46 protein-coding genes and 2 tRNA genes (2 of these 48 cut by a window edge) are annotated in these 57,671 nt (G+C 68.8%); 13 read left to right on the forward strand and 35 right to left on the reverse strand.

Annotation, left to right across the window (positions count from 1 at the left end; translation table 11 throughout):
• The 14 genes from BLW75_RS24385 to dnaA all read right to left on the reverse strand — a co-directional run.
• Positions 1-773, reverse strand: the 5' portion of a protein-coding gene (locus BLW75_RS24385) for a hypothetical protein (protein WP_034321933.1). 268 nt of this gene lie to the left of the window's left edge; only the first 773 of its 1,041 coding nucleotides appear in the window; its start codon is at positions 771-773; the stop codon falls past the left edge of the window.
• Between the two features lie 4 nt (positions 774-777).
• Positions 778-1,149 (reverse strand): hypothetical protein, encoded by a 372-nt coding sequence (locus BLW75_RS24390; RefSeq protein ID WP_034322029.1) that lies wholly within the window; start codon positions 1,147-1,149, stop codon positions 778-780.
• Between the two features lie 98 nt (positions 1,150-1,247).
• The gene (locus BLW75_RS24395; protein ID WP_034321931.1) at positions 1,248-1,688 is read right to left on the reverse strand and encodes a hypothetical protein; all 441 of its coding nucleotides are present in this window, start codon (positions 1,686-1,688) and stop codon (positions 1,248-1,250) included.
• Positions 1,689-1,766: 78 nt separating this feature from the next.
• A tRNA-Ala gene (locus BLW75_RS24400) sits at positions 1,767-1,839 on the reverse strand.
• A gap of 37 nt (positions 1,840-1,876) precedes the next feature.
• Positions 1,877-2,065, reverse strand: a complete 189-nt coding sequence (locus BLW75_RS24405) for a DLW-39 family protein (protein ID WP_034321928.1) — start codon at positions 2,063-2,065, stop codon at positions 1,877-1,879.
• A gap of 232 nt (positions 2,066-2,297) precedes the next feature.
• Positions 2,298-2,371: transfer RNA gene (locus BLW75_RS24410), tRNA-Ile, on the reverse strand.
• 47 nt (positions 2,372-2,418) lie between these two features.
• Positions 2,419-3,105: a DUF3566 domain-containing protein gene (locus BLW75_RS24415; RefSeq protein ID WP_034321925.1), complete on the reverse strand. Its 687-nt coding sequence runs from the start codon at positions 3,103-3,105 to the stop codon at positions 2,419-2,421.
• A 36-nt stretch (positions 3,106-3,141) separates the two neighbouring features.
• Complete coding sequence (gyrA, locus tag BLW75_RS24420) at positions 3,142-5,667, reverse strand: DNA gyrase subunit A (protein ID WP_034321922.1); 2,526 nt, start codon at positions 5,665-5,667, stop codon at positions 3,142-3,144.
• 51 nt (positions 5,668-5,718) lie between these two features.
• Positions 5,719-7,686 (reverse strand): DNA topoisomerase (ATP-hydrolyzing) subunit B, encoded by a 1,968-nt coding sequence (gene gyrB, locus BLW75_RS24425; RefSeq protein ID WP_034321919.1) that lies wholly within the window; start codon positions 7,684-7,686, stop codon positions 5,719-5,721.
• A 219-nt stretch (positions 7,687-7,905) separates the two neighbouring features.
• Entirely contained in the window at positions 7,906-8,397 is a 492-nt protein-coding gene (locus BLW75_RS24430; RefSeq protein WP_034322026.1) for a DciA family protein, read from the reverse strand.
• 275 nt (positions 8,398-8,672) lie between these two features.
• The gene (gene recF / locus BLW75_RS24435) at positions 8,673-9,827 is read right to left on the reverse strand and encodes a DNA replication/repair protein RecF (protein WP_034321916.1); all 1,155 of its coding nucleotides are present in this window, start codon (positions 9,825-9,827) and stop codon (positions 8,673-8,675) included.
• Positions 9,828-9,836: 9 nt separating this feature from the next.
• Complete coding sequence (gnd, locus tag BLW75_RS24440; protein ID WP_034321914.1) at positions 9,837-10,727, reverse strand: phosphogluconate dehydrogenase (NAD(+)-dependent, decarboxylating); 891 nt, start codon at positions 10,725-10,727, stop codon at positions 9,837-9,839.
• A 37-nt stretch (positions 10,728-10,764) separates the two neighbouring features.
• Positions 10,765-11,898, reverse strand: a complete 1,134-nt coding sequence (gene dnaN / locus BLW75_RS24445) for a DNA polymerase III subunit beta (RefSeq protein WP_020632653.1) — start codon at positions 11,896-11,898, stop codon at positions 10,765-10,767.
• A gap of 1,104 nt (positions 11,899-13,002) precedes the next feature.
• Positions 13,003-14,637: a chromosomal replication initiator protein DnaA gene (dnaA, locus tag BLW75_RS24450; RefSeq protein ID WP_034321912.1), complete on the reverse strand. Its 1,635-nt coding sequence runs from the start codon at positions 14,635-14,637 to the stop codon at positions 13,003-13,005.
• Positions 14,638-15,241: 604 nt separating this feature from the next.
• Here dnaA and rpmH point away from each other — a divergent pair.
• The 9 genes from rpmH to BLW75_RS24495 all read left to right on the forward strand — a co-directional run bounded on the left by rpmH (position 15,242) and on the right by BLW75_RS24495 (position 21,291).
• The gene (gene rpmH, locus BLW75_RS24455; RefSeq protein ID WP_005154511.1) at positions 15,242-15,385 is read left to right on the forward strand and encodes a 50S ribosomal protein L34; all 144 of its coding nucleotides are present in this window, start codon (positions 15,242-15,244) and stop codon (positions 15,383-15,385) included.
• Positions 15,386-15,408: 23 nt separating this feature from the next.
• Positions 15,409-15,801 (forward strand): ribonuclease P protein component, encoded by a 393-nt coding sequence (gene rnpA, locus BLW75_RS24460; protein ID WP_091598271.1) that lies wholly within the window; start codon positions 15,409-15,411, stop codon positions 15,799-15,801.
• A 4-nt stretch (positions 15,802-15,805) separates the two neighbouring features.
• Complete coding sequence (yidD, locus tag BLW75_RS24465; RefSeq protein WP_034321908.1) at positions 15,806-16,111, forward strand: membrane protein insertion efficiency factor YidD; 306 nt, start codon at positions 15,806-15,808, stop codon at positions 16,109-16,111.
• A 4-nt stretch (positions 16,112-16,115) separates the two neighbouring features.
• The gene (gene yidC / locus BLW75_RS24470) at positions 16,116-17,219 is read left to right on the forward strand and encodes a membrane protein insertase YidC (RefSeq protein WP_034321905.1); all 1,104 of its coding nucleotides are present in this window, start codon (positions 16,116-16,118) and stop codon (positions 17,217-17,219) included.
• 30 nt (positions 17,220-17,249) lie between these two features.
• A complete protein-coding gene (locus BLW75_RS24475; RefSeq protein ID WP_034321902.1) occupies positions 17,250-17,807 on the forward strand; it encodes a Jag family protein in 558 nt (185 codons plus the stop codon).
• 212 nt (positions 17,808-18,019) lie between these two features.
• Positions 18,020-18,697, forward strand: a complete 678-nt coding sequence (gene rsmG, locus BLW75_RS24480; protein WP_034321899.1) for a 16S rRNA (guanine(527)-N(7))-methyltransferase RsmG — start codon at positions 18,020-18,022, stop codon at positions 18,695-18,697.
• 64 nt (positions 18,698-18,761) lie between these two features.
• Positions 18,762-19,691, forward strand: coding sequence for a ParA family protein (locus tag BLW75_RS24485; protein WP_034321896.1), 930 nt, complete (start codon positions 18,762-18,764; stop codon positions 19,689-19,691).
• Entirely contained in the window at positions 19,688-20,704 is a 1,017-nt protein-coding gene (locus tag BLW75_RS24490) for a ParB/RepB/Spo0J family partition protein (RefSeq protein ID WP_034321893.1), read from the forward strand. Before BLW75_RS24485 ends, BLW75_RS24490 begins: the two co-directional genes overlap by 4 nt.
• Positions 20,705-20,841: 137 nt before the next feature.
• Positions 20,842-21,291 carry a hypothetical protein gene (locus BLW75_RS24495; protein ID WP_241784046.1) on the forward strand — a complete coding sequence of 150 codons (450 nt, stop codon included), beginning with the start codon at positions 20,842-20,844 and terminating at the stop codon, positions 21,289-21,291.
• A gap of 229 nt (positions 21,292-21,520) precedes the next feature.
• Here the strand turns inward: BLW75_RS24495 and BLW75_RS24505 are convergent, their stop codons facing one another.
• A complete protein-coding gene (locus BLW75_RS24505) occupies positions 21,521-22,471 on the reverse strand; it encodes a D-alanine--D-alanine ligase family protein (RefSeq protein ID WP_034321885.1) in 951 nt (316 codons plus the stop codon).
• Positions 22,472-22,505: 34 nt separating this feature from the next.
• Positions 22,506-23,825, reverse strand: a complete 1,320-nt coding sequence (locus tag BLW75_RS24510) for an aminotransferase-like domain-containing protein (protein WP_034322023.1) — start codon at positions 23,823-23,825, stop codon at positions 22,506-22,508.
• Between the two features lie 196 nt (positions 23,826-24,021).
• Here BLW75_RS24510 and BLW75_RS24515 point away from each other — a divergent pair, with 196 nt between their 5' ends.
• Positions 24,022-24,666: a GNAT family N-acetyltransferase gene (locus BLW75_RS24515; RefSeq protein ID WP_091598274.1), complete on the forward strand. Its 645-nt coding sequence runs from the start codon at positions 24,022-24,024 to the stop codon at positions 24,664-24,666.
• Between the two features lie 296 nt (positions 24,667-24,962).
• On the opposite strand, the gene BLW75_RS24520 is transcribed toward BLW75_RS24515, so the two are convergent.
• The 9 genes from BLW75_RS24520 to BLW75_RS24565 all read right to left on the reverse strand — a co-directional run bounded on the left by BLW75_RS24520 (position 24,963) and on the right by BLW75_RS24565 (position 36,203).
• A complete protein-coding gene (locus BLW75_RS24520; protein WP_034321879.1) occupies positions 24,963-26,111 on the reverse strand; it encodes an N-acetylmuramoyl-L-alanine amidase in 1,149 nt (382 codons plus the stop codon).
• 250 nt (positions 26,112-26,361) lie between these two features.
• Positions 26,362-26,685: a thioredoxin gene (gene trxA / locus BLW75_RS24525; protein WP_034321876.1), complete on the reverse strand. Its 324-nt coding sequence runs from the start codon at positions 26,683-26,685 to the stop codon at positions 26,362-26,364.
• 41 nt (positions 26,686-26,726) lie between these two features.
• Positions 26,727-27,722, reverse strand: coding sequence for a thioredoxin-disulfide reductase (gene trxB, locus BLW75_RS24530; protein ID WP_034321873.1), 996 nt, complete (start codon positions 27,720-27,722; stop codon positions 26,727-26,729).
• A gap of 216 nt (positions 27,723-27,938) precedes the next feature.
• A complete protein-coding gene (locus BLW75_RS24535) occupies positions 27,939-28,727 on the reverse strand; it encodes a hypothetical protein (protein ID WP_034321871.1) in 789 nt (262 codons plus the stop codon).
• Positions 28,724-29,383: an RNA polymerase sigma factor SigM gene (gene sigM, locus BLW75_RS24540; RefSeq protein ID WP_034321868.1), complete on the reverse strand. Its 660-nt coding sequence runs from the start codon at positions 29,381-29,383 to the stop codon at positions 28,724-28,726. The genes BLW75_RS24535 and sigM overlap by 4 nt, the downstream gene beginning before the upstream one ends.
• A gap of 99 nt (positions 29,384-29,482) precedes the next feature.
• Positions 29,483-31,039: a protein kinase family protein gene (locus BLW75_RS24545; RefSeq protein ID WP_167373628.1), complete on the reverse strand. Its 1,557-nt coding sequence runs from the start codon at positions 31,037-31,039 to the stop codon at positions 29,483-29,485.
• 120 nt (positions 31,040-31,159) lie between these two features.
• Positions 31,160-32,896 carry a murein biosynthesis integral membrane protein MurJ gene (gene murJ / locus BLW75_RS24550; RefSeq protein WP_034321862.1) on the reverse strand — a complete coding sequence of 579 codons (1,737 nt, stop codon included), beginning with the start codon at positions 32,894-32,896 and terminating at the stop codon, positions 31,160-31,162.
• A 638-nt stretch (positions 32,897-33,534) separates the two neighbouring features.
• Positions 33,535-35,682, reverse strand: coding sequence for a DUF6049 family protein (locus tag BLW75_RS24560; RefSeq protein ID WP_034324004.1), 2,148 nt, complete (start codon positions 35,680-35,682; stop codon positions 33,535-33,537).
• Entirely contained in the window at positions 35,679-36,203 is a 525-nt protein-coding gene (locus tag BLW75_RS24565; RefSeq protein ID WP_034324002.1) for an NUDIX hydrolase, read from the reverse strand. Before BLW75_RS24565 ends, BLW75_RS24560 begins: the two co-directional genes overlap by 4 nt.
• A gap of 148 nt (positions 36,204-36,351) precedes the next feature.
• Here BLW75_RS24565 and BLW75_RS24570 point away from each other — a divergent pair, with 148 nt between their 5' ends.
• The 3 genes from BLW75_RS24570 to BLW75_RS24580 all read left to right on the forward strand — a co-directional run bounded on the left by BLW75_RS24570 (position 36,352) and on the right by BLW75_RS24580 (position 40,076).
• Positions 36,352-37,773, forward strand: coding sequence for a CCA tRNA nucleotidyltransferase (locus tag BLW75_RS24570; RefSeq protein WP_034323999.1), 1,422 nt, complete (start codon positions 36,352-36,354; stop codon positions 37,771-37,773).
• 127 nt (positions 37,774-37,900) lie between these two features.
• A complete protein-coding gene (locus BLW75_RS24575) occupies positions 37,901-39,208 on the forward strand; it encodes a sensor histidine kinase (protein WP_034323996.1) in 1,308 nt (435 codons plus the stop codon).
• A gap of 16 nt (positions 39,209-39,224) precedes the next feature.
• On the forward strand, positions 39,225-40,076 hold the full coding sequence (locus tag BLW75_RS24580) for a class I SAM-dependent methyltransferase (protein WP_034323994.1): 852 nt from the start codon (positions 39,225-39,227) through the stop codon (positions 40,074-40,076).
• 105 nt (positions 40,077-40,181) lie between these two features.
• On the opposite strand, the gene BLW75_RS24585 is transcribed toward BLW75_RS24580, so the two are convergent.
• The 10 genes in view from BLW75_RS24585 to BLW75_RS24630 are tightly spaced (at most 55 nt apart) and all read right to left on the reverse strand, a layout consistent with a single transcriptional unit that may run on beyond the window.
• Entirely contained in the window at positions 40,182-42,110 is a 1,929-nt protein-coding gene (locus tag BLW75_RS24585) for a TNT domain-containing protein (RefSeq protein ID WP_034323991.1), read from the reverse strand.
• A gap of 40 nt (positions 42,111-42,150) precedes the next feature.
• The gene (locus BLW75_RS24590) at positions 42,151-43,239 is read right to left on the reverse strand and encodes an ADP-ribosylglycohydrolase family protein (RefSeq protein WP_034323989.1); all 1,089 of its coding nucleotides are present in this window, start codon (positions 43,237-43,239) and stop codon (positions 42,151-42,153) included.
• A 4-nt stretch (positions 43,240-43,243) separates the two neighbouring features.
• The gene (locus BLW75_RS24595; RefSeq protein ID WP_034324010.1) at positions 43,244-45,259 is read right to left on the reverse strand and encodes a YrhB domain-containing protein; all 2,016 of its coding nucleotides are present in this window, start codon (positions 45,257-45,259) and stop codon (positions 43,244-43,246) included.
• A gap of 20 nt (positions 45,260-45,279) precedes the next feature.
• On the reverse strand, positions 45,280-47,526 hold the full coding sequence (locus tag BLW75_RS24600; RefSeq protein WP_034323986.1) for an ADP-ribosylglycohydrolase family protein: 2,247 nt from the start codon (positions 47,524-47,526) through the stop codon (positions 45,280-45,282).
• Positions 47,527-48,996 (reverse strand): TNT domain-containing protein, encoded by a 1,470-nt coding sequence (locus BLW75_RS24605; protein WP_198935860.1) that lies wholly within the window; start codon positions 48,994-48,996, stop codon positions 47,527-47,529.
• A gap of 37 nt (positions 48,997-49,033) precedes the next feature.
• Positions 49,034-49,501 (reverse strand): hypothetical protein, encoded by a 468-nt coding sequence (locus BLW75_RS24610; protein WP_034323982.1) that lies wholly within the window; start codon positions 49,499-49,501, stop codon positions 49,034-49,036.
• A complete protein-coding gene (locus BLW75_RS24615) occupies positions 49,498-56,619 on the reverse strand; it encodes a WXG100-like domain-containing protein (protein ID WP_091598284.1) in 7,122 nt (2,373 codons plus the stop codon). The genes BLW75_RS24610 and BLW75_RS24615 overlap by 4 nt, the downstream gene beginning before the upstream one ends.
• Before the next feature lie 10 nt (positions 56,620-56,629).
• Complete coding sequence (locus BLW75_RS24620) at positions 56,630-56,959, reverse strand: WXG100 family type VII secretion target (protein WP_034323979.1); 330 nt, start codon at positions 56,957-56,959, stop codon at positions 56,630-56,632.
• Positions 56,959-57,579 carry a YbaB/EbfC family nucleoid-associated protein gene (locus tag BLW75_RS24625; RefSeq protein WP_034323977.1) on the reverse strand — a complete coding sequence of 207 codons (621 nt, stop codon included), beginning with the start codon at positions 57,577-57,579 and terminating at the stop codon, positions 56,959-56,961. The genes BLW75_RS24620 and BLW75_RS24625 overlap by 1 nt, the downstream gene beginning before the upstream one ends.
• 55 nt (positions 57,580-57,634) lie before the next feature.
• Positions 57,635-57,671: the 3' end of an MFS transporter gene (locus tag BLW75_RS24630; RefSeq protein WP_034323975.1), read on the reverse strand. 1,253 nt of this gene lie beyond the right edge of the window; only the last 37 of its 1,290 coding nucleotides appear in the window; its start codon lies beyond the right edge, outside the window; it ends in the stop codon at positions 57,635-57,637.

Below are 57,671 nucleotides of genomic sequence, written 5' to 3' on the forward strand. Positions count from 1 at the left end.
AAGCTGTTGTAGATCATTTCGGGGCTGTCCCCGACGATGTCGGCCTGCACGGTGGCCGCCGTGGCGAGCCCGGCCCCGGCCGCCGCGCCGGCGACCTGCACTCCGTTCGCGGTGGTGAAGAACGCCGCCGCGGTGAGACCACCGGCCGGCGGCACGGCCGCCACGAGCAGAGCGGTGACAGCGGCGGCGAAGGTCGCGGCCAGCGCCTTCTGCAGGGCGGATTCGTCCTGCCGTTCCTGGTCGTCGCGGTACTTTTCCGCGGCGGTCAGGAAGGAAGCGGCGAGGGCGCTCAGGTCGGCCCGTGCGGTCGCGATGGCGTCCCGCGCGGCCACGATGTCGGCTTCCAGCACGGTGAGTTTGGTACCCACGCGGGCATAGGTGTTCACGAGACCCTGGATGTAGCTCTTGGCGGTCTCGGCGCCTTCACCACGCCACTTGAGCAACAGGACCAAAGACCGGTCGAGCGGCGCTTTCGTGTCCTGGAAAGCGTTCCAGAGACCTTCGTAGGCCTCGATCATGGTCTGCAGGCTGTTCTCGCCGACGAGCTCCGCCTCGGAAAACTCGAGGAAGAAGTCGCGGACCTGCTCCTTACGGCCGCCGGTCATGTCGATGTCGCTGCCGAACGTCCAGTCCAGGAAAAGGAGGTCTAGCGCCGCGAAGGCCTTTTCGGCGCCCGCTTGGAGGTCATGGGAGATCCCCTCGAGAAGCTTGGCGTTCTTGTCGTCACCTTCGGCGGTGGTTTCCGCGTCCAGCGCGTTGAAATACCCGTCCACGCCGCTACCCCTGGTTCCCGTATGCCGCGCGGTTCATTCGCTGCTTGTTGTCCTCGTCCACGGCTTCGTAAAGTTCGGCGACCCTCGCCAGTGCCTGAGAGGCGTCCTGCGTGCTGCGGTGCAGTTTCGCGAGCATCTTCTCGACGGCCTGGCGGTGTTCCTCATAGGCCGCCGAAACCCCGCGCATGCCCAGGGATTTCCCGAACGCGGTGTCCGGCGCGAAAAAGCCGGGGAGAAGGCCTCCCGTGACCGGGTCGGGAGCGGGCACGTCCTGCCCTCGCACCCCGGTATGGGCGGTACTGACTATGTCCGCGGCATTCTGCAGTTCCTTGCTCGACAACCTGAGATCGTCGAGGTCGGTTTCGAAACTGACCATGTTCACCTCGCTGTCCGGATTCCACCCCCATGTAAGCAGCGTTGACTTGGCTGGACGCGAGACTTTGTCATCCGCGTACAGTGACGAACGTCACCCGCTCAGACGCAGATCCAGCAGTAGAGACGGTCGCCCCTGGTCGTGGCGATGCGGGCGAGTTCCGCGAGGCCGGTCAGCACGGTGGCCAGGTCCGCGGGATCGGCCTGGCCACCGAACTCCTCGGTTCGGGACCAGGGCTCGGCCACCTCGCGCAGGCGGGCCTCGTCGGCGTCGGACAACGCGGCGGACAACCCTTCGGTCAGCGCGACGACCAGACGCGCGCCGTCGTCGGCCATGGCGACCGGGGCGAGGTCGCGTTCGATGACGGCCTCGTAGCCGACACCGGTGAGCAGGGACTCCAGCGTGCCCAACTGCACGAACGGGTCCACACCTTTGAGCGCGACGGTCGGGAAGGAAGCTTCGTCCGGACCGCCGACGAGGTCGATCGTGGTGGCCGCGGCGTCGTTGTCCGGCGCGGCGAAGTAGTCGAAGAGCACACCCATGCGCGCATTCTGGCAGGAAGCCATGGCGCGGAAACGAAAAAGCCACCCGCGGTGCGGATGGCTTTCGTGGCCCCGGAGTGGAGCTGAGGGGAATCGAACCCCTGACCCCCGCCTTGCAAAGGCGGTGCTCTACCAATTGAGCTACAGCCCCGGATCGCAGGCGATCATGATAACCGCCCGCGCCGAAATCAGTTGTTGCGGGACGCGTCCGCGGCCTTGGCCGGGGCGCTTCCGTTCGTGGAAGCGGATCCCAGGGGACGCTCGGTGGGAGCGGTGGCCTCACGCCAGAGGTCGGCCTCGGCCTTGGCGGCCTTGTTGCGCTTGATCACGAACAGCACGCCGCCCGCGATGACCGCGAGTGCCAACAGCTTCTTCATCAGAAGCCCCCTCTTTCCGCCGAGTTGCTCCGCCTACCCACCGATGCTACTGCACCCCGTTCCACGTGGAACCAGAGACCACCGCAACCCACAACGCCAACGCGCCACAACGCCTGGGGGGTCCAGGGGGGCGAAGCCCTTCCCTGGCGGGGGTCTGGGGGTTCGACCCCCAGAAATGGAAAACGCCCGGTCGCGGTTTGTGATTTCCACAAACACGACCGGGCCAACCGGGTGGGCCCACCAGGACTTGAACCTGGGACCTCTTCGTTATCAGCGAAGCGCTCTAACCGCCTGAGCTATGGGCCCGAACGAGGAGAAGATTACAGGACGCCTTTCGGCGTCCTGCAACCGGGTCACTCTCGTTCGGAAAGGGTCACTTCCAGGCCTCCGGCGAGGTCGGCGGAGACGTTGTAGATGAAGGCGCTGACGGTCGCCAGCGCCGAGATCAGCACGATGTTGATGGCGCCGAGGATGGCCGCGATCCCGAAGACGCGGCCGGCGCTGATCAACGGGTCGGCCGGCGCGTCGGCCCCTTCGCCGCCGACGAGCGACGAGTAGGTCCCGTTGAGTTTGTCCCAGACACCCATGCCGTCGAGGACGGTGTACAGGACGCCGACGGCGACGAGCCACACGAAGAACAGCGCGACGCCGAGGACGAGGGACAGTTTCAGCACCGACCAGGGGTCGAAGCGTTTGATCTGCAGGCTGGCGCGACGCGGTCCGCGGCCGGGGCGGCGGAGAGCGGTCGGCGCGGCACGGGTGCGGGAGGCCGACGGGATGGCGGAGGGGGCGGGGTCGCCCTCTCCGCTGTCGCCGAAGAGCCTCTTCGCGGCAGTGCCGCTGACACCGTGATAGTCGGTCACGGTCGTCGCGTCCCGCTGCGGGTCCGAGTGGGCCACGTCTTCGGTGGCGACCGAAGACACCGACACCGTCTGCTCGCTGGAGCCTTCGGTTTCCCCGGCGCCGCTGTCGCGCTGCCAGGGCGGGCTCGACGAACCCGCCTGCGCGCCGCCTGCTTCGGGCTTCTCGGATGGTGTCACGAGGTGTCAGTCCTTACCCAGTACGTGGGGCGTCGTCTACTCCTGCTCCGACGCCGGGGTTTCTTCTCCTTCAGTACTACCTGCAGTGGCGACGTCTGAGGGCTCGTCCGCGTTGCGTGCGACCGCGAGAAGAGTGGTTCCTTCGTCGAGATTCATCAGCCGCACTCCCTTCGTCTGCCTGCCTGCCTTGCGCACCTGTCCGGCCGAAGTCCGGATCACCCCGCCGCTGGAGGTGATCGCGTACAGCTCGTCTTCGGCGTCGACGATGACCGCGCCCACCAGCCTGCCACGTTTCTGGTCGTACTGGATGGTGAGCACACCCTTGCCGCCGCGGCCCTGCACCGGATAGTCCTCGGTCGGGGTGCGCTTGGCGTAACCGCCGGCGGTGGCGACGAGGAGGAACCGGTCCGGCTGGACGACGTTGATGCCGAGCAGTTCGTCGCCGTCGTTGAACCGCATGCCCAGCACACCGGACGTGGCGCGGCCCATGGGGCGCAGGGCTTCGTCGGTGGCGTGGAAGCGGATCGACTGGCCTTCCGCGGACACGAGGAGCAGGTCGTCCTCGGCGGCCGCGAGGACCGCGCCGACCAGCTCGTCGCCTTCGCGCAGGTTGACGGCGATGAGGCCGCCGGCGCGGTTGGAGTCGAAGTCGGTGAGCTTGGTCTTCTTCACCAGGCCGCGGCGGGTCGCGAGCACGAGGTACGGGGCGACCTCGTAGTTCGGGATCTCGATGACCTGGGCGATCTGCTCGTCGGGCTGGAAGGCGAGCAGGTTCGCGACGTGCTGGCCGCGCGCGTTGCGGTTGGCCTCGGGCAGGTCGTAGGCCTTGGCACGGTACACGCGGCCCTTGTTCGTGAAGAACAGGATCCAGTCGTGCGTCGAGCAGACGAAGAAGTGCTGGACGATGTCGTCCTGTTTGAGGGTCGCGCCCTGGACGCCCTTGCCGCCGCGTTTCTGCGAGCGGTACAGATCGGTTTTCGTCCGCTTGGCGTAACCCGTGCGGGTGATGGTGACGACGACGTCCTCGACCGCGATGAGGTCTTCGACCGACACGTCGCCGTCGAACGGGATGATCTTGGTGCGCCGGTCGTCGCCGTACTTGTCGACGATCTCCTGCAGTTCCTCGGCGATGATCGAGCGCTGCCGCTCGGGCTTCTCGAGGATGTCCTTGAGGTCGGCGATCTCGAGTTCGATCTCGGCCAGGGTGTCGACGATCCGCTGCCGCTCCAGTGCCGCGAGGCGGCGGAGCTGCATGTCGAGGATCGCGGTGGCCTGGATCTCGTCGACGTCGAGCAGGCTCATCAGGGCGGGCCGGGCCTCTTCGGCCGAAGGCGACCGCCGGATGAGGGCGATGACCTCGTCGAGCATGTCCAGCGCCTTGACCAGACCACGCAGGATGTGGGCGCGTTCCTCGGCCTTGCGCAGCCGGAAGCGGGTCCGGCGGACGATGACGTCGATCTGGTGCTTCACGTAGTGCCGGATCATCTGGTCCAGCCGCAGCGTGCGGGGCACGCCGTCGACCAGGGCCAGCATGTTGACACCGAAGTTCTGCTGCAGCTGGGTGTGCTTGTACAGGTTGTTCAGCACGACCTTCGCGACCGCGTCACGTTTGATCGTGACGACGATCCGCATCCCGCTGCGGCTGTTGGACTCGTCGGCGATGTCGGAGATGCCGGTGAGCTTGCCGTCGCGGACCAGGTTCGCGATGTTCTCGACCAGGTTGTCCGGGTTGACCTGGTACGGCAGCTCGGACACGACCAGGATCGTGCGGCCCTTGGCGTCCTCTTCGACCTCGACGACCGCGCGCATGCGCACGGAGCCGCGGCCGGTGCGGTACGCGTCCTCGATCCCGGAGTTGCCGAGGATCATCGCCCTGGTCGGGAAGTCCGGGCCCTTGATCCGGACCAGCAGCGCGGCGAGCAGCTCGTCGTCGCTGGCCTCGAAGTTCTCGAGCGCCCATTTGACCCCGTCGGCGACCTCGCGCAGGTTGTGCGGCGGGATGTTCGTCGCCATGCCGACCGCGATCCCGGAACCACCGTTGACCAGCAGGTTCGGGAACCGCGACGGCAGGACGTCGGGCTCCTGGGTGCGGCCGTCGTAGTTGTCGGAGAAGTCGACGGTCTCTTCTTCGATGTCCTGCAGCATGTGCATCGCGAGATGCGCCAGCCGGGACTCGGTGTACCGCATGGCGGCGGCGGGGTCGTTGCCCGACGAACCGAAGTTACCCTGGCCGTCGATCAGCGGATACCGCAGCGACCATGGCTGCGCGAGCCGCACCAGCGCGTCGTAGATCGCGGAGTCACCGTGCGGGTGGTAGTTGCCCATCACGTCGCCGACGACGCGGGAGCACTTGTTGTACCCGCGGTCGGGGCGGAAGCCGGAGTCGAACATCGAGTACAGCACGCGGCGGTGCACCGGCTTGAGGCCGTCTCGCACGTCCGGCAGTGCCCGCGACACGATGACGCTCATCGCGTAGTCGATGTAGGAGCGCTGCATCTCCTGCTGGATGTCGACCGGTTCGATCCGGTCGTGGTCCGGAGCAGGCGGCAAGGTTTCCGTCATGAGGTCCTTCTCGTGGGAGCAGTCCTAAGGGGACAAAAGAGCGGGACGTCGCTAGACGTCTAGGAAACGCACGTCCTTGGCATTACGCGTGATGAAGGAACGGCGGGCTTCGACGTCCTCGCCCATCAGGACGGAGAACAGGTCGTCGGCCTGCGCGGCGTCGTCCAGGGTGACCTGGCCGAGCAGCCGGTTCGCCGGGTCCATCGTGGTCTCCCACAGCTCTTCGGCGTTCATCTCGCCGAGACCCTTGTAGCGCTGGATCGCGTCGTCCTTCGGCAGCTTCCGGCCGGCCTCGACACCCGCCTGGATGACAGCGTCGCGTTCCCGGTCGGAGTAGGCGTACTCCGGTTCTTGCCGCGGCCACTTGATCTTGTACAGCGGCGGGCGCGAGAGGAACACGTGTCCGTGCTCGATCAGCGGGGGCATGAACCGGAACAGGAAGGTGAGCAGCAGCGTGGTGATGTGCTGGCCGTCCACGTCGGCGTCGGCCATCAGCACGATCTTGTGGTAGCGCAGCTTCTCGATGTCGAACTCTTCGTGGATACCGGTGCCGAGCGCGGTGATCAGCGACTGGACCTCGGTGTTCTTGAGGACGCGGTCGATACGGGCCTTCTCGACGTTGATGATCTTGCCTCGGATCGGCAGGATCGCCTGGTACATCGAGTCGCGGCCTTCCTTGGCCGAACCGCCCGCCGAGTCACCCTCGACGATGTAGAGCTCGCATTCCGACGGGTTGGTCGAGCGGCAGTCCTTGAGCTTGCCGGGCAGCCCGCCGATCTCCAGCGCACCCTTGCGGCGGACCAGATCGCGCGCCTTGCGGGCGGCCATCCGCGCCTGCGCCGAGGAGATCGACTTGTTGATGATCGTCTTCGCCTCGGTGGGGTTGCGCTCGAACCAGTCGGCCAGCCATTCGTTCGAGGTCTGCTGCACGAACGTCTTGGCCTCGCTGTTGCCCAGCTTGGTCTTGGTCTGGCCTTCGAACTGCGGCTCGGAGAGCTTGATCGAGACGATCGCGGCGAGCCCCTCGCGCACGTCGTCACCGGAGAGGTTGGCGTCCTTCTCCTTGAGCAGCTTCTTCTCGCGCGCGTACGCGTTGACGACGCGGGTGAGCGCGGCGCGGAAGCCCTCTTCGTGCGTGCCGCCCTCGTGCGTGTTGATCGTGTTGGCGAAGGTGTACACCGACGGCGTGAAGCCGTTGTTCCACTGCATGGCGACCTCGACCTCGAGGCCGGTGCCCTTGGCCTCGAAGGAGATCACGGAGGCGTGGATCGGGTCCTTGCTGCCGTTGATGTGCTTGACGAAGTCTTCGAGACCGCCCGGGTAGCAGTAGGTCTTCTCCTTGACCCGCGCCGCCTGGCCGGAAGCGTCCGCTTCGGTCTCTTCGTCGGCGACGCGCTCGTCGCGGAGCGAAAGGGTCAGGCCCTTGTTGAGGAAGGCCATCTCCTGGAGACGCCGGGAGATCGTCTCGAAGTTGTACGTCGTGGTCTCGAAGATGTCGCCGTCGGCCCAGAAGGTGATCGTGGTGCCGGTGTCCTCGGCGGGGCCGAGATCCTCCAGCTCACCGGGGATCTGGTCGGTGTACACCTGCCGCCAGCTGTGTCCGCCGCGTTTGACTTCGGCGATCAGCTTGGTCGAGAGCGCGTTCACCACGGAGACGCCGACGCCGTGCAAACCACCGGAGACCGCGTAGGAGTCGCTGTCGAACTTGCCGCCCGCGTGGAGCACGGTGAGCACGACCTCGAGAGTCGGCTTCATCTCCTTGGGGTGCATGTCGACCGGGATGCCGCGGCCGTCGTCCACGACGCGCACGCCACCGTCGGCCAGCAGGGTAACCTCGACCTTGGTCGCGTAACCGGCCATCGCCTCGTCGACGGAGTTGTCGACCACCTCCTGGACGAGGTGGTGGAGGCCGCGTTCACCGGTGGAACCGATGTACATGCCGGGACGCTTGCGGACGGCTTCGAGGCCTTCGAGCACCGTGATCGACGACGCGTTGTACTCGCTCTTGTTCTCGGTCACAGGCGTTGATTCTCCTCGTCTCGCCCGAGCGGACGCTCGCTCGTCTCCAGTGTACTTGGCCGCGTTCGCAGACATGCGGCAAGGACACCCCTGATTTGCTCACAGGCGCGCTAATTCGTCCGAAGAAGAGTCTTGACGTTCGCGAAGCACTCTGGGCGCCTTCTCGGGGCTTTGATGGCACGGTCTTCGAAGGCAAGTCGCGCCGAAGCGCAACTCGGATCAGCCGTACGTGTCACGCGGGCCGCGTCCCGGCACGTGCCGCGGTCCTTTCCGCCAACTCGGAGCCGTCGGCCCCTGGATCCGCATCTTCTTCACCACGCCGTGCCCGACGCCCTTCGCGATCTTCGCCAGCAGCTGCCCTTGGAGCAGGCGAAGCTGCGTCGCCCACGCCGTCGAGCTCGCGCGGACGGTCAGCTCGCCGTCCTTCAGGGCCACCGGCTGGGCGTGTTCGGCGACCTCTTCACCCACAAGCCGTGCCCAGTGGCCGAAGACCTGACCGTTGGCCAGCCGCGTGTTCCAGCCGCGGTCGACCGCGATCCGGGAGGCGAGCCTGCCGAGCGGTTGCGGGTCGCGGGCGTCGGCACCCGGCCCTGACCAGCGACGACGTCGCGGGCTTTGCCCTGCCGAACCGGCTCCCCCTCCGGTGATACGGCCGCGGCGCACGCCCGGTTCAACGCCACGGGCTTTGGCTTTGGCCTTCGCGGCGTCCAGCGCGGCACGAGCGAGGTCACGACCCGTAGCCGGTTCCTTGCTTTCGGTATCAGTTGGGCCGTTCGGTACCGCAGGCTGTTCACGCTGCGTGTCGAACAAGGCTCCCTCACCCGGGTTACCGCCCGGCCGGGGGGTGTCAAGCCGCTTATCAGGCCCCTTGGTCACGCGGGGCGATAACGCGTTCCCGGTGTTATCCACACTGTCCACAGGTTTGTCCCCAGATCGGTGGGCAACTGCTGTGGCGCCGATCACCCGGGGTGTCCGCTGCACGCCGGTCACCCTCGGTTGATCTCACCATCCGCCACGAGGAACCGGTGCCCGGCCAGTTCGGCGGGCACGTCCTCGTCCACGGCGGCGGTCACCAGCACCTGCTCGGCGCCTGCCGCCACCTCCGCCAGCCGGGCCCGGCGACGCCGGTCCAGCTCGGCGAACACATCATCCAGCAGAAGTACCGGTTCCCCGGCCTCGCCACGCAGGAGCTCGTAGCTTCCCAGACGCAGCGCGAGGGCGAACGACCAGGACTCCCCATGGCTCGCGTAGCCCTTCGCCGGTGCTTCGCCGAGGATGAGATCGAGCTCGTCCCGGTGCGGGCCGACCATGCTCACCCCGCGCTCCAGCTCCAGGTTCCGCGACCGTTTCAGCGCCTCGACCAGCACTTCCTTGAGCACCGCCTGGTCAGCGCGAGGACCGTCCGGAACGCCGTAGCCCTCTGGCATCGCTTCGCCCAGGCTCGACTTGTACGCGATCTTCGCCGGTCTCGAGTCGGGCGCGACCCCCATGTACGCGGCGGCCGCGTACGGCGCGAGATCCGCGATCAGGTTGAGCCGGGCAGCCAGCAACGCGGCGCCCGCCACCGCCAAGTGGTCGTCCCAGACGTCGAGCGTCGACAACGCGTACGGGTCTTCGCGTCCCGTGCGCCGTTTGCCCGCCGTCTTGAGCAGGGCGTTCCGCTGCTTCAGCACCTTCTCGTAGTCGGCGCGGACCCCGGCATACCGGGGCGCGCGCAGCACAAGGAGCTCGTCCATGAAACGGCGGCGCTCCCCGGGATCCCCGCGCACGAGCGCCAGGTCCTCCGGGGAGAACAGCACCGTGCGCAGGATCCCGAGCACGTCACGGGGCTTGCCGACCGCGCCGCGGTTGACCCGCGCGCGGTTCGCCTTGCCGGGCGTGATCTCCAGCTCGACCGTCAGCTCGCGGTCCTCGTTGACCACCGCGACCCTGATCAGCGCGCGTTCGCACCCGTGCCGCACCAACGGCGCGTCGGTCGCGACGCGGTGCGAGCCCAGGGTCGCGATGTAGCCGATCGCCTCCAGGAGGTTCGTCTTGCCGCGGCCGTTCTGTCCGACGAGGACGGTCGGGCCGGGTTCGAGCGCGAGATCGGCTTGTGGCCAGGACCGGAAGTCGGTGACCTGGAGGTGTCTGAGGTACAACCGTCCTGCCTAGTCGCCGGCCTTCTTGACCGAGTGCCCGCCGAACTGGTTGCGCAGCGCGGCGACGGCCCGCATGGCGGCGGAGTCCTCCTGGCGCGAAGCGAACCGCGCGAACAGCGCGGCCGAGATGACCGGCGCCGGGACGGCGTTGTTGATCGCTTCTTCGAGAGTCCACCGGCCTTCGCCGGAATCCTCGACGTAGCCCTCGAGGTCGTCCAGTTCCGGGTCCTCGTCGAGCGCGCGGACGAGCAGGTCGAGCAGCCACGAGCGGACGACGGTCCCCCGCTGCCAGCCCTTGATCACCGCGGGCACGTTCTCGACGACCTTCGCGGCTTCGAGCAGCTCGAAGCCTTCGGCGAAGGCCTGCATCATGCCGTACTCGATGCCGTTGTGGATCATCTTCGCGTAGTGACCGGAGCCGACGGCGCCGGCGTGCGAGAAGCCCTCGTCACGCGGGCCTTCGGGGCGAAGCGCGTCGAAGATCGGCATGGCCTTCTCGACGTCCGAAGCCGCGCCGCCGACCATCAGGCCGTAGCCGTTGTCCTTGCCCCACACGCCGCCGGAAACCCCGCAGTCGAGGTAGCCGATCTTCTTCGTCGCGAGCAGGTCCGCGTTGATCCGGTCGTCGGTGTACTTCGAGTTGCCGCCGTCGATCACGAGGTCGCCCTCGGACAGCAGGTTGCCGAGCTCCGCGACGGTCTGGCGGGTGGGTTCGCCGGCGGGCACCATGATCCAGACGATCCGCGGACCGTCCAGTTTGGACACCATGTCCTCGAGTGAGGTGGAGTCGGTGACGTCGGGGTTGCGGTCGTAGCCGACCACCTCGTGACCGGCCGCGCGCAGCCGCTCACGCATGTTGAACCCCATCTTGCCGAGGCCGATGAGTCCCAGCTGAGCCATGAAGATCCCCTTTGGTGCGAACAGAAATGGCGGCCGGTCAGCCCGGGAGGCGAACCGGCATCAGGAGGTACAGGTAGCCGGGGACGACGTTGCCCTCCTCGTCGGCGGGCTTGATCAGCGCCGGCCGGTTCGGGGTGGTGAACGTCAGTTCCGCCCGGTTCGCGTTCAGCGCGCCGAGCCCGTCGACGAGGTAACCCGGGTTGAACGCGATGGTCACCGGCTCACCCTCGTAGTCGACCTGAAGCTCTTCTTCGGCCGAGCCCTCGTCGTCGCCACCGGCGGAGAGCCGCAGCGAACCGTCGTTGAACTCCAGCCGCACCTGGGTGCCACGCTCGGCGACGAGCGAAACACGCTTGATGGACTCGGCGAGCGCGGAGACCTCGATGACCGCGCGCGACGTGTGCTGCGCGGGCAGCAGCTGCCGGTACGGCGGGAACTCCGCGTCGAGGAGACGGGTCGTGGTGTAGCGGCCGGAGCCGGAGAGACCGAGGAGGCCTTCGCCGCTGGCGAGCGCGAGCCGGATCTTGGCTCCACTGGCACCGAGCGTCTTCGCGGCCTCGGCGAGCGTGCGCGCCGGGACGAGCACCGCGGCGTCGGACAGCCCCTCGGCCGGCTCCCAGGTGAACTCGCGCATCGCGAGGCGGAAGCGGTCGGTGGCGACCAGGGTCAGCGAAGAGCCGGAGATCTCCAGCCGCATGCCGGTCAGCATCGGGAGCGTGTCGTCCTTGCCCGCGGCGACGACGACCTGCGTGACGGCCTGGCCGAACGCGTCACCGGTGAGTTCACCGGCGAAGGCGGGCTGGGACGGGAGCTGCGGGTAGTCCTCGACCGGCATGGTCGGCAGGGAGAAACGCGCGGAGCCGCAGGTGATGGTCGCGCGGGCGCCGTCGACGGAGATCTCGACCGGCTGCGCGGGCAGCGACTTGGTGATGTCGGCCAGCAGGCGGCCGGAGACCAGGAGACGGCCGCCGTCGGCGATGGTGGCCGGGACGCCGACCGTGGCGGAGACCTCGTAATCGAATCCGGAGACGGTGAGGGCGTCACTCGTCCCGTCGGATCCCGCATCGAGCAGGACACCGCCCAGCACCGGGACCGGGGGCCGCGACGGGAGGCTTCTCGCCACCCACGCGACGGCGTCGGCCAGCCCGTCACGCTCGACGCGGATCTTCATGCGCGCTTCCTTTCGACAGCCGAGCCCCTGACGGCTCGAAAGCTCAACGGGTCACCTCGGCCGGAGAGCGCGATGGCCAGGTGCCTCGCAGGTGTTGTTCGGTCCGAGCGAGGACGCGGACGCACGTCGACACGCAGACCAGGTGCAGGGACCCACGTTAGGCCGTCCCCGGGGTCCGCGTCACCTCGGCCTCCCCTTGCTTTTGTCGACAAGACGACACGACTCACCGGCTGTCCCCAGATTCGTCCTTCGCCTGTTTTTGTTTTGTTCTCTTCTAGAGAAGAAGAAAAGACAGCAGTAGTAATAGGCGTTGTGGATTGTGTGGACAAGGCTCGTTCGCGCAGGTCCGGGCGCCTCTGAGGCTGTGGACTCCGGGTGTGTACGGACGGTGGACAGCTCGGGCCGTCGGTGGATGGTTTCGGGCGGCGCTCGATCTGTCCACAGTCATCCACAGTTGTCCCCACGGTTATCCCCAGTTGTGAGGCGGTTCGTCCCCAGGGTTGTGGGCGGCGTTCGTGACCGGAATCGCTCGGGAGAGTGACCCGGGCAGCGCCGTTCACCCTTGTGCACAAGATGTGGGCAACCTGGGGACAGCGTGGGGATCTTGATGTGGAAATGCTGTGGATGGCCTGTGAGTGCGATGTGGACGGAATCCCGATCGCCCCAGCTCCCGGACCCACCTGACTTGTGCACAAGCTACCCACAGCATGTGGATTTCGTTTGTACACAAGGAAAACCGCGAAGCACGCCGAGCCCCACTTCGCCCCCTTCGCGCCTTCCCCCACGTACCCCGCCCTTCGCGCCCCTACACACGCTTCGGGCCTATGTAGACACAAAGAAGGGGCTCCCACCTCCCGGCGAGAGCCCCTGAAACCCTTATGCGTTAAGGAACTGATGCCACGGTGACCACAGAGGTCTCCCTAAGGGCGCCCCGCGCCCGACGGAGACTTCACCGTCGAGCGCCCTCCCTTGGGCCGAAGGCCCACGAAAACGCGATGAAGGGGCGCCTTCCCGCTCACCTTGAGGTGGAAGCGGAACGACGCCCCTTCGGCGCGCTTTTCGTCAGCGCTCGACAGATAAACACAGCCAGCGCGAGATCAAAAACTACTGCCTGGCTCGTTGCTTGATCCTCGATGTCAGTTCCTGCACCTGGTCGTAGATGCGCCGTCGTTCGGCCATCTCCTTGCGGATCTTCTTGTCCGCGTGCATGACGGTCGTGTGGTCGCGGCCGCCGAAGGTCTGCCCGATCTTCGGCAGGGACATGTCGGTCAGTTCGCGGCAGAGGTACATCGCGATCTGGCGCGCGGTCGCGAGCGCCTTCGTCTTGCCGGGGCCGCAGAGGTCGTCGAGGGTCACGTCGAAGAACTCGGACGTGACGCCCATGATGGTCGGCGCGGTGATCTCCGGCGCGTGCGAATCCGGGATGAGGTCCCGGAGTACGATTTCGGCGAGCGCGACGTCGACGGGTTGCTGGTTCAGCGACGCGAAGGCGGTGACGCGGATGAGCGCGCCTTCGAGTTCCCGGATGTTCGCCTCGACGCGCGAAGCGATGAATTCCAGGACCTCGCCGGGAACCGCGAGCCGGTCCTGCGCGGCCTTCTTGCGAAGGATCGCGATCCGCGTTTCGAGTTCGGGCGGCTGGATGTCGGTGATGAGGCCCCACTCGAACCGCGTGCGCAGCCGGTCTTCCAGCGTTTCGAGGCGCTTCGGCGGGCGGTCGGAGGAGACGACGATCTGCTTGTTCGCGTTGTGGAGGGTGTTGAAGGTGTGGAAGAACTCTTCCTGCGTACCTTCTTTGCCTTCCAGGAACTGGATGTCGTCGACGAGCAGGATGTCGATGTCGCGGTAGCGGCGCTGGAAGGCGACCTTGCGGTCGTCGCGCAGCGAGTTGATGAAGTCGTTGGTGAACTCTTCGGTCGACACGTACCGCACGCGCATGCCGGGGAACAGCCGCTGGGCGTAGTGCCCGACCGCGTGCAGCAGGTGGGTCTTCCCGAGTCCGGACTCTCCCCAGATGAACAGCGGGTTGTACGCACGCGCGGGCGCCTCGGCGACGGCGACCGCGGCCGCGTGCGCGAAGCGGTTCGACGCGCCGATGACGAAGGTGTCGAACGTGTATTTCTCGTTGAGCTTCGTCTTCGACGTCTGCGGCTGTGCGGGCGCGGTGTACGGCTGACCCGCGATCGGCTGTCCGGAGAACGTCGGCCAGATCTCGGTCACGGCGGCGAGGGCCTCGCCCTCTTCGTCGACTTCTTCATCGCTGTCATCGCCATCGTTGAGGCTGTTGTCCACCGGCTGCTGCCTCGGCGGCCTCGGTTTCGGAGGCTCGGGCCGGGGCCTGGTCGGGGAAAGCATGCCGTCGCCTTCGGGCAGCGGAGGAGGACCCGGCACCGGACCGGAACCGTTTTCCACCCGGCTGGGTGACGTCGGTTCGTAGCGGGGGCCGGGCGAGGGCGGCGGCGGAGGCATCGACGGCTCGGTGCTGTCGACCTTCACCGCGAGGGAGACCGCGCGGCCGAGCCGGCGCGAGAGGGCTTCGGTGATGGCGCCGCGGAGGGCGCGCTCGATCGCTTCCTTGGCGAAGTCGCTGGGAGCGGCGAGGAGCGCGGTGCCGTCGAGCAGGCCGATCGGCCGGGTCACCCGCATCCAGGCGCGCTGCTGCGGGGAGAGGGTGCCGTCCGACAGCTCGCGCACGACCTGTTCCCAGATGACGCCAAGATTGTGCTGGTGATCGGACACCTGCCTGACTCCCCTCCCCTCATCGGTGCGCTGCGGCGAGATCGCTCAGCGGCCCGAAACGCCGGGTCGAGCGTCATCCTGGCCCGATCGGCTCATGCGCACAGCAAATATCCACATAGTTGTCCACAGCTGTGCACTAATGTACGGCGGCCCGCGGTGACGTCACCTGCGGGCTCGACGTAGGCCGACGGGATGCCTCCACATCCGGTGAGGACACCCGGGCGCCTGCACCGTTCCACCTCGGCGTAAACCCGGGAGGGGCACGCTAACAAGCCCCGCTCGTTGCCACAAGGCATCCTCGCGCGCAAGCATTTCACGGTGTACGGCGTGTTGCCATTCGATGCCCTCGCGTCGTCGGTGATCACTCTCCACGTACCGTCGCGGTGTGTGGTCGAGGGGGTGCCTGCCAGGCTCGGGCGGTGGGTGCGTACCCTCGTAAGGTCTCCCGTATACAGCGGGGGCGTTTCGCGTGCCCACGTTGTCGTCGCTCGACGTGACGAGGCCACACGTTGGTAGGAGACACCAGAGACTGCCGTGCGTCAGCACGACACGCCAGGAACGGGTCGAACCGTTCCCGGCGGCCGAGAAACAGGAGAAGTTAGTCGTGAGCAAGGGTAAGCGCACCTTCCAGCCGAACAACCGCCGACGCGCCCGGGTCCACGGGTTCCGGCTTCGGATGCGGACCCGCGCCGGCCGGGCCATCCTGGCGGCTCGCCGTCGCAAGGGCCGCGGCGCACTGTCCGCCTGATCCGGCCGCCGTCGAGGGACGTCGTGCTGCCGGCCGCCGCGAGGTTGCGGCGCAGTGAGGATTTCCGTGCCGTGATGCGGCGTGGGGCCAAGGCAGGCAGGCGCCGCCTCGTCGTCCATGCGTTGACCACGGACCCGCCCGATGCCGCCGATGCGGCCCGGGCGGGTTTTGTGGTGAGCAAGGCCGTGGGGAACTCGGTGGTCCGCCACCGCGTCTCCCGCCGGTTGAGGCATCTCGTTTCCGCCAGGCTCGGAACACTGCCGCCGGGAAGCTCGTTGGTGATACGGGCACTACCACCGGCCGCGGACGCGTCCAGCGCGGAACTCGGTTCGGACCTCGACGCGTCGTTGCGGCGTCTCGGGCTGTCCGGGAAGTCCCGCCAGACGCGACCACCCGACAACGGATCAGCGGTGTAACGGCATGCGAGCCACCGAGAACGAGACCACCGAAGACGCCCGGCCCGGCCCGGTGGCATGGGTGCTGCTCCTGCCCATCAAGCTGTACCGCAAGGCGATCTCCCCCTTCTTTCCTCCGGCGTGCCGGTTCTACCCGAGCTGTAGCGCGTACGCCGTCGAGGCACTGACCCGGCACGGCGCCGGCCGCGGTAGCTATCTCGCGGTCCGGCGTCTGCTGCGCTGTGGCCCGTGGACCATGCCCGGGCGCGACCCGGTACCCGAGACGTTCTCGTGGCGCCACCGCCGACCTGAAACACCGATCGAGGAGTAGCTCAGTGCTCGACTTCATCTACTACCCCGTGTCCTTCATCTTGTGGTGTTGGCACAAGGTCTTCGGGCTCGTGTTCGGTGAGGCGAACGCGATCTCCTGGGTCCTCGCGATCATCTTCCTGACGGTCACCGTCCGCGGCATCATGTTCAAGCCGTTCGTGAACCAGGTCCGGTCGATGAAGAAGATGCAGGACTTCGCGCCGGAAATGAAGAAGATCCAGAAGAAGTACTCCAACGACCGGCAGCGCCAGGCGATGGAGATGCAGAAGCTCCAGAAGGAGCACGGCGTCAACCCGCTGGGCAGCTGCCTGCCGATGCTGCTTCAGATCCCGGTCTTCATCGGTCTGAACCACGTCCTGCGGATGTTCACGATCAACCCGTACGGCGGGCCGAAGACCGAGAACTACTACTTCGATCAGGCCGGCGTCGAGTCTTACGTTCACGCGAAGCTGTTCGGCGTCAACCTCGGCGACGCGATCTACACCGGCGTCGACATGGTCAGCGGCGGGAACACGGCTGCCGGGTTCCACTGGGGCGTCGCGCCCGTCGCGATCCCGCTGATGATCGTCGCGAGTATCGCGACGCACCTCACCGCGCGGCACTCGGTCCAGCGCCAGAACCCCGAGTCGGCCACCCCGCAGACCGCGATGATGAACAAGCTGACGATGTACGTCTTCCCGATCGGTGTCCTCGTCTTCGGTGCCCTGTTCCCGATCGGTCTGCTCATCTACTGGCTCGCCAACAACGGCTGGACCCTGATGCAGCAGCGCCTCGTCTACACGAAGATCGACAAGGAAGAAGAGGCCCGCAAGGCGGCCGAGAAGGAGAAGCGCGCGAACCTGGGCCCGAAGCCCGGCCAGAAGCCGACCGCGCCGCGCCCCGGCCAGAAGCCGGTCCAGCAGAAGCGGAACAAGCAGTCCTCCGGCGGTCAGGTCAAGAAGGCGGGCTCGCCGCACGGCTTCGCCCAGACCGACTCCTCCGCCGCGGAGAAGCAGGACGCCAAAGACGGAACAGCCGAGTCGTCGACGAACGGCTCGAAGGAGAACGGCGCGGACGTGCCCGGTCTCATCTCGGACTCGACTAAGAAATCGGGCCGGAAGCGTCGCTGACGCCGATCCGGGCCGGAGAGGAGACCAGTAATGGCGGAGACGATCGACACGATCGACGCCGAGGAGAACAGCGCGGCCGACGTTGAGACCGCCGCTGAAGAGACCGCTCGCAAGGGAGGTGTCGACGACGACGTCCTCGTAAAGGAGGGCGACATCGCCGGCGACTACCTCGAGCGGCTGCTCGATCTTTTGGACTACGACGGCGACATCGACCTCGATGTCGAAGCGGGCCGCGCGATCGTCAGCATCGACGGCGGCGAAGACCTGGAGAAGCTCGTTGGCCCCCGCGGCACCGTCCTCGAGGCGCTGCAGGAGCTGACGCGGCTGGCGGTGCAGCAGGAGACCGGTTCGCGGAGCCGCCTGATGCTGGACATCGCGGGCTGGCGCGCGGACCGTCGCGAGGAGCTTCGCGAACTCGGTCGCTCGACCGCCGAGACGGTGGTCTCCTCCGGCGAGCGGGTGCGGTTGCAGCCGATGAGCCCGTTCGAGCGGAAGGTCGTGCACGACGCGGTCGCCGCCGTCGACGGGGTCAAGAGCGAGAGTGAAGGAGAGGACCCCAAGCGTCGGGTCGTCATCTTCCCCGCCTGACGGGTTTCTCGAACGAAGCGGCTCGCCGGTCATCCGGCGGGCCGCTTCTTTGTTGCCGGGGTGAATTACACGCGTGGCGTTTCACGTGAAACGCGTGAGGGCGAGTGGAGTTGTCCACAACTTCGGACTGTCTCCCCGCTTTGCGGTCAGCGTCATGGACAATCAGTGGAGCGCGTTTCACGTGAAACGGCGTCGAGGGTTGAGGAGCGAGAGTGGGCTTGGACGGGGTCGCCGCATCGGTACGGAGTGCGGCGTCGGAAGTATTCGGAGACCGCGTCGAGCAAGCCGTCGGCTACGTCGAACTCCTGGAGCGGCACGGGGTCGAGCGCGGGCTCATCGGGCCTCGGGAGGTCGACCGGCTGTGGGAGCGTCACGTCCTCAACTCCGCCGTGATCGGCGAGCGGATCCCCGACGGCGCCCGCGTGGTCGACGTCGGCTCGGGCGCGGGCCTTCCGGGTGTACCGCTCGCGATCAGCCGACCGGACCTCGATATCGTTCTGCTCGAACCGATGGCCCGCCGGGTCGACTGGCTGGCCGAGGTTGCCGAGAAGCTGGAACTCCCCATCACCGTTGTCCGCGGGCGCGCGGAGGAGCGGCAGGTACGTGAGGAGCTCGGTGACGCGGATGTCGTCACCGCCCGGGCGGTCGCTCCGTTGGCCCGGCTCGCGAACTGGTGTCTCCCGCTCGTGCGTTCCCAAGGTGCTCTGGTCGCCCTCAAAGGAGCGAGCGCTGGAGAGGAAATCGAACGCGATCGGGCCGCCGTCCGGAAGGCAGGCGGCGGCGAGCCGGAAGTCTTCGAGTGCGGCACCAAGGTGCTTGAGGTCCCCAGCACGGTCGTCGTGATCCATCGTCTGCCCCCGAAACCGTCTCGATCGCGCAGGCGTAGCTAGACCGGTTCCACGTGAAACAACGCAGAACGACTTCCACGTCTAATACAGAGGAGGCTCGAGACCGGTGACTCCCCCGCCGTCCGACCCTGCGAGCTCCGGCCAGGAACTCGGCTGGACGCCCATCGCCGAAGAAGCCGTCCGCGCCGCCAGCGTGCTGCACCCCAAGGAGGGTGCGCTCCCCCGGCCGAATCGCCGGCGGGTGCTGACGGTTGCCAACCAGAAGGGCGGCGTCGGCAAGACGACGAGCACGGTGAACCTCGCCGCCGCCCTGGCCGTCCACGGGCTCAAGACGCTCGTGATCGACCTCGACCCCCAGGGCAACGCGAGCACCGCGCTCGACATCGACCACCGATCCGGCACGCCGTCGATCTACGAGGTGCTGATCGGCGAGGTGTCGCTCGCCGAAGCGGCGGCCCAGAGCGAGCAGTCGCCCAACCTCTACTGCGTGCCCGCGACCATCGATCTCGCCGGTGCCGAGATCGAACTCGTCTCCATGGCGTCCCGCGAGATGCGGCTCAAGGAGGCGCTGTCGTCCGAGATCCTCGACGAGATCGGCGTCGACTACGTCTTCATCGACTGCCCGCCGTCGCTCGGCCTGCTGACCGTCAACGCGATGGTCGCCGCGCAGGAGGTGCTGATCCCGATCCAGTGTGAGTACTACGCGCTCGAAGGTCTGGGTCAGCTGCTGAGCAACATCGAGCTCGTCCAGGCGCACCTGAACCGCGAACTCAGCGTCTCCACGATCCTGCTCACCATGTACGACGGCCGGACGAAGCTGGCCGATCAGGTGACGAACGAGGTCCGGAACCACTTCGGGGACACTGTTCTCAAGACGGTGATCCCGCGCAGCGTGAAGGTCTCCGAGGCCCCCGGATACGGGCAGACGGTCCTCGCGTACGACCCCGGTTCTCGGGGCGCGATGAGCTACGTGGACGCGGCCAAGGAGATCGCGCAGCGTGGAGTGGAGATGAAGGAAAGGAGCGGTACGGCATGAGCGAGCGCAGAGGGGGGCTCGGGCGCGGGCTCGCCGCCCTGATCCCCACCGGCCCGCCGCCGGGTTCGGCGGCCCCGGCCGAGAACGGCTCCCCCGTCCCGTCCGCGCCCGCGAGCAAGCCGGCCGGGCCGGATGACAAGGGCTGGTTCGCGGCCAACGGCGCGGCCGGTTCGCACGGTGGCGCGGTCGCCGGCGCGGTCTACCGCGAGGTGCCGGTCAGCCAGATCAAGCCGAACCCGAAGCAGCCGCGGCAGGTCTTCGACGAGGACGCGCTCAACGAGCTGGAGCACTCCATCCGCGAGTTCGGGCTCATGCAGCCCATCGTGGTCCGGGAGCTCGGCACGGACGAGTACGAACTCGTCATGGGCGAGCGGCGCCTGCGTGCCTCCCAACTGGCGGAGCTGGAGGCGATCCCGGCGATCGTCCGGCAGACCGCCGACGAGGCGATGCTGCGCGACGCGCTGCTTGAGAACATCCACCGCGTTCAGCTCAACCCGCTCGAAGAGGCGGCCGCGTATCAGCAGCTGCTCGACGAGTTCGCGGTCACGCACGAGGAGCTGGCGGGCCGGATCGGGCGCAGCCGACCGGTCATCACCAACACGATCCGCTTGCTCAAACTCCCCCTCGCGGTCCAGCGACGGGTCGCGGCCGGGGTGCTTTCGGCGGGCCACGCGCGGGCGCTGCTCTCCCTCGAAGACGCCGACAGTCAGGAAGAGCTGGCCGCGCGGATCGTCGCGGAAGGCATGTCGGTCCGCGCGACCGAAGAAGCCGTCACGCTCAAGAAGAGCGAAAAGCCGGCCAAGCCGAAGCCCGCTCCCCGCAAGCCGATCCAAGCTCCCGGTCTTCAGGAACTGGCGAACCGGCTCTCTGACCGGTTCGACACTCGCGTGAAGGTCGACTTGGGTCGCCGCAAAGGCCGGATCACGCTCGAATTCGGGTCTGTTGACGATCTTGAACGCATCGTGGCACTGATGGACCAAAATCAGGCAAATCAGACACGTGAAACCGATTAGGGATCACACCGGGTCGTTTTGTCACGGTGACGATAGCTGGGTGTCGACAAGGAAGTAACACTGAGTACTTGTACTGGGGGCAAGTATGAAGGCGCTCTTCGACGGTTGAAATCCCCGGCGCGGCCGACGGATTGCTCATGGACACCGAGCTGCGTGGGTCGGTCGCCGAGACCGAGGCGTCGGTGATCGGCAAGTCACTCCTGGCCGTCGCCGAGATCGCGGACGAGTTGCTGAGCTCGGTGACCGAAGTCGTCGCCGCGAAAGCAGAGGCGATGCCCGGCGCGCGTGAGTTGGTCGAACTGACCGCCGCCGTCCCCGAGCGCCCCTCGAAGCCGCGCTCGTGCGCAACGGCTTTCGGAGATGTTTCCCGTGAAACTGGCCGCCGCCGAGGTGACGGCGCCGAAGTCGGGTTCAGAGATCCACTTGTCCGCTTGTGTCTCTTGAGCGTTCGAGGACTCCGAAACCGGCCTTCGATCGGAGCGGGCGGCCGGCGTGCCCGTCATCGGGGTATCGACGTTGACGCATCAGGACTTCCCGCCGATGACCAGACTCCCCCTCGTCCGGTTCCCAAGCCCGACTCGCGATGAGCGGGGAAACTTCACCGGCGGTTTCGGTCTCGTCAACGGGTTCGCCCGCGCCGGACGCCTCACCGTCGAGCAGGAACCGTTCCGCCGGACGAACAACGAGCGAGTCGACGGCTGCCTGGCGGTCCTGGTTCCGTGTGAAACGAGGACGAGCACCAGATCGTCGTCGTGCCCGGAAAAAGAAAAGGAGGACTAGCCCACGGTGGGCAAGTCCTCCTTCGTCGAGTCCGGTTCAGCTCTTGCGAGAAATCGCCCGCCCCACGAGGCCGGCGAAGACCGATCCGAGAGTGGCGCCGGACGCCTCGATCGCCACCGGGACGATCGACGTCTCGGTCAGGCCCGGCGACAGGTTCACCGCGAGGAAGTAAACCGTGCCGTCTTCGGCGACCACGGCGTCGGTGCGGGAGATGTCGCGAAGCCCGAGTTGCCGGTGCACGGCGACGGCCAGCTCGCCGACCGCCTTGGCGGCGTCGTCGGGGATCCGCGCGGGGGTGAAGAAGTCGGTCAGCCCGGCGGTGTAGCGGGCGGTGTAGTCGTACACGCCGCTCTCCGGCACGATCTCGACCGCGGGCAGGGCTTCGGGTCCTTCTTCACCTTCGATGACCGTCACGGCCACCTCGACGCCGGACACGAACTTCTCGGCGAGAACGGTGTCGCCGTAAGCGAAGCAGCCGACCATCGCGCCGGGCATCTCGGCGGCGTCCCTCACGACCTGGGCGCCCAGCGCCGAACCGCCCTGGTCCGGCTTGAGGATCATGGGCAAGCCCAGCGTTTCGACCATCGAGTCGAGCACGGCCTGCGCGCCGAGTTCGCGGAAGGTGCTGTGCGGCAGCACGACCCAGTCCGGCGTGGTGAAGCCCGCGTCGGCTACGAGCGCCTTGGCAGTCGGCTTGTCCCACGCGCGGCGGCAGCCCCGCGAGCTGGTGCCCACGTAAGGCACGTCGAGCATCTCCAGCACTGTCTGCACCGCGCCGTTCTCCCCCTCACCACCGTGAAGAGCGACAATGGCCGCGTCGGGCCGCTGGGTGCGAAGACGTTCGAGCAGGCCCGCGTCGGTGTCCCACTCCTCGACGATGAGACCTTCCGCCCGCAACGCGACCGAGAGCCGGCGTCCGGAGCGGAGAGAGACATCGCGTTCGTGGGAAAGTCCGCCTGCGAGTACGGCAACGGTGCGGTCGACCACCGAAACTCCTTTGTGCTTGGGGACGTCCGGCCGATCAGACCGTGTCCGGAGAGGGGTTCTGCGGCCCCGAGATCGAGCGTGGGCTCGCGTTGCCGAAGGTACGCGCAAGGTCCATTTCGGACTCGAGCACCGCGGCGAGCCGCCGGACGCCTTCGCGGATCCGCTCGGGCGTCGGGTAGCAGTAGGAAAGTCGAAGTTGTCTGCTGCCGAAACCGTCGGCGTAGAAACCGGTTCCGGAGGCGTACGCGACGCGGGCCGTGACGGCTCGCGGCAGCATCGCCTTCGTGTCCACACCTTCGGGTACGGTCATCCAGACGTAGAAACCGCCATCGGGTTTGGTCCAGCTGCAACCGGCGGGCATGTGCTGATCGAGCGCGGACAGGATCGCGTCCCGGCGCTCCCGGTAATTCTCGCGGAAAGTCTTGATCTGACCCATCCAGTCATGCGTCGCGAGGTATCGCGACACGATCAACTGGTTAAGCGTCGGGGGGCACAGCGTCGCGGACTCGGCCGCGAGCACGAGTTTCTCCCGGACGGCATGCGGCGCGAGCACCCAGCCGACCCGCAGGCCGGAAGCGAACGTCTTCGAGAAAGAGCCCAGGTAAACGACGTTGTCGGGGTCGATCGAGCGGAGCGCGGGGTACGTCTGCCCGCTGAAGCCGAGCAGCCCGTACGGGTTGTCCTCGACGATGAGGATGTCGTTCTCCCGGCAGATCTCCACGATCTCCGCGCGCCGCTCGACGGCCAGGGTGACGCCGCCGGGGTTGTGGAAGTTGGGGATCGTGTAGAGGAACTTGACCCGGCGTCCCGCTTTCCGTGTCTCCGCGAGCGCGGCACGAAGCCCCTCGGGGACGAGGCCGTGATCGTCCATCGCGACGTGGACGACGTCCGCCTGATACGCGGCGAACGACCCGAGCGCGCCGACGTAGGACGGGCCCTCGGCGATGATGACGTCACCCGGATCGCAGAACAGCCGGGTGACCATGTCGAGCCCCATCTGGGAGCCGACCGTCACGACGACGTCGTCCGGGTGGGCCTTGATGCCCTCGAGGGCCATGATTTCGCAGATCTGCTCACGCAGCGACGGGATGCCGTGCGCGGAGCCGTACTGGAGCGCGACCAGGCCTTCCTGGGCGATGAGCTCGCCGACCTGCGCGGACAGCGTGTCCAACGGGAGCGCGGCGAGGTTCGGCATCCCGCCGGCGAGCGACACCACTTCGGGGCGACTGGCCACCGCGAACAAGGCCCTGATCTCGGAAGCAGTCATCCCGGCCGTACGCGCGGCGTAGCGGTCGAGATGAGGGTCGAGGTTGTGTCGGCCGGGCTCCGGCCGGACAGGGCGATTCTCGGTCATCAGGCGCTTCACCCGTGCTTCGAAGTGGACATAGTCGCTACCGACTGGTAGTTCCATCGAGTGTAACCACCCTCCCTTGAGGGGCCCTGGCCTTCCGGTGTTCATCACATCGGCCTATCCTCGGTCTGGACCCCTTCGGTGAGCCCTGTTCGGGACAAGGCTGCGTCGGGTGCTCTTCATTCAGGGAGGTTTGTCTGTGTCGCGTCGCGTCGTGGGCGTAACCCTGGACAACCTCGAACACCTGCCCAAGAGCTGCCGCCGCTGCGTGTACTGGGAGCTGGCGCCGCATATGAAGGCGCAGGCCGAGGAATACGGCGCGACCGAGGTCGAAAAGGAAGCCTGGGTCTCCAGCGTGCTGTTGGAGTGGGGTTCCTGTGGCCGGATCGTCTACAGCGACACCCTGCCCGTCGGCTTCGTGCTCTACGCGCCGCCGAACGCCGTGCCGCGCTCGCTGGCCTTCCCGACTTCGCCTCCTGGCCCCGACGCCGTCCTGCTGACCGCCTTCCAGGTGCTTCCCGAATTTCAGGGCGGCGGGCTCGGCCGGATGCTGGTGCAGGCCGTCGCGAAGGACCTCACCAAACGCGGTGTCCGCGCGATCGAGGCCTTCGGGGACGCCAAGCCCGAAGAGACCGATCCGGACGGCGGGCACAGTTGCGTGCTGCCCGCCGCGTTCCTGCAGAGCGTCGGGTTCAAGACCGTGCGCCCGCACCCGCGGTGGCCGCGGCTGCGGCTGGAACTGCGCTCGGCGATCTCGTGGAAGGAAGACGTGGAGGCGGCCCTCGAACGGCTGCTCGGCCAGGTCTCCATCACGACGGCCGAGCCGAGCATGGGCCGCGCCTGACCTTCCGCGCCGCCCTTCATCGCCCGCTTTAGCAGAGTTTTCGAGCGCGCGCAGCGACCATCCCCCGGCTTGGGGACAGCTGTGGGTAACCCGCCGAGTTATCCACAGATCGCTGATAGGAGCGGTGGAAAATCTGTGGATGGGTAGGCTGGACCTGGGGACGCCCCCCGGGAAGGGCGGGGGCTGCGCGCCGGGTGGAGCTAGGGGTGGCGTGCCCGGGCGAGAGGGCACACAACCGGTTGTGCCGAGGGCTTCGGCAGAAAGATGTGCGCCCGCGTGCGGGTGTGGAGGACTGGCTACTCCGCTTTGGCGAGTTCGTGGGCCAGGACGTCCGCGAAGGTGAACGTGCCGGTCGGCTGGTCCCCTTCGCCGAGGAGGTACAGGCGCTTCACGGCGACCAGGATGCCTTCGGCGACGACGTCGCGGAAAGCCGGGTCCGCCAGTTTGCGGCTGTCTTCCGGGTTGGTCAGGTAACCGATCTCGATCCGCACCGCCGGGCAGCGCGTGCGGGTGAAGATCTCCCAGGTCTTGTAGTGCGTGCGGCAGTCGAGCATGCCGGTGCGGGCGGCCAGTTCGCGCTGGATGAAGCCCGCCAGCAGCTCACCGACGGTCGACGTGGTGCCGTTGCCGGTGCCGAAGTGGAAGCTCGCGACCCCCTGCGCCTTGGGCGAGGGGTTCTTGTCGTTGTGCAGCGAAAGGAACAGGTCGGCGCCCGCCTCGTTCGCGAACTTCGCCCGCTCACCCTCCGTCGGGCTCTGGTTCGGGCCGCGCGAGATCAGCGCCTCCATACCCGTGGCCTGCATCCGGCCTTCGAGCCGCCGAGCCAGATCCCAGGCGATGTCCGCTTCACGCAGACCGCTCGCGACGACCCCGAGGTCATCGCCGCCGTGGCCCGGGTCGATCACGATGCGCTTGCCGCGCAGCCGGGGGCCGGCCTGCCGCACCTGCTCCTGCTCGCGCAGGAAAACGGGGCGGCCGCCGCGGGCGCGCGGCGAAGAGAGCCGGTGCAGCTCGCGGATGGTGGCCGGGCCGCACATACCGTCGGCGACCAGGCGCATGTCGCGCTGGAAGGTCTTGAGGGCGCGCTCGGTCTGGGGACCGAAGTGCCCGTCGGGGCGTCCGGCGTCGAAGCCCAGCTCGGTCAGCCGCTCCTGGAGCGCGAAGACGTCGTCACCCTGCATGGGGGCGGAGAACATGTAGGTCAGCGGCCGGCTGCCGAGATGGAAGCCGGCGCCGCGAAGCGCCTGATAGGTCGCCGGACCCACCAGACCGTCGGTGATGAGCCCACGGCGCTGCTGGAACGCCCGCACGGCATGTTCCATCGCCGTGTCGAAGACCTCGTACTCCCCGGATTCGGTCACCGGCGGGAGCAGCTCCATCGCCGCCAGCGTGGACCTGATCTCGGCGACGTCCGGTCCGGCGTCACCGCGGCGGAGTACCCGCATGCACTCCTCGCTCTTCCCTTTGGGCACCGATCGAGCTCGATGCACGACTGTGAAAATCCTGCGGGGCGAACCCCGGTGCTCTATTGTGCCCTGTGAACTCTCGGTGAGCGCGGAGGCCCGGTCGGTGCGTCAAGTGCCCGTTCGTGGAACCCGTCCAGGCGTCGCCGTAACGAAGAGATGTACCCAATCCCCGTGACGACGAAACCCGGAGCCTGGGCAGGCCCCGGGTTTCGGCTGGTGAAACGCGAGATCAGAGGACGTCGGCGAGATCCGACAGCAGCGCGGCCTTCGGCTTGGCGCCGACGATCTGCTTCACCGGCTTGCCGCCCTGGAACAGGATCAGCGTCGGGATCGACATCACCTGGTAGTCACGCGCAGTGTTCGGGTTGGCGTCGATGTCGAGCTTCGCGACGGTCAGCTTCTCGCCGTTCTCCGCCGCGATCTCTTCGAGCACCGGGGCGACCATCTTGCACGGACCGCACCAGGTCGCCCAGAAGTCGACCAAGACGGGCTTCTCGCTCGTCAGCACGTCGTCGACGAAGCTCTTGTCGGTCACCGTCACGGTGTTGGCCATGGTGTCTCCTTCTGGATGGTGAAACTCCGGTGTGGGAAAAGTCAGTTGGTGGTGGCGCCGTAGCCGCCACCCACCAGCTCAGGGGTCTCCTGGGCGGCCTCGACACCGGCGTGCTCCGCCAGCCATCGTTCCGCGTCGATCGCCGCGGCGCAGCCCGAGCCCGCGGCGGTGATCGCCTGCCGGTACGTGCGGTCGACCAGGTCGCCCGCGGCGAAAACGCCGGGAAGGTTCGTGTACGAGGTGCGGCCCTTGGTGAGCACGTAGCCGTCCTCGTCGAGGTCCACCTGGCCGCGCACCAGCTCGCTGCGCGGGTCGTGACCGATCGCGACGAAGAACCCGGTCACGTCCAGCTTGGACTCCTCGCCGGTCACCGTGTCCTTGAGCTTCAGGCCCTCGACCTTGCCTTCACCCTCGACCTCGGTGATCTGCTTGTTGAGCGCCCACTTGATCTTCTCGTTCTCGCGGGCGCGCTCCAGCATGATCTTGGAGGCGCGGAACTCCTCGCGGCGGTGGACGATCGTGACGGACTTGGCGAACTTCGTCAGGAAGGTCGCCTCCTCCATCGCCGAGTCGCCGCCGCCGGCGACCACGATGTCGTGGTCACGGAAGAAGAAACCGTCGCAGGTGGCGCAGGCCGAAACACCGCGGCCGAGCAGCTCCTGCTCGCCGGGCACGTTCAGATAGCGGGCCGCGGCGCCCATCGAGAGCACGACCGCGCGGGCCGCGTAGCGCTTGCCGTTCGCGAAGACGTACTTGACGTCACCGGTCAGCTCGACGGACTCGACGTCTTCCTGGCGCAGGTCGGCGCCGAAACGCTTGGCCTGCTCCCGCATCTCTTCCATGAGGTCGGGACCCTGGATGCCTTCGCGGAAGCCGGGGAAGTTCTCGACCTCCGTCGTCGTCATCAGCGCACCGCCGAACTGGGTGCCCTCGAACACCAGTGGTTCGAGCTGCGCCCGTGCCGCGTAGACAGCGGCGGTGTATCCCGCAGGACCCGACCCCACAATGATCAGGTTCCTGATCTCCTCGGCAGCCACCCGTGACCTCCGCTCGTAGTGACCTGTTCACCAGGCTCAACACGATCGTAGGGGCCGGTGTTCCCGCGGTGACCGGCGCTACTTTCTCCCGCCATGCGCCGAGGCGGAGATCCGACCTCTAGCGCCGCTAGGAAAGCTAGCGCGGTAGCAAAGGTCCCTCGCTCCCCCCCGAAATGGGGCTGGTGGGGAGCGAGGGACCAGTGAGGTTTCGGTCGGTTACTTCTGTCCGATGATTTTGTCGAACAGGACCGCCGGGTTGCCGGGGCCGCAGTCGGCACCGAAAGCGACGATGCGGAACTGGGCCAGTTTGCCTGTGGTGTAGATCACCATCACGCCGTCCTTGCCCGCGACGTTCACCGGCCGGATGCCCTCCGGCCGTACGTCGGCATCCATGCCGGCAGCGGCCACGCAGGCGTCGAGGCGCTCTTCGGTCTTCAGCGAGCCGAAGTCGCGGACGCCGATCGCCTTGCCGACGAGGGCTTCGGCGCCACCGCCGTCTCCGCCGACCGAAGGTCCGGAAGTAGCCGACGGCGCGGGTTGGGCGATACCGCCCGAATCCGGCTCCCGGGTGGTCGGGACGACGATCGCCACGGCGGCGATGGCCGCAGCCGCCACGGTCGCTATCCCGGCACCCCAGCCGATCCGCTTGTTCCGCCGCCGCCGTGCGGCCGCGAGGTCCACCACCGGGGCGACCTGCTCCTGCTGCCCTTCAGATGCGCCTTGAAACGCAGGCGTCACCCGCATTTCGGCGGCCAGCGCGGCGTCGATCCGGGCCGCGTACTCCGCCGGCATCGGTGCGACCGGCTCGTTCGCGAGTTCCGCGAGGTCGGCCGTGGTCGCTTCGAGTGCTTCGATGATCGCCAGTGCTTCGGGGTCGGCGTTCACCCGCGGCCACAGCTCGGCCGCTTCCCGCTCGTCCAGCACACCTGCGTGCAGGTCGGCGAGCACATCGACAGACCACGGCGGACCGACGGTCCCACCGATCCCCCTGCTCTCGTCTGTCATCGTCCCTCCCCGTCACCCGGCGTGCCCTGAGGACGCCTGGCACCCCGTTGCGGGGTAGCGCGCTCTCGTTTGCTTTCGTGAGTTGGGACGTTCGCAATCGCATCGGGGTTCCGTAGATGTCCGAGAACCTTCGCGAGCTTTCCGCGACCTCGGGCACACCGGCTCTTGACCGTGCCCTCGGCGATGCCGAGCATCTTCGCCGTCTCGGCGACGGAGTATCCCTCGACGTCGACCAACACGATCGGGGCACGCTGCTCTTCGGGGAGCTGGTCGAGGGCTTCCTTGACGACCAGGCTCGTCTCGCGTTCCGACATCGAGTCACGCGGTGAAGCGGGCTCGTTGAACTGCCCGGTCTCGGGCAGTGGAACGGTCGGTCTGGCCTTGCCCCGCCGGATGCGGTCGAGGCACGCGTTCACGACGATACGGTGCAACCACGTCGTGACCTGCGATTCGGCTCTGAAGTTGCCCGCTGCTCGGAACGCGGAGATGAACGCGTCCTGCAGGGCGTCCGCGGCTTCTTCCGGATCCCGCAAGGTGCGCAGGGCTACCGCCCACATGCGGTCTCGATGTCGCTGGACCAGTTCACTGAACGCGTGCGGGTCTCCAGCGGCATGCGCCGCTATGAGACCCGCGTCCGTGGGAGCTGCAGCTGTCACCCGGGAGAGCCTACTGACTCGGACGTATCACTCGAACGCGACGTGCACAGCCAGGTGACGACACGCGCGCGCGTGTTCGCCGAAAGCTCGGATCCGCCGTCACCCCGCAGGCAGGAAGGTCAGCTCTTTGACTTCGGTGACGAACTTTCCGCCCTCGTCTTCACCCAGCTGAGTGATCCAGAGGATGAAGTACTGACCCTGCTGTGGCTGCTGCAACGCGATGGTCGATTCGCCCGCCGCGAGGTCTCCGGACCCGACCACCTTCGTCTCGTCGAGCTTGGGGTTCTTCTTGTCGGCGGAGCGGATCTCGACCTTGGAACCGGGGCTCGCGGCGTCGATCTTGACCTGGGTGAGGTTGATCGGGTCCTTGAAGGTCACGACCAGCCCGACGCCGTCCTTGAGTACCGGGAACTGCTTGTCGTACTGGTCGGTCTTCCACGAGGTGACCGTGTCGCCGTCGGTGGCGTTCCTGGCCTTGCCGGGGCTGTCGCCCTTGCTGCCCGGGTTGAAGACGGCCACGGCCGACGGCTTCACCGCGGCACCCACGGCGGGGGACGGCTTCTGCTGGGCGGGCGGCGGCTGTTCACCCGAGGGCGGCGCGACCTGCGAAGAGGACGCGGCGACGTTGATCTTCGGACCGCTGGACTTCGACTCGCCCTGGAACAGGTTGATCAGCATCATCCCGCCCCAGGCGAGGATGACCACGGTCGCGACGACCAGCACGGTCACGCCGAACGCCAGCTTCTTGCGCCGCGCGACGTCCTTGACCGGCTTCTTCGTCGTCCAGACCGTGCCGTCCGATTCGGCCACGGCCTCTTCCTCGCCGACGGCCTTGATCAGCTGAGTGCGCTCTTCGGCTTCGGCGACCTGGTCCAGCACGCGCAGGATGGCGGCGCTGGTGCGGATGCCGCCATGGCCGCCGTCCTCGATGGTGCGGACGGCGAGCGAGGACAGCTCGACCGGCACCGTCGGGACCAGCGAACGCGGCGGGATCACGCGGCCGGTCGGCGCGTGCGGCGCCGCCGGGATCGCGGCCGGACCGCCGGGAAGGGCCCAGCGGCCGGTCAGCAGCAGATACAAGACGGCGCCGAGTGCCTTGACGTCGTCACGAAGGGTCGCTTCGGGCAACGGGCCAGGGAAGGCGAGCTTCAGCGCGCCATCCGGCGTGAGCCGGAGACGCTGCGGGTGGTCGAGGCCGAGGACGAGCCCGTTCTGGTGGGCGTGGTCGACGGCTTCCGCCAGCGCCTGCACCATCCGGGCCGCCGCGGCGGGCGCCACCGGGCGCTGCGCCACCAGGTCGACCAGGTCGCTGCCCTTGGTCCATTCCGCGACGACGACACCGAGCAGACCTTCGCTCGAGGTGACGCCGCTGCCGAGACTGAGCACGTCGAGAACCCGCGCGACCCCGCCGTGGCCGAACTTCGAGGCATGCGCGGCACGCTCCAGCGTCCGGCGCGCGAGCCGGGCGGCCTCCGCGTCCGCAGGGTCGCCGACCAGCAGCGTCAGCGCCACGTCCCGCTTCAGCTGCCCGTCGCGGGCACGCCAAAGATGCGCGGCGGCCCGCTCGTCCACCCCGAACTGTGCGAGCAGGCGATACCGGCCGTCACCGACGACCCGGCCAGGGGCCAGTGACCCGCCTTGGGCCCGGATGCCCATCTGGCCGGCCTCCCCTGCCTGTTCGCTCCGTCTCGTATCCACCGCACTCTCCCGCGTAGCTCCCGCCTCGAGAGTACCCAGAATACGACCCGTGAACGCGCGCCATCCGTGCGTGAATCGTTATCCGCGCTTGATCAACCGGGTGATCCTCGCCGTGGCGGGCTTCAATTCCTCGACCTTCAAGGCCATGAGCACGCCGAACGACACCACGATCCCGACCACCGTCTGGAGCAGAAGTTTCACCCAGGCATGGAAAGTAGGCCCGAACGAGTCAGGGACGATCTGCCCGGCGAGCCACGCCGCGCCGACCCCGAGCACACTCGCGACGACCGTGAAGAGGATCACCCCGAGAACCCGCTTGCTCCGGAGATTTCCGAGGGTCACCCACAGCCAGACCTGACCGAGGATCGCGCCGACGACGAACGTGAGGCCGTTGACCATCATCACGCCGAGCACGATGTTGTCCGGCGAAAGCAGCGCCGGGCACAGGTACAGCAGCGGCACCTTCACCACGGTCATCACGATCATGATCAGCACCGGCGTCCGCGCGTCCTTCATCGCGTAGAACACCCGCATCTGCAGCATGACCAGCGCGTACGGCAGCAGCGCGAACGCGGAGATGGCCAGCGCCTCGCCCATCCGCGACGCGTCCTCGACCGTGCCCTTGCCCAAGGTGAACAGGGCGATACCGACCGAACCCCCCACGACGGTCATCACGGCCGAAATCGGTACGAGCATCACCGTCGAGATCCGGGACGCGTAGGAGAGGTCGCCGATCAGCTTTTTGTGGTCGCCGTCCGCGGCCGCGCGGCTCATCCTCGGCATGATCGCGGTCAGCAGCGACACCCCGATGACGCCGTACGGCAGCTGGAAGAGCAGCCATGCGTTGCTGTACGCGGTCACACCGCCCTGCGAACCGCTGGTCAGCACCCGGGTGGTGATCGTGTAGCCGACCTGGCTGACCGCGACGTAGCCGACGGTCCACAGCGCCAGCCCGCCGAACTCCTTCATGCGCTTGTCGATGCCCCAGCGCCATTTGAACTTGAACCCCGACCGCAGCAGCGGCGGGATCAGCAGGATCGACTGCGCCACGATGCCCGAGGTCACGCCGATGCCCAAGGTCAGCAACTTGGGGTCGGTGATCGACACCGGATCGGTGGAGATGTTCCCCGGCATGATCCACACCACGAGGATCGTGAAGATGACGACGAGGTTGTTGATCACCGGCGCCCACGCCGTCGGCCCGAAGATGTTCTTCGCGTTCAGTACCGCCGAGAGCAGCGCGAACACGCCGTAGAAGAAGATCTGCGGCAGCAGCAGGTACGCGAACGCGGTGACCAGCTCGGGATTCGCGTGGCCCTTGTCGTCGACGTAGAGCTGGGTGATCAGCGGTGCCGCGAACACCGCGATCGCCGTCCCGACGACGAGCAGCGTGCCCGCCACCGTGACCAGCCGCTGCGTGTACGCCACGCCGCCGTCCTTGTCGTCCTGCGACCGCACGAGCAGCGGGACCACGAGGCTGGACAGCACACCGCCCATCAGCAGCTCGAAGATGATGTTCGGCATGGTGTTGGCGACGTTGAACGAGTCGTTCTCCACCTTGGCGCCGATGGCCGCGACGAGCAGCAGCTTCCACGCGAAACCGGTGATGCGGCTGATCAGCGAGGCGATCGCCATCCGGCCGCTGGACTTCGCGATCGACGGCGCCTTCGCCGGAGCGGCGACGTCCTGTTCGCCCGTCTCCCCCGGCCGCGGTTTGACCAGCGGCGCGTCCTTGATCGCCGGCATGACCTGCGTGGCGAGCTGGTCGTACGGGCGGAGGACGTCGGGGTCGGCGACCGGCCAGCGCGATCCCATCGGGACGCCGGGGGTGCGCGGGATGAACCGCGTCGCGTCGGGTTCGTCGCGCCGGTCGACCTGCCATGGGCGGACCGGTGGCGGCTGGCGGCGCCCGCGATGCGGCGGCGGCGGCGGTGTCTGGTGGAGCGCCTGGGGCGGCTGGGGTGCCGGCGGACGCCGCGGAGGCGGATTCTGGGACGGCTGCGGCAGCGGCGGGCCCTGCGGCGGCGGAACCGGTTGGCGACGGGTCGGCGGAGGAGGCGTCCCCTGGACAGGGGGCACCTTCCGCGGCGGTACCTGCTTCGGCGGCGGCGGGGTCTGCGGTGGCCTCAGCCGCCGTGTCTCGTCGTCGGGGCGGCCCGCCACCCGCTGGCGGCGGCCGTCGACCGGCGGTGGGGGCGGCGGCGTGGCCCGCCGCGGGCGCTCACCGCGTTCGGGCGGGGGCTGCTGCGGGGGCGGCTGACGACGCTCCGGACGGCGTACGGGTCCATCGGTGCGGCGGGGCGGGGGCGGAGTGCCTTCGCGCCGGGGACGGCCTGCACGCTCGGGCGGTACACCCGGCTCTCTTTCCAACGCGTGCCCAATCCTCGGTGCTCGGCTACGTGATGCCCGGCGGCATCGTTCGACCCAGGGTAATCGGCAACGCCCGGAAACACTTAAACCTGTGCGTCCTCGGTCACACGTGGGGCGGTTTCGTTCGCCCGATCGGCTCGCGAGTCCTTGATCCTCCGGTAGATCCGCCGGGACGACAGGAGCAGCAGCGCACCCGCCGCGGTGACCGTGATGATGATGGTGATCGCGCCGTACTCCGTGGACGTCAGCTCGAACCGCGCGGCCGACCCGAGCGGCGTCCCGTCGGGCGTGGTCAGCGACACGTCGACACTGAACCGGCCCGCCCGCAGCGCCTCAACAGGGAGCAGCCGGTTACGGGCGCTGTTGGCCGGGACCATCTGAGCCTGCAACTGGGTGTCGTCGGTCGGGCGCAGGCCCACGTTGTTCTTCAAGGCGACCTGGACGGCCACGCCGACCGGCAGGTTGTTCGTGATGAACACCGGCAGCGGCGCCGCGCCGGAAGCCAGCGCGATCGTCTGCTTCGGCCGCTCGACGGTGACCTGGCTGCGGATCGCCTCCAGATCGCCGCGGGCGTTGCCGGTGACGGTCGCGGCGTCCGCGCCGCGCCACGACGTCGACGCGGCCCGGATGAGGGCGAGGCGGACCGGGGCGACCACGTCGGCCGGTCTCACCCGTTTGGTGGCGTCCATCGTCATCGCGGACGACAGGCTCAGCGTTTCGTTGTCGAGCTGGGACATCTTCGCGGTGACGTCGCCGCTGGTCGAGGCCGTCAGATCCCGCGGGTCGTAGTTGACCGACGCCGTCCCGGACGGGCTTTCGCCGAGCAGTTCGGGCAGCGGCGCCGACTTGAGGAGACCGGCGGTGTAGAAGTCGCCCATCCGCCCCAGGAACGTGGTGAGTTCGGTGCCGGTCGCGGCCCACTGCCGCGGCGGCGCGATCAGCAGGCGCGAGCGTTCCGGCCCCTCGTTCTGCCCGCCGAGCCCGGCACGGAAGGCGATGGCGCCGAGCCCGTTCTGGGTGGACCCCGAGCCGTTCAGGGCGGACGAGATCAGCGCGTCGATCGGCTGCGCGCGCAGGTCCGTCCCCTCGATCGAGACCCCGCTCGAAAGCGGCGTGCGGGACTGGAGCTTGCCCGAATCGGTCAGCACGGTCTTGACGCCCGCCTTGCCGATCGCTTCGACGGTCTGCGAGTCGAGGGCGCCGCCGGGCCAGAGCACGCCGTCCTGCGGCTGGATGCCGAGGAGGTTCTTGATCGTCCCCGCGCCGCCGAGCGCGGTGGTCATGAGCGCGGTGTCGGTGGCGTCGCCGGCGCGGACCTTCGTCAGCGCGGTGAGGTCGGCGTCGGCGAACGGGAGGGTGACCACACATCGGCCCGCGACCAGCGCCTTCAGTCTGCCGAGCCAGTTCTTCGCGGTCTCGGCGCCCTTGCCGGGAGCGCCGCCCGCGACCTGATAGCCCCGGGTCATCGCGTCGACGGTCGCGACCAGGTCGGGGTCGATGGCCAGGCACAACGACGACGAGACCTTCGTGTCGGCCTCGGCCGCGCGAGCCGCCTCGACCAGCGAGTCCAGCCGTCCGCCGGGGGCCAGTTCGTCCGCCAGCCGCTCGTCCGCCAGGGTCAGCGGACCGCCGAGCGGGGCGGAGACGACGTGCACGGCGCTGTTGGCGATAGGCCACAGCAGGCTCGTCGACGGCGCCGACGAAGGACGTGACGCGGGTGCCCTGCCGGGGACGCCGAGCACCGGCATCAGCAGGGTGACCGCCGCCAGCCGTTCCGGCCCGCCGAAATCCGGGGTGCCGTTGATGTTGACCAGCAGCGGGTACACGCCAGGCCTCGGGAACTGCAGCTTGGCGGCTTGACCGAGCGGGACCGCCAGGTCCAGCGCGGCGCTCTGGCCGGGTTCCAGCACGTCCGGTTCGAGATCGACGAACTCCGTCGCCGCGAGATCCTTGAATTTGTCACCGGCGAGGACGTCACCGATCTGCTGCTCGTTCTGCAGCCGCGTGCCCAGTTGCAGCCGGACGCCCAGCTTGCTGATCCGCCGGTCGCCGATGTTGGTGACGCGACCGGTCACGGTGAGCGAAGCCGACGTCGAGGTGATCACGCGGGGGTTGAGCTGATCGAGGTCCACGCGCAGCCGGGGCTGTTCCTGGGCCTGCGCGACCGCGACGGGCAACGCGCTGAAGGCCAGGAACAGGATCGACAGGACAGTGGCGGCAAGCCGCTTCACTCAGGTGCTCCCTCGGCGGTGTGCTGTTGCTGCGCGAAGAGTTCTTTGGCCTTCCGGACCAGCTTGCGCTCGTCGGAGTAGGCGAGTTTGGTCTCCAGGTCGGCGAGCGGCACCCAGGCGACTTCGGTCACCTCGACATCCTCGTCCGAAAGTTCGCCGCCGGTGGATTCCAGGATGAAATGGTGCACCGTCTTGTGCACCCGCCGTCGCTCGGCCACGAACCAGTAGTCGATGGTGCCGAGGGGCCGCAGGACCCGCGCGGAGATGCCGGTCTCCTCCTTCACCTCGCGCACAGCCGTCTGCGCATGCGTCTCACCGTCCTCGATGTGGCCCTTCGGCAGCGACCACAGCAGTCTGCCGTGCCGGTCGAGCCGCCCGATCAGCGCGGCGTTCGCCCGTTCGGCGTCGACGACGAGTCCACCGGCCGAGGTTTCGTCGACCGTGGTCAGCCGCCTTCCCCGCCTGCGCCTCCGCCGGCGGCCCGGCTTCGAAGCGCCGGAGCGCCCGGCTGATCCAGACATGCTGCGATGCTAGAGCAAACGGCGGTACGGGTACGCTGGCTCTCCGTGCCCGTGTTGGGCCGGGCCGTAGTAAGTACATCCAAATCGTGGTGGGATTGTCGTGAACAAGGTGGTCGCCGGGCAGGCGATTGCGGGGAAGAGCACTGCGATGCAGAACGCCGTGACCGAGCTGATGCGCATCTCCCCGTTGGCGGACGAGCTCGCGAAGCTCTTCGCGAAGGCGGGGTACAGCCTGTACCTGGTCGGCGGCAGCGTCCGGGACATGATGCTCCGCCGGCTGTCGAACGACCTCGACTTCACCACCGACGCCCGTCCGGACCAGGTGCTCAAGATCGTCAGCGCCTGGGGCGACGCGGTGTGGGACGTCGGCATCGCGTTCGGCACCGTCGGCGTGACCAAACAGGGCATGACCCTGGAGATCACCACGTTCCGCGCCGACAGCTACGACCGCGTCGGCCGCAACCCCGAGGTCACCTTCGGCGACAGCATCGAGGGAGATCTGCTCCGCCGCGACTTCACGGTCAACGCGATGGCGATCGACCTCGCGCACAAGACCTTCGTCGACCCGCACAACGGGCTCCAGGCCCTGCAGGACAAGGTGCTCGACACCCCCGCGACCCCGCAGGAGTCCTTCGCCGACGACCCGCTGCGCATGCTGCGGGCCGCGCGGTTCTCCGCGCAGCTCGGGTTCACCGCGGCGCCGCGGGTGGTCGACGCGATGTCGTCGATGGCCGAGGAGATCGACCGGATCACCGCCGAGCGCGTGCAGGCCGAGCTGTCGAAGCTGCTGCTGGCGGACGACCCCCGGCCCGGGATCGAGCTGCTGGTCGACACCCGCCTCGCCGACCGCGTGCTACCTGAGGTGCCCGGCATGCGGCTGGCGATGGACGAGCACCACCAGCACAAGGACGTCTACCAGCACTCGCTGACCGTGCTCGCGCAGGCGATCGACCTGGAGAAGTCGCACGAACCCACGTCGGAGCCGGACCTGATCCTGCGGCTCGCGGCGCTCCTGCACGACGTCGGCAAGCCCGCGACGCGCGAGTTCCAGCCCGGGGGCGGCGTGAGCTTCCACCACCACGAGGTCGTCGGCGCGAAGATGGCGCGCAAGCGTTTGCGCGCGCTGAAGTTCTCGAAGGAGATCGTCCAGGACGTCAGCCAGCTCGTGTTCCTGCACCTGCGGTTCCACGGCTACGGCAAGGGCGAGTGGACCGATTCGGCGGTGCGGCGCTACGTCACGGACGCGGGCGACCTGCTGCCCCGGCTGCACAAGCTGGTGCGGGCCGACTGCACCACGCGCAACCGCAAGAAGGCGGCCGCGCTGCAGGCGACTTACGACGACCTCGAGCGGCGGATCGAAGCGATCCAGGCGCAGGAGGACCTCGACAAGGTCCGGCCGGACCTCAACGGCGAGGAGATCATGCGGATCCTCGACCTCAAGCCCGGGCCGGACGTCGGCAAGGCGTGGAAGCATCTGAAGGAACTGCGGCTCGACCGCGGTCCGCTGGAACACGACGAGGCGGTCGCCGAGCTGAAGAAGTGGGCCGCCGAGAACGGCATCGGCGGCTGATCGGGGCGAAGACGCCCGGTTCGTCACGGTTTGCGCGTCATCAGCTGAGATAAACCCCGTTGGTCTCTGGATCCATGTGGCGTAACCGGAGATACTCCTGCCGGTGCTCCGGGCAGGGGGAAAATCCATGGCGAAGCGGCCGCCCAGTTTTCTGGTGACGTTGCTGCGTCGTGGCGCGCCCGCGCTGGCGACGGCGACGAGCGAGCTGTCGGACGAGGTCGGTGACCCGACCCCGATGCGCGCGCTCCGGCGGATCCAGCACATGTCGGGCCCCATCGACACGGCCCATCGCGACACCCTGCTGCTCAGAGCCGCCCGCTACGTCGCCCTCGTCCCGCTGGTCTACCGGCTCTTCGCGGTGCCCGGCGCGTTCGGCGTCTACGTCTCCACGCACGGCATGATCGGGATCGGGCCGGTCGGGCTGGTGGCGCTCGGTTCGGTCGGGCTCTCGCTGTACGGCATCCGGTGGATGCTGCGCTCGGCGCCGTTCCGCCCGCAGTTCGCGGCCCGGTTGCTGGCGATCGACCTCGTGTTCACGCTGCTCGCGCCGCTCGCGGTCGGGGCGCTGGTGCCGGCTTCGGTCTTCACCGAGGCGATGGCGATCCCCGGCAAGCACCTGCTCGGCGAGGTCGCGCTGCTGGCGCTCGCGCTCGGCATGCCCGCGGCGGCGGCTCTCGCTGTCGGCAGCTTCCCGGTGCGGATGCTCGCGTCCTTGCTCGGCACCGGCCAGGCCGCGCCCGGCGACGCCATGGCCACCTTCCCGTCGATCCTCGGCGTCCTCTTCACCGCCAGCGGCGCCCTCGTCCTGATCGGGCTCGGCACGCGGCTGGCCCTCGCGTACGGCATCCGCAACGGCCGGATCGCCGAACGCGCCCGCCAGCACCGGATGCTGCACGACTCCGTCCTGCAGACCCTCGAAGCGATCGCGCTGGCCAACAAGGGCGACCCGGTCGCGCGGCTCGCCGAGGTGCAGCGGCTCGCGCGGGCGCAGTCGATGGAACTGCGCCGGACGATCGAGAGCGAGGCCTCGGAACGGTCGGAGGCCGGTTCACGGCCGTTGGGCGAGAAGCTCGCTTCGCTGGCGGCGGAGATGGCGCGAGACGGGCTGCGCGCCCAGCTCGTGATCGCCGAACTCGACGACGACACGCTTTCGGAGGTCCGGCAGATCGCCATCCGCGACGCCGTCCGCGAGTCCCTGCGCAACACCCTCAAACACGCCGGGACGGACAAGGTCGTCGTCCGGGTCGAGGAGCAGGAAGGCGGTGTCGCGGTGATCACCCGCGATCACGGTGCCGGATTCAGCATCGACTCCCGGCCCGCCGGTTTCGGGATCAGCGAGTCCATCACCGCCCGGCTGAACGAGGTCGGCGGGACCGCCAGGGTGGAGTCGGCTCCGGGCAATGGCACCAGAGTCACCCTTTGGGTGCCTTTCTGACGGTAAACAGGAGAACATGAAGAAAACGGACGTCCTGGCCGAAGCGCTCGCCGCGTACCGCGACGGTGACCGGGCCACGGCAGCGGACCTCGCCGAGCGTGCCGGATCCACGCTCGGCCGCGAGCTGCACCGGTACTTGACCGAAGGCGGCGGCGGAGGTGTGTACGACCAGCCCGCCGCGTTCACGGCGTTCATCCGCGGCGGCGGGAACGTCAAGCTCTACCGGCAGCTCAGCACCATGCTCGCCCGGCGTTACGGCAGCGTCGGTTCGCTGCTCGACCTCGGCTGCGGCGACGGGCTCGCCGTCGTCCCCGCCCTCGAACAGGCGGATCGGCAGCCGGGCCGGATCGACCTGGTCGAGCCGTCGAGGGCGCTGCTCGCGGAAACGCGGAAGCAGCTCGACGGCACGCACGGCCTGCACACCTGGGACGCCACCGCGCAGGAGTTCCTCGCCCGCGACGACGACCGGCAGTGGCAGCTGACGCAGTCGACCTTCGCGCTCCAGTCGATTCCGACCGGCGAGCGCACCGAGGTCCTGCGTGCGCTGCGCCCGCGCACGTCGTGCCTGGTGCTCGCCGAGTTCGACGTGCCCGAATACGACGAAGGCTCTCCCGAGTACCTGCTTTCCCTGGTCACCCGCTACGAACGCGGGATCTCGGAGTACGGCAAGGAGGCGTCGCTCGTGGCGCAGGGGTTCCTGCTGCCGATCCTGCTCGGCCTGGTCAAACCCGGCGCGGACCGCACGAACTGGGAGCAGCCCGCCACCGATTGGGCTTCGCAGCTGAAGGAAGCGGGTTTCACCGGCATCCGGATCGAGCCGCTCGCGGACTACTGGTGGTCGCCCGCGGTGCTGATCACCGCTTCCTGAGTGCGGTCACGCGAGTTACGGCTCCAATCACGGACGGCTCGCCGTGGAAGCCCGCCACCACACGGCAGCGGAGCCGGAACTCGCGTGTCTGGGACCTCGGCGCGGCTACTGGACGCGGGAAAGCGCGCCGGTTTCGAGGTGCTGGGCGATCGGCCGGGGCAGCACGTAGGCCACGGCCCCGCCCGGGGTCCCGTTCCACGGCGCGGTGATGCCGGTGACCACGCGCAGCGGCCGCACGACGCGGTACAGACGGCGCTCGCGTTCGCGGTCCGCGGCCAGCGACGTCTCGATGAACCGCGCCGACTCGGCGTGCACGAGGTTGCCGGTCTCGTTGCCGAACCGCTGCACCGTGGTGCCCGACGGCAGGACGACGATCCGCTTGCGGCGGAAGAAGTTCAGCGGCGGCTCGCCCCGCAGCGGCAGGATCGGCCAGTCGGCCGGGTTGTCGGACTCCTCGTTCGCGCCCACCGCGGCGCGCGCCGGGTACAGCAACAGGGTGCCGAGGAAGAAACGCGCCGCCTCTTCGAGTTTGGCGAACGCCACCGGCTCGTCCGTCGGCGGGCGAGAGACCTCCCAGCCGCTCTCGGTGCGGCGCAGGGTCCAGAGCCCCGGCTCCGGCACCGCGTTCGCGCCGATCCGGTAGGCCGTCGGCGCGACTCCGTGTTCGGCCAGCCGCTGGTACAGGACGTCCAGCACCTCGACGGCGCGGATGTCGCGCGAGGGTTCGCCGTCGCGTTCGACGCGGGTGCGGGCGCTTTCGTCCGGCAGGTCCGCGGCGGTCTGCGGCGGCCGCGGCTTGCCGACGATCTCCGCCTCGGCGGTCGCCCGCACCAGCTCGCCGACCAGCGGCGGCCGGAAGCCGGCGGCCCGGATGTGCTCGATCAGCTCCGGCTCCGGCGGCACCCCGTACTTGCGCAGGTAATGCGGCACGGCCGCGGGCCAGATCCACACGCCGTCGGTGTGGAAGGCGTTCGGCACGTCCGGCGGGCCGTTCGGGGTGAAGATGTCGGGCTGCGGACCCGGCCGGGTCAGCGCCACCGGCGAGCGGAAGAGGTAGTCCAGGACGCCGCGCATCAGGTCCGGCGGCACCGGCGGCCGGTTGACGACCGGTCGTTCGCCCTCGTTGTGCGCGTCGACGACCTTCGCGTGCCGGAACACGATGTCCAGCGGCAGTCCCGCCTTGGCCGAAAGCCAGGCCGGGACGTGCTTGGCGTCGCGCGGGTGGATCGCGAGCTCGGTCGCGTACGCGCGCGGCGACGGCTTCCCGCCCTCGTTCGGCGCCAGCCGCCAGGTCGGTTCCTGCTCGGCGTCGAAGTCGAAGTCGAAATTCGATTCCGCGTCGAGCGTGAAGGTGCCCTGGAACCAGGTGCCGGTCTCGGGCTGGTGCATCGCCGCGCGCAGCCGCGCGAACAGCGAACCGAGCTCCGGCGGGGCCGCGATCGACACCGACACCGGGCCGTTGCCCTCGTCGCCGACCGAGCGGACCTCGAGTTCGGAGTAGTCGCCGACCTGCCGGAACTGGGCGCCGACCCGCTGCCAGCCCGGCGGCAGCACCCGCAGCAGGGTCCGGCCGATGGCACGCAGCAGCGCGCCCTGGTCACCCGTGCCGATCGCCGGCCGGGCTTCCGGCGTCTCGACGAAGTCGTGCCTGGTCTGCCACAACGCCGTCAGTCGCGACGACGAGGCGGTCGTCGAGAAGTCCGTCAGGCCCAGTTCGGCCGCGCGGGCCGCGTCCTCGCCCGCCCAGCGCAAGGTCAGGTCGCCACCGCCGGTGTTCGGCGCGATCTGGAAGTGCTCGTCGTCGAACCGGCCGTACGACTGGAGGCTGAAGGTCGCGCCGACCTCGCCGTTCAGCACGACCCTGGCCGGGCGGCCGTTCCAGTCGCGGTCGAAACCCTCGGGCGCCGCTTCCCCCGGCGGCGCGATGAGCAGCAGCGTGCCGTCTTCGGTCGACCGCTGGGCCGCGAAGACGGTGTCCCCCCAGACGGCGTACAGGCCATCCGGCCGCTCCGCCGCTTGAACCCGGTAACGCACTATGTGTCCCCTCCCCAAGTTCCCCAAACCGGGGGTAAATCTAGTGGGCCGGATAGCGGACGTACCACCGGTCGTCACCCGGGGCGTTCCCGCCGAACTCCGCGAGCGCGTCGTCCGCCAGCTGTCCGATCACTTCGCTCAGTTCCAGCTCCACGAGCCAGCTCGTCTCGAGCTCTTCCTCGCCGTACATGGCGCCGACGAGGTTGCCGCAGACCGAGCCCGTCGAGTCGCTGTCGCCGCTGTGGTTCACCGACGCGAGCAGCGCGACGTTCGGGTCCGTGGTGGTCAAGGCGACGTAAACCGACATGGAGAGCGCGGTTTCGCCGATGTTCCCCTGTCCGAGCGTCTCCAGCTTCTCCGGCGTCGGCGCCCCTTCCCCGGCCAGGGCGAGCGCCTGGTCGAGTGCGACACTCTGCTCCTCGTGTCCCGGGTACTTCTCCAGTTCGGCACGGGCGGTCGTGACGGCGTCGAGCAGCGGTTTCCCGCGCAGCAGTTCGTGCACGATCACCGCGAAAGCACCCGACGAGAGATACCCGCTCGGGTGACCGTGCGTCAGTGCCGCGCTCTCCGCGCCGAGCCGGAAGACCTCCGCGAGGTCGTCCGACCACAGGGCGACCGGCGCCGCGCGCATGATCCCGCCGCAGCCCTTCGAGTTGTTGACCGGCTTGTCCATGCCGGCGCGTACGCCGGTCTTGCCGTACGCCTCCAGCTCGCTGAAGCAGGTGAGGCCGGGCGCGCGACGGCTGAACAGCTCGCGGTTCGTGATCAGCCAGCCATCCGGCTCCGGGCTCGTGTTCTCCGGGCCGCGTGCCCGCTCCCACGAGACGCCCTGCGTGTGCAGCCAGCGCTGGTAGGCCAGCTGCAAGGACTGTTCGACGGGCTCGGTTCCGTGGTGGGCCCTGATCAGGCCTTCCAGGGTGAACAGCGTCATCTGGGTGTCGTCGGTGATCCGCCCGAGCCCGCCGTACGCCGGGATCAGGCCGGTGATCCCGGCCGGTCCGGCGATTTCGCGGATGCGGTCGATCGAGTCGAACTCGGTCTTCGCGCCGAGCGCGTCGCCGAGCGCCCCGGCGTACAGGCTGCCGCGCAGCCGCGACCTGGTCGCCGGATCCTGAAGCCACTCGCGCATTTCTCTACTGATCTCCTCGTGGGTACCGGTTCGCGTCCCAGCGTCGCCGTTCTTCGGGCTCGCGGGGCAGGCCGAAGCGGTTGAAGTAGTAAAAGGCGTCGCCCGCCATGGCGTCGACGACGCCGAGGTCGGCGTACGCGGCGAGCCACGACTCCGGCAGACCGGGCACGGTGAGCCTGGCGCCCACCATCGCCCCGGTCAGCGCCGCGGTCACCGTGCCGCCGCGAGCGGCCAGCGCCAGCGCGGCTTCGGCGTCGTACCCGCGTTTGGCGGCGGCGAACAGGGCCCGGCCGAGCACCGAAAGCGGCGTCCTGCCGTCCCCGATGCTGTCGAACTGCTCGACGTCATCGCCGTCGACCTCGTTCCGGAGGTCGAGCACGGTCTTGACCAGCTCCCCGACCTCGCCGCTGTACTCGTCGAAGCCTTCGAGGAAGTTCGCGACCGCCGGTTCGCCGTTCCGGGCGGCGAGCTGGGCGCGGAACACGTTCACCAGCAGTTCGGCGCCGTGGACGACCTCGTGTCCCGCCGCCGAGCCGACCAGTTCGCGGACGACCTTCATCGCGTAGAACGTGCTGTCAGCGGGCCCTTGCACCCCACCGGTCACCGTCGCGGCGAGCGCGGTCGCCAGCATGGCGGAGAACTCCGCGGGGGGCGGGCCCGCGCCTTCGGTGGCCTTGGCGACCCAGCCGTCCGGCCGTCCGCCCGCGGGCAGCGACGCCGGGATCTCGGGCTTGTCCGGGGTCGGGTCCAGGCCGCGGATCACCGATTCGGTGTGGAACAGCAGTTGCCTGGTCAGCCCGCCGAGGGCCAAGCCGTCGGCGGGATCGGCACCCGAGCCCAGCGCGTCTCCGAGGGCGAAGCCGACGTACGCGCCGAGAAGCCGCGGGTACGCGAAGCTGCCGACGGGGAGTGTCGGGTCGTAGAACTTCCCGAACGTCCAGGCGCTCGGGCGAGGTTCGCCGTTGTCGTAGAAGTGCGTCACGAGCCCGTTGGCGAACAGGTCTTCGGGCAATTCCGGCAGCGGACGGCCGTCGTGCTTCGCCCGGGAGCGCTCGAACGACAGCGTCGCGGCGCGCACGTAGCGGGTGAGCTCTTCGGCGCTCAGGGGGTAACCGTTGTCCCTGGCCTGGTCGACGAGGCTCCGCAGATTCGCGATGGCGGCGCCTTCGTACTCCCCGCTGAAGTACGCGGGGCGCCCGACGGACTCGGGGCGTTCGGTGCCTGCCGGGAGTTCGAGGTCGGCGACCTGCCGCAGTGTTTCCGGGTAGACGTTGAAGGTCTCCGGACGGCCGGGGTTGACCAGCAGGCCGACTCCGGGATTGTCCTTGGCCCGCCGCAACAGCACGCGGGGCTGGACTCGCTGCCACATCGTGTACTCCGACGGCACCTGTGCCTCGGAGGTGTAGACGACGAACCGCGCGCCGGCGTCACCGAAGTCGCGGACCTGGAGGTGGCCGTCCTTCGCCGGGGCCAGGACGTCGAGGTCCAGCATCCAGTGGACGAATTCCTCCGGAGTGATCCACTCGACGCGAAGGTAGCCGAGCAGCGTCTCGACCGGGCTTTCCGGTGCCGGGCGGCCGGAGAACCGCGGCCCCGGCCGGTGCTCCGGGTTCGCGCGGACCGCGCCGGTCGGCTCGCCGAACAGCGTGTGCTGCTCCCAGCGCAGGATCGCCGCCTTCGGCACGGGCAGGCCGGGGACCGCGCCCGGGTCGAATTCCGGATCGACGACCTCCGCCCAACGGGTGAAAGCGTCGCTGTCGCCGCCCGCCGCCGAAACCGCCATCAGCTCCAGGTCGAGGCGGATCTCGCCGCCGTCGTCCGGGACGAAGGCGACCGGGCTGGGGAACAGGCCGGCGCCGGGGTCGGTCCCGTCGAGCCAGCCGACGGTGTTGTAGGTGACGTTCCAGCCGTCGGTCGCGCGCACGACGTAGTCGCGGCGGACCCGCAACGCGCCGGTCCCCTCCCCGCCACGGCCCGCCAGCCACTCCTCGACGCGGCTGACGGCTTCCTCTTCGTTCATCGTCCCCATTCCAGAATCCGTCACCAGCGCGGATACCGCTGGGCCCAGCCGTCGACCTCGTGCAGCGCCGAGTGGCGGTCGAAGTGCCAGAACGCGTCCGTGGCGATGTTCTCCACCAGGTAGCGCAGTTCCAGCTGCTCGACCCACTTCTGCGGCAGACCGGGGATGCCGGTGCGGGCGCCGAGCAGGGCACCGGCGATGGCACCGGTGATCGCGCTGCGGCCCGAGTGGTTGACCGCCCGCAGCAGCGCCTGCTCCGGGTAGTTCTCGAAGCCGGACAGCGCCGCGAACGCGCGGCCCAGCACCGAAAGCGTGCCCTTGCCGTCGCCGATCAGCTCCGGGACCCGCAGATCGGGCAGGCCGTGCTTGCCGAAGAACGGCACCGATTCCGCGACCATCGCCTTGAGATCCGCCCAGACCGGCCCACGCTGGTGCGGGTTCTGGTCGCTGAAGATCTCCCGAGAGGTGTTCCAAATCGGGTAACTGAACGCTTCCGAGGTCAACGCGGGTTCGAACAGCCAGGTCAGGTAGGTCGCCGCTTCGACGTCGACCTCGCCGGGGTGGGTCACCGCGACGAGGTCGCGCACCGCCTGCCGGACACCGCCGCTCATCGCGCTTCCCGGCCCGGCCGCGGTCATCGCCGCCGGCAGCGCCGCGACCAGTGCGTCCGGCCCGCTCAGCGGCATCGCCGTCGGCGAAATGGTCGCCAGCGCGTGATAGGCGTTCAGTTCGGCGTCGTCGGGGGTGCGGCGGACGCGGAGTTCCGGCACCTTCACGAGCCAGCCGTCGGCGTTGTCCAGCGGCGCGCCCTGGGTGTGGAGCCAGCGCATCAGCGAATTGCGCGCGACCGTCCCGAGCGCCTTTTCGGCGTCACGGTTCTCCGGCTGTTCGCGATGCGGGCTGCGGATCACGGCCTCGGTGTAGAACAGCAGCCGCTGGGTGAGCGGCCCGATCCGGCCTGGCAGGTCGAACGCGACCGGCAGATCGGTGACCCCGTCGGGGCCGTAGGTGCTGTGGATCTCGTCGAGCCGCATCCGGTCGACGGCCGCGCCGAGCGCCTCACCGAGCGCGAAGCCGACGTACGCGCCCGTGACGCGCTGCCAGCCGTAACGCGAGCTGGAGCGGTCTCGCTCGAAGTACTTGCCGAAGGTGTCCAGACGCGGCTGGATCTGCCCTTCGTTGTCGTAGGCGGGCGCCAGCCCGTTGGCCCGCAGGTCGTTGGGACGGCCGCGAGGTGGTTCGGGCTGCCGGAGCCGAGCCAGCCACGACTGCCCGAGGACGGTCTTCTGGCACTCCTCGGCACTCAGCTCAAACCCGCGGCGGCGGGCCCGCTCGGCGGCGGCCAGCGGCGGCTTCACCGGTTCGGGCAGGCCCATCTTCGCGGCGGTGTCGGCGGCGAGCGCCTCCAGCTCCGGGTCGGCTTCCGGGCAGCGTTCGTTGACGTCGACGCCGGGGCCCCGGCGCGGGAACCGCAGCGCGGTCTCGGCGAGTTCGGCGCCGCTGACGTCCTCGAACGTCGCGGGACCGCCGTTGATCACCAGGTTCGGCGGGCTCTCGTAACCCGCGAGGGTGGCGATGTCGACCTTCCAGTACCCGTGCTCACGGGACGGAAGGTTCCTGGACGAGCTGAACACCCTCAGCTCGGCGCGTTCCTCGTTGAAGTAGAAGCGCTCCGTCTTGCCCGACGTCAGGTCGAGCGGGACGTAGACCTCGCAGCGCAGCAGCCCGACGAGCAGCTGCTCCCTGGTCAGCCAGCCGACGCTGGCGAACGACAGCAGCGTTTCGAGCTTGTTCTCCGGCTTCGGGTAGCCGCGGCGGATCGGACCGGCCTTGTACTCCGGGTTCTCCCGTTCCTCCCCGGTCTGCACGCCTTCCGCGTTGACCTTGACCCAGCCCGCGACGACCGGCGGCGGGACACCGAGGTCACCGAGCCCGGCCTTGGCGTACTCGGGGTCGACGACCTCGCGCCAGGCCTCCTGGCCGGGGAACGCAACCGGGACGCTGAGCCCGCCTGGCTGCGGATGCGCCTGGCGCAGCTCGCCGTCCGGTTCGCGGACGATCACCGACGGCGGCGGGAAGATCTCCTTCTCGGCATGACCCTCGTCGAGGAAGGCGATCGTGTTGTAGGGGACCGACCAGCCCTCGGGGATGCGCAGGACCTTCTCGTGGTTCACGCGCAGGCCGGCGCCGCCCGGTTCGGACACGTCCGGACCGTGGACCGCGCGCAGCCACTCTTCGACCTTGGCTACCGCTTCCGCCGATTCCACCTACTCGATCCTCTCCAGGCTGCCGTCGGACACGTGCTCGGCGATGGTCCTCGGGAGCACGTAGGCCACCGCCCCGCCGGGCATGTTCGCCCACGGGACGGTGACACCGATGATCACGTGGAGCGGGCGTCGCAGCCGGTAGGTCCCACCGACGCGCTCCCGTTCCAGCGGCAGGGACGTCGTGGCGAACCGTACCCCTCCGTGGTGAACCAGATTGCCGGTCTCCTCGCCGAACCGCAGTACGACCGTACCGGCGACCATCCGGCTCACGCGCTTGTTGCGGAGCAAGGTGAGGGGAGGCTCACCCGGCGCCGCTTGCACCGGCCAGTCGGCGAGTTCCTTCGCCGTCTCCAGTGGCGTCTCGTGCCCGGCGGTCATCCTCGCCGGATGCAGGAGAAGCGCGCCGAGAAGCTGATGCGACGCGTCTTCGAGCTTGTCGAAGTACTTCGGCGACACGGGGGTGCCGCCCGAGTAGGCCGCGACCTCCCAGCCCTTCTCGGTGAAGTTGAGGCACCAGGCGCCGTCCGCGCGGTCGCCGATGCGGTAGGCCTCCGGCCAGACGGCGTGCTCGCCGAGCCTGCTGACCAGCACGACCAGGAGTTCTTCGTCGGTCAGTGCCGGATTCGGCGACGTCTCCAGCTCCGCGGCGATGTCGCCCTCGGTCTTCTTGACGTCGGAGCGGCCCGGCTTCGGCCGCGGTTTGCCGAGCAGATCCGCTTCCGCGGTCCGCCGGACGAGGTGCTCGACGTACGGCGGCTGGAACCGCTGGCTTCGGATGTGCTCGACCAGGTCCGGCTCCGGTGGGATCCCGTATTTCCGCAGGTAGTGCGGCACGGACGCGTGCCAGATCCAGGTGCCGTCGGTGTGGTAGCTCTCGGGGACGTCGCCGTCGGCTTCGGGATCGAAGATGTCCTTGCCGAGCCCGCTGCCGGAGAGGATCGCCGGCTCACGTTCGAGATACTGCGCGACGAGCGGCGCTTCGGACTCGTCGAGTTCCGGTCTCTCCACCACGGGCGGCTCGCCCTCGGTGTACGCGTCGACGATCCGCGCGTGCCGGAACTCGACGCGCAACGGCAGCTGCGCGCGCAGCCGCCACCAGTCGGGAACGTGCTCGTCCTCGCGCGGGAACGCGGCCAGCTCATCCGGGTACGCCGAAGTCCCCGGTGGCTCGGTCCACGCCGGTTCGTCGTCGAGGGTGAAGTCGAAATCGAAGGTGCCGTCGGGCTTGAGCGTGAACCGCGACTGCAACCAGGTCCCCCGGCCGGTCGTGTACATGCCGGTGCGAAGCCTGCCGAAGAGTTCGGCCAGCTCGGGCGCGGGTGCGCAGTTGTGCCCCGTGAGTTCGGTGTGCTCCCCGGCCTGCCGGAAATCGGCGACGGCCGGATGGGCCGCGTCGGCGACACCCGAGCGGATGAGCTTGCCGATCTCGACCAGCAGCCCGCGTTGTTGTTCGGGAGTGAGTTGTTCCACGTGAATCATCGCGCCCGGTCGGACCGGCTGAGTGGGCTCATTCCGAGTCCCCTTCCTCCGGTGGTTCGTATGCGGGGAAACGCGGCTCCGCCCGGAACGACGGCGGCTCCCCGGCGGCGCGGCGGGCCAGCTCGTCCTCCCACATCTTGAAGGTGCGCTTGCGCAGAGACTGGATCAAGGCCACTTCCTGTGGCCGCATGTCGCGATTTTCTCGTCGAGCCTGGTCGTAAAGGCCGTCGATGGTGTCGTAGAGCGCGAAGACCGCACCCTCGCCCTTGAGGTAGCGCGCGCGGGCGAACTCGGTCTCCTGCACGAACGTCTGCTCGGGCACCTTGCTGATGTCCGAGCTCGCCATCGCGCGGAGAACCTCACGGACGTGGCTCGGATCCTCCTCGAACTCGCCGGTGCGCAGATTGAGGAGGTACCCGGTGAGGCCGCCGTCCGGCGTCGCGTCGACCCGGTAGGTCTGCGCGTAATAGGTGAAGTAGGCCGGTGTCTCGATCACGCGCTCTCCTCGGGGGGTTTCGGCAGCCCCAGCTTCAGGCCGTCCATGAACTTCACCCGCACCTGGTCGATCAGCGCGGCTTCCAGCTGCGCCTGCGACACGGTCAGCCTGCCCTTGCTCTTCGCGTCTTCGCCCGCCGAGTCGGGGATGTTCTCGTCCATCGCGCGGTTGTACGTCGGGAAGTCCCGGCGGACCTCGTAGAGAGCGTGCTCGAAGACGGCGACGTCGTCGATGCTCTTCAGATGCAGTCGAAGTTCGGCGACATGCCCGTTCGGCAGCCGGACGTTCATCTGCAGGTCGCGGTAACCGCTCGCCTGGGGATTCGCGAAGCGGTCCTCGAATTTGACGATCTTGAGGTCGTCCCGCTTCATGATCGCGTCCAGGGCCCGGTAGGCGTCCGCGACCGTGTTGAACTGGATCTTCGCGCCGACGAGGTCGACCAGCCGGGACGCGTCACCGTCGTATTTGGCGATCTTCGCCAGCGCCCGGCTTTCCGTCTTGGGCTCGGTCCGGGCGCCGGGGATGTCGTCCTCCCCGGCGAGCTCGGCGACGATCCGGTTGAGGTGCCCCTGGTTGTCGGCCCAGGCGGCCTCTTCCCTGGCGAGGAATTCCTTGATCTTGGCGATGTCCCCGATGTGCTCTTCGGGGAATCCGGCGTGGACCCGGTGCTCCGGCGGCGCACCGGCGGCCACCGCGGCCGCCGCCTCGGCGATCTCGCGCTGCTCCGGGGTCAGCGGCGTCTCGCCCGGCCCCGCCTGTTCGACCCGGTCGATCAGCTGGTTGTCGTGCGAAGCCGCCTCCGCGACGGCATCCGCGAGCATCGGAATGGCTTCAGGATGCTGGAGCAGGCTGCCGATGGTCTTCGGGTTGTGCAGCAGGGAGTCGGTGAGGTACCGGTTGTCCGGGTTCAGCATCAGCTCGACGAGCTTGGGCTGCCCCGGCAGGTGGTCGCGGATGAAGTCGCTCAGCGGACCGAGGTCGTGCTGGACGCCGTCGTCGGTCGTGATCCTGACCCGGTCCCGGGTGTCGTCGAGCCCGGCGAGTGCCGCCTCGAACTCCGGAGTGGCGAGCAGGCGGTCGGCGTTGGCGCGCGCCTCCGGCGCGACGTGCGAGGGAGGTTCCGGCAGCGACTGGGACGCCATGCCGTAGCCCGCGTCGTTCGGCGTCGTCACGATCGGACGGCCGTCCGGCCCGATCCGTGACGGCGGCACGTCGGGGGTGTCGTCCCTGGCGAACGCGATCCGCGGGTCGACGGGCCGCGTCGACGAAGTCTCCGTCCGCGTGGTCTGCCCGTCGGTGTGCTGAGCCGAAGGGCCCTCCGGGACGCCGACGTGCATCAGTTTCACGCCCAGCGGCGGATGCGGCAGGTTCATCAGCGCACCCGACTGCGGGTCGAGGAACGCGACGCCGTCGCGCGTGTTCGCCACCATGGCGACGTGGCCGCGTTCGACGCCGTTCTCGTCGAGGTACTTCACCGCCACGACCGCGTGGTGATCGGTCGGCATCCCCCGCATCTCGCGGATGACCGTGTCGTAGTCGGCGCGGTCGGAGAACTCCCCGCCGAACCGCTCTTCGACGTGCTCCAGCGTGCCGCGGCTGTTCATCTCGTGGACGAGCAGCGGCTCGGCGGTCGAGTCGATGCCGTTCAGCCGGTCCATGTACGCGCCCGGCGTGCGGGTGCAGTTGGAGCGGTAACCGTTCGCGAGTGCGTCGGGGTCGTTGAAATGCGGGTTGACCTCGCCGAGCCTGGGGTGCCGGTCGGCGAGGTATGCGGCCTGTTGCGCGGGGCTCGCCGAACCGGCGTGGATCGCCGGTTCGCTCGGCGGGTTCGTCGCGACCGCCAGCGACGAGTAGTCCCGCTCGGGGACCGGCAGTTCCATGGTGTCGTCGGTGGCCGAGTGGTCCTGAGCGGGCTGGTCGCCGTACTCGGGCCCCTTTTCGACGTCCGCGACGCCGTGGTCCGCCGGGTTCTCCGTGGAGAAGTGCGGTGTCTGCGGCTCGTCGAAGCCACCGAGGCGCGCCATCGACCGCGCCTGCGCGAGACGCGCGAGTTCCGGCGCCTCCGCGGCGTGCCGGGCCCGCCGCTCGTCCATCTTCTGCTTGGCGGTCTCGGGGTCGAGGTAGCGCGGGTCGCCGGGAGTGACCTCTTCGGCGTGGATGACCCACTTCGGCCGGTCGACCAGCGGCGGGGTCTTGAACTCCTTGCTGTGCACGTAAAGCTGTGTGGCCGGCTTGTTGATGGCCTCGTGCTCGCCGGGGTTCTCGGCGAGCGACGAGACGTCCTTGCCCGTCTTCGAGACGATGTGGATCTCGACGTCTTCGCCGAACTTCGACTTCGTGTCCGGCGAAGTCTTGATGGTCGAGCTGGTCATCGTCGGCTCGGGGACGATCTGGCCGGGTTCGTAATGCGCCGCCATGATCGCGGCGGCCCGCATGTCTCCCTTGGTGTCGATGCCGCGGATGGCCTCGCCGTGGAAGTCCGGCAGCTCGTTGAGCGCGCCGACGATCGCCCGGGTGCTGCGCTGGGCGTTCTCGAAGTCCGGGTGCGACTCGCCCCGGCGGTTCGCTTCGTTGATCGCGTAGGCGTGTTCACGCGAGTACGAGTAGATCGCTTCGGCGGCCTCGGGCGATACGCGGTCCTTCAGCGGGCTGGCTTCGAGCCGCTTGAGCGCCTTGTCGCGAGCCTGCTCGGCGAGTTCGGCGCTGTCGTAGCGGTCTCGGAGGCTCTTGTGATCTTCCGGCGTACCACGGAAACCGTCGTCGGAGAGGTAGCTCTCGTCGAGTCGCGTGGGGGTTTCTTCGGGGCCCTTGAGGCGCTCGGCGATGTCGAGGTCGGTCTTGGGAGCCTGCTCCTGGACGGGGGTTTCGGCTTCGCTTGTCCTATCGGTGTGCGGTGCTTCCGGCGGATGCGGGGCGTCGCCGCCGCCCATCGGCATCGCCTTGATCGACGTCGGATCGTCGGGCAGCGTCACGAGCCGCCCGGTCATCGGGTCGGCGAAGACCACGCCGTGCGGCGTGTTCACCGCGGCGACGATCCGGGTCTCGACCCGGTCCTTGGACCGCGGCGAGCCTTCCGGCGCGGTCGGATCGGCGGCGGCGTGATGTTCGAACGCCACCGCCGTCCGCGCGCCGACCGGACGTTCGCCCACCTCGCGGGCGATGTCGGCGAAACCGTTCCGATCCGACCACTGCCCGCCGAGCCGGTCGCTGACGTGCTGCAGCGGTGAGCCGCCGGTCGACGGCGCGGCGACCGAGTCGCCGCCGTTCATCCGGTCCTCGAACGCGACCAGCGCCTCGGCCGAGTTGGTCTGGTAACCGTCCTTCCACGACTCGGGCGCGTAGTAGTTGCGGGTGTTGGCCTCGCCGATCGCCGGGATCTCGTCCATGACGAGCCGGACCTGCTGATGCGGCGTGTCGGTCGAACCGGCGTGGATGACCGGCGGCCCACCCTCTTCGAGCGGCTTGGCCAGCTCGGACCAGCCGCCGTCGGGAGCGTGCTCCTTCGGAGGCGCGGGGGTGTCCCGGGCCGGGGCGTCGGTGGCGTCGATCCAGCCACCCTTGCCGTCGGCCAGCTTGGTTTCGAGCCCCGCGAGGCCCTGGCCCTGGAACAGCTCCGGGTGATCGCGGCGCAGCTGAGCCTCTTGCTCGGCAGCTTCCTGCGCCAGCCGCTCCTGCACGGCGTTGTTGTAGTCGCGCCGCTCGGCGACCTTCTGCTGCACCTGCTCCGTGGTCAGATGACCGTCGTCACCGGCGACGACCTCTTCGCATTCGACGATCCACTTCGGCAGGTCGTTGGGCGATCCGTCGTCGAGACGCTTCTTGTACTCCGGGTGGTCGGGATGCCCTGGGCCCATCTTGACGTCGGTGACGCGCAGCTGCGTCGCCGACTTCATCAGGACTTCGCGTTCTTCCTTCTTCGAGGCGAGGTCTTCGATGTGGCGCCCGGTCTTCGACTGGATGCGCATCTCGACTTCGCCGGGGAAGGTGCTGTGCGGATTCTCCGGGGTGACCCGCGATGTGCTCAGCATCTGCGGGTCGACGATGACCTGGCCCTTGGCGTGCGCTTCGAGGAAGGCCCGGATCGCGCTCTCGTTGCCGTTGAAGTTCACCCGCCGCGAGACGAGGCCCTCGTAGGCGGGCATCTCGTTGAGGCCGGAGGTGATCGCCTCGATATGCGGGCGGAGCGCTTCCAGCTCCGCGCCACCGTGCCGCTGGGCGTGCGTGATCCGCTCGGCCATGTCGGTGCGCGTGTAGCTGTGCACCGCGTACGCGCCCTGATCCGACATCTCCCTGACGCGCGGATCTTCGTGGGCGTCGCGTTTGGCGAGACCTTCGCGGCGGACCTGTTCGCTCCGGGCTTCCCCGGTGTCCTTGTCGAAACCGCGCTTGTCGATCTGCGTCTCGGCGAGCGCGCGGTAGGCGGCCGGATCGTCCGTGTGGAAGTCCGGATCCGTCAGGTACGGCTCGTCGACAGTGGTCTTGTCGTCGGGCGTGACGTCCTGGGGCGCTTCGGTGTCCTTCGGTGCCTCGACGTCCTTGGGGACGTCCGTGTCCTTGGGAGTCTCGACGTCCCTCGGGAGTTCGGTGTCCTTGGGCAGGTCGTTCCCGCCGCGGTCCTGGGGCGCGTGCTCCATCGGCCGCATCGGCGGCTGGTGCTGCTGCGGACGCTGCGGCTGCTGGGGGCCCGCGTTCCCGTCGTGGCCCGGGCGCGGTGCCGGGACCTGCGGCGGACGCTGCGGACCGCCGAAGCGCGGCGGCTCGGCGCCGGGCGGCATCGGCCTGCCGGGCTGCTGTCCCGGACGCCCCGGCTGACCTGGGTGGTGACCGGGCGGCGGCGGCATGGGGCCGCGGTTGCCGGGGAACGGACCGTTGCCCGGATGCTGGGGCCGCGGCGGAGGCGGCGGGTGACCCGCCGGACCGCGGTTGCCCGGAGGCGGACCGGGCGGAGGCGTCTGCGGACGCGGCGGGACCCCGCCGTTCGGGCCAGGCCCAGGCCTGCCCTGATAGCCCTGAGGCGGCCGCGGCGGACCCTGCGGACCAGGAGGCTGCGGCGGTTGCTGAGGACGCTGACGCGGCCCGCGGTCCTGCGGATATCCACCCTGACCGGGATGCTGCTGCGGCGGACGCGGGCCCATCGGACCGGGCTGCCCCTGCGGTCCTCGCGGCGGCATGGGGCCACCGCCACCGGGAGGCGGCGGCGGAGGCGGCGCGAAACCACCCGGAGGCGGTGGCTGCATCGGCTGCTGGCCCTGGAAGGGCATCGGGGCGGGCGGCTGGTCGAACCGCGGCTGCTGCGGTCCGCCGTTGCCCGCGAAACCCGCGGCTTGGACGCCGTCGTTCGGCCGGACCGGCCGGGACGGATCGTGTCCGCCCGGCGGGAAGCCGCCGGGGGCGGGCCCGTTGCCGGGCGGGTTGCCACCGGGCGCCATGCCGTAGCCACCCGACGGAGCGGGCGAGCTCGACCCCGGGTTCGACGCCATGCCGTAGCCACCGGAACTCGACGGCGCGCCCGTGGACGCGGCGGGCGGCATCGCGCTGGACTGCGACGGGCTCGGTGAAGGACTGTGTGACGGGCTCGGTGCCGGACCGGACGCCGGTCCTTGCGACGGGCTCGAAGCCGGTGTTTGCGCCGGAGCGCTCGCCGGCGTCTGGGCAGGGCTCGCCGCGGGAGCCTGCGCCGGGGCCTGCGACTGGGCGGCGGGTGCCTGCTGCTGATTACCCGCCGCGGCCTGCTGCTGTTGTTGCTGACCGGAACCGTTGTCCGCGGCCGCCGCCGGGGCGTTCTGGTGGGTCTGCGGCGCACGCTGACCGTCACCGGTGTTCGCCGGGGCGTCCGCCGGACGTTCCGGAGCCTGCGTCGAGGACTGGCTGACCCGGTCGCCGTCGGCCGCCCGCTGCGGATCAGCGGATCCGGACGAACTCCGCGGCGAAGAATCACCGTCCGAGCCGCGGCTCGAAGACGACCCACTGTCCGAAGTGGACCGTGGCGCCGGGTCCGGCGACGAGTCCGGCCGGGAAGAGGAATCCGACGACGAACTGGAATCCGGCGAAGAGTCCGCCCTCGAAGAAGTGTCCGGAGTACGCGAAGGCGTCCCGGAATCCCCGGTGTCCACGTCGGGCGTGGAAGGACCGTCGCCCGCCGAGGCGCCGGGCGTGTTCGCGGCCTTGATGTCGCCGATCTGGCTCTTCGCCCCGTCGACACCACCGCCCACGGCACCGCCGGACGCGCCCATCAGGACGTCCTTGGCCGAAAGCTTGTCCAGGTCACCGGTGACGGCGGCCTGCCCGACCGTGCTGGCGACCCCTTCGGCCGCGCCGCGCACCGCCCCCCGCGCCGCGCTGTCGACGATCTGGCCGCCGACGCTGTCGGAAAGTCCCTTGGTGGCGCCCTTGCCGATACTGCTGCTGCCCGCGCCGACCACGCCGTCGACGGCGCCGCTGATCGCGGAATCCTTGGTCTTGCTGAAGTCCCAGCTCTCGCGGTCGCCCTTGGCCATCTGCAGGCCCTGGATGCCCGCGTCCATGGCGAGGTTCATCGCCGTGTTCTGCAGGACCTCCTTGCCGATCTTCTTCAGGCCTTCCTTGAGAAGTTTCTCCAGGAGTTCCTTCGCGACCTTCTTGAAGCCTTCCTGCGCGAGCTTCTGCATCAGCTGCCGGAAGATCATCTGGACGGTCATGCGGGTGGCGATCTGCGCCGGCGCGATCCCGGCCGTGGAGCCACCGAACGTCACCGCCGCGGCCGCGATCATCGCGACGATCTGCGCGGCCAGGATCACCAGCGAGATGATGATCATGTACTTCGTGTACTCGACGTCCAGCGCGGTCGCGTTGCACGAGTCGCCGAGCGCCTTCGAGGAATCGGCCAGCGACTTGAAGTACGCCTCGTCGCCCTCGACGAATTTCTTCCAGGCCTCGGCGAACTTCTCCGCGCCCTCGCCGCTCCAGCCGCCGAGGACCTCGGTGGCGCCCTTGGTCGCGGTGTCGGCGATCGGCTGAATCGCCCTCGAAGCGTTGTGCCAGGCGTCGCGCAGTTCGCGGAGCTTGTCCTCGTCGCCTTCGGGCCAGCTTTCCCCGACGACGATCGGCAAGAGCCACTTGACCGCGTCGGGCATCTCCATACCCACGGCGCTAGACCTTCTTGTCCAACGTCGACTTGATCTCTTCCTCGGCGTTCGTGTACGCGGTCATCGACCGTTCGACGTTGTGCTGCATGCCCCGCAGTGCCTCGACGACGTTCGCGAACCCTTCGGACGAGCCCTGCGCGCCGGGCTCGTAGTCCTTCGCGAACTCCTTGCCCGCGTCGTCGTTGCCCCAGCACTGGCCGAGCGAGTTCATCGCGGCCACCAGTTCCTTGCCCGCTTCGTCCAGCTGGTCCGCCGCGATCCCCAGTTTGGCCGCGGCCGTCTTCACCGCTTCCGGATCCGCGGTGAATCCGGCTCCACCCCCACCGTTCGGCATCAGACCCCCCTGGTCAGCCAGCTCGAGGGCGGCTCTTCCTCATCGTCGTCCTGCTGACGCACCCGTTTCGGCACCGGTTTCGGCGTCGGCGGCGCGGGAGGTGCGGGCGGAGGAGGCGGCGGCGGAGCGTCGTCCTTGATCATCAGCGGGGCGTCGAAGTCTTCGTCGGACTTCGCGGGCGCGGCCGCGTCCTCCTCTTCCGCGAGGAAGTCGGGGATCGCCGGCATCAGCCCCTGGAGCGAAGGCGCGCCTTCGATGAGGTCCGACAGGTCCGGCAGCCCTTCGGTGATCGGGGCCATCAGCTCGGCGACCTGCTGCTTGACCTGCAGCGACCCCTGGCGGACCAGCGTCAGCACGGTGTTGGCCAGCTGCGCTGGATTGGTGCGCTCGAAGGCGTTCGGCTGGATCTCGAGCTTGGCGAGTGTGCCGGTCGCGTCGATGGTGGCGCGGACGAGGCCGTCCTGCGAGACCACCGTCGCCGATGTCTGCGAAGCGGCTTCCTGCGCGTCCCGAAGCTGGGCCGTCTGGCGCTCGAACTGTTCGAGCAGCGTGTCGACCTGGTCCTTCATGGCGGCATTGCGCGCTTCGAGGCGTGCGCTGTCGTCGCCGGCCGTCGTCACTTGAGCCCCCGCGAGTGCTTGATCCCGGGCATACGCCACCCGGTGTCGGTAAGCGTCACCCTAATGCCAAGGGCGGAGCCTTATCAGCCGTT

It is taken from the genome of Amycolatopsis lurida, from assembly GCF_900105055.1.
GTDB classification, from domain to species: Bacteria; Actinomycetota; Actinomycetes; order Mycobacteriales; family Pseudonocardiaceae; genus Amycolatopsis; species Amycolatopsis lurida.

Excerpts from the sequence above, each read along its gene's own strand:
- BLW75_RS24390 (WP_034322029.1), bottom strand. The coding sequence starts at position 1,149 with ATGGTCAGTTTCGAAACCGACCTCGACGATCTCAGGTTGTCGAGCAAG.
- BLW75_RS24395 (WP_034321931.1), bottom strand. The coding sequence starts at position 1,688 with ATGGGTGTGCTCTTCGACTACTTCGCCGCGCCGGACAACGACGCCGCG.
- BLW75_RS24405 (WP_034321928.1), bottom strand. The coding sequence starts at position 2,065 with ATGAAGAAGCTGTTGGCACTCGCGGTCATCGCGGGCGGCGTGCTGTTC.
- gyrA (WP_034321922.1), bottom strand. The coding sequence starts at position 5,667 with ATGACGGAAACCTTGCCGCCTGCTCCGGACCACGACCGGATCGAACCG.
- gnd (WP_034321914.1), bottom strand. The coding sequence starts at position 10,727 with ATGGCTCAGCTGGGACTCATCGGCCTCGGCAAGATGGGGTTCAACATG.
- dnaN (WP_020632653.1), bottom strand. The coding sequence starts at position 11,898 with ATGAAGATCCGCGTCGAGCGTGACGGGCTGGCCGACGCCGTCGCGTGG.
- yidD (WP_034321908.1), top strand. The coding sequence starts at position 15,806 with ATGCGAGCCACCGAGAACGAGACCACCGAAGACGCCCGGCCCGGCCCG.
- BLW75_RS24475 (WP_034321902.1), top strand. The coding sequence starts at position 17,250 with ATGGCGGAGACGATCGACACGATCGACGCCGAGGAGAACAGCGCGGCC.
- BLW75_RS24490 (WP_034321893.1), top strand. The coding sequence starts at position 19,688 with ATGAGCGAGCGCAGAGGGGGGCTCGGGCGCGGGCTCGCCGCCCTGATC.
- BLW75_RS24495 (WP_241784046.1), top strand. The coding sequence starts at position 20,842 with ATGGACACCGAGCTGCGTGGGTCGGTCGCCGAGACCGAGGCGTCGGTG.
- BLW75_RS24510 (WP_034322023.1), bottom strand. The coding sequence starts at position 23,825 with ATGACCGAGAATCGCCCTGTCCGGCCGGAGCCCGGCCGACACAACCTC.
- BLW75_RS24520 (WP_034321879.1), bottom strand. The coding sequence starts at position 26,111 with ATGCGGGTACTCCGCCGCGGTGACGCCGGACCGGACGTCGCCGAGATC.
- trxA (WP_034321876.1), bottom strand. The coding sequence starts at position 26,685 with ATGGCCAACACCGTGACGGTGACCGACAAGAGCTTCGTCGACGACGTG.
- BLW75_RS24535 (WP_034321871.1), bottom strand. The coding sequence starts at position 28,727 with ATGACAGACGAGAGCAGGGGGATCGGTGGGACCGTCGGTCCGCCGTGG.
- BLW75_RS24545 (WP_167373628.1), bottom strand. The coding sequence starts at position 31,039 with ATGGGCATCCGGGCCCAAGGCGGGTCACTGGCCCCTGGCCGGGTCGTC.
- murJ (WP_034321862.1), bottom strand. The coding sequence starts at position 32,896 with ATGGGATCGCGCTGGCCGGTCGCCGACCCCGACGTCCTCCGCCCGTAC.
- BLW75_RS24565 (WP_034324002.1), bottom strand. The coding sequence starts at position 36,203 with ATGTCTGGATCAGCCGGGCGCTCCGGCGCTTCGAAGCCGGGCCGCCGG.
- BLW75_RS24570 (WP_034323999.1), top strand. The coding sequence starts at position 36,352 with ATGCAGAACGCCGTGACCGAGCTGATGCGCATCTCCCCGTTGGCGGAC.
- BLW75_RS24575 (WP_034323996.1), top strand. The coding sequence starts at position 37,901 with ATGGCGAAGCGGCCGCCCAGTTTTCTGGTGACGTTGCTGCGTCGTGGC.
- BLW75_RS24580 (WP_034323994.1), top strand. The coding sequence starts at position 39,225 with ATGAAGAAAACGGACGTCCTGGCCGAAGCGCTCGCCGCGTACCGCGAC.
- BLW75_RS24590 (WP_034323989.1), bottom strand. The coding sequence starts at position 43,239 with ATGCGCGAGTGGCTTCAGGATCCGGCGACCAGGTCGCGGCTGCGCGGC.
- BLW75_RS24595 (WP_034324010.1), bottom strand. The coding sequence starts at position 45,259 with ATGAACGAAGAGGAAGCCGTCAGCCGCGTCGAGGAGTGGCTGGCGGGC.
- BLW75_RS24615 (WP_091598284.1), bottom strand. The coding sequence starts at position 56,619 with ATGGAGATGCCCGACGCGGTCAAGTGGCTCTTGCCGATCGTCGTCGGG.
- BLW75_RS24620 (WP_034323979.1), bottom strand. The coding sequence starts at position 56,959 with ATGCCGAACGGTGGGGGTGGAGCCGGATTCACCGCGGATCCGGAAGCG.